The organism is Halopseudomonas salina, assembly GCF_008641105.1.
In genome coordinates this window covers 53297-110967 of record NZ_VTTI01000004.1, presented here as the reverse complement: position 1 = coordinate 110967, position 57671 = coordinate 53297, and the positions used below count along the sequence as shown (strand labels likewise).

At 57.4% G+C, this 57671-nt stretch carries 49 protein-coding genes and 2 tRNA genes (1 of these 51 cut by a window edge); 28 read left to right on the top strand and 23 right to left on the bottom strand.

What is annotated here, in order from left to right:
* Positions 1-299: 299 nt before the first annotated feature.
* The 13 genes from gspC to bamD are packed head-to-tail and all read left to right on the top strand — an operon-like array spanning position 300 to position 11952.
* Positions 300-1163 carry a type II secretion system protein GspC gene (gspC, locus tag FZF01_RS07875; RefSeq protein ID WP_150277605.1) on the top strand — a complete coding sequence of 288 codons (864 nt, stop codon included), beginning with the start codon at positions 300-302 and terminating at the stop codon, positions 1161-1163.
* Positions 1164-1169: 6 nt separating this feature from the next.
* On the top strand, positions 1170-3236 hold the full coding sequence (gspD, locus tag FZF01_RS07870) for a type II secretion system secretin GspD (protein ID WP_223825440.1): 2067 nt from the start codon (positions 1170-1172) through the stop codon (positions 3234-3236).
* Between the two features lie 10 nt (positions 3237-3246).
* The gene (gene gspE / locus FZF01_RS07865) at positions 3247-4761 is read left to right on the top strand and encodes a type II secretion system ATPase GspE (protein ID WP_150277604.1); all 1515 of its coding nucleotides are present in this window, start codon (positions 3247-3249) and stop codon (positions 4759-4761) included.
* Between the two features lie 2 nt (positions 4762-4763).
* Positions 4764-5975, top strand: coding sequence for a type II secretion system inner membrane protein GspF (gene gspF, locus FZF01_RS07860; RefSeq protein ID WP_150277603.1), 1212 nt, complete (start codon positions 4764-4766; stop codon positions 5973-5975).
* A gap of 2 nt (positions 5976-5977) precedes the next feature.
* A complete protein-coding gene (gene gspG / locus FZF01_RS07855; RefSeq protein WP_150277602.1) occupies positions 5978-6445 on the top strand; it encodes a type II secretion system major pseudopilin GspG in 468 nt (155 codons plus the stop codon).
* 2 nt (positions 6446-6447) lie between these two features.
* On the top strand, positions 6448-6990 hold the full coding sequence (locus FZF01_RS07850) for a GspH/FimT family pseudopilin (protein ID WP_150277601.1): 543 nt from the start codon (positions 6448-6450) through the stop codon (positions 6988-6990).
* Entirely contained in the window at positions 6974-7360 is a 387-nt protein-coding gene (gene gspI / locus FZF01_RS07845; protein ID WP_150277600.1) for a type II secretion system minor pseudopilin GspI, read from the top strand. Before FZF01_RS07850 ends, gspI begins: the two co-directional genes overlap by 17 nt.
* Positions 7357-7989, top strand: coding sequence for a type II secretion system minor pseudopilin GspJ (gspJ, locus tag FZF01_RS07840; protein ID WP_150277599.1), 633 nt, complete (start codon positions 7357-7359; stop codon positions 7987-7989). The genes gspI and gspJ overlap by 4 nt, the downstream gene beginning before the upstream one ends.
* Positions 7986-8807, top strand: a complete 822-nt coding sequence (gene gspK, locus FZF01_RS07835) for a type II secretion system minor pseudopilin GspK (RefSeq protein ID WP_150277598.1) — start codon at positions 7986-7988, stop codon at positions 8805-8807. Before gspJ ends, gspK begins: the two co-directional genes overlap by 4 nt.
* 17 nt (positions 8808-8824) lie before the next feature.
* Entirely contained in the window at positions 8825-10063 is a 1239-nt protein-coding gene (gspL, locus tag FZF01_RS07830; protein WP_150277597.1) for a type II secretion system protein GspL, read from the top strand.
* Positions 10060-10548 carry a type II secretion system protein GspM gene (gene gspM, locus FZF01_RS07825; RefSeq protein ID WP_150277596.1) on the top strand — a complete coding sequence of 163 codons (489 nt, stop codon included), beginning with the start codon at positions 10060-10062 and terminating at the stop codon, positions 10546-10548. The genes gspL and gspM overlap by 4 nt, the downstream gene beginning before the upstream one ends.
* Positions 10545-11303: a type II secretion system protein N gene (locus FZF01_RS07820; protein WP_150277595.1), complete on the top strand. Its 759-nt coding sequence runs from the start codon at positions 10545-10547 to the stop codon at positions 11301-11303. Before gspM ends, FZF01_RS07820 begins: the two co-directional genes overlap by 4 nt.
* 31 nt (positions 11304-11334) lie before the next feature.
* On the top strand, positions 11335-11952 hold the full coding sequence (gene bamD / locus FZF01_RS07815) for an outer membrane protein assembly factor BamD (RefSeq protein WP_150277594.1): 618 nt from the start codon (positions 11335-11337) through the stop codon (positions 11950-11952).
* Between the two features lie 300 nt (positions 11953-12252).
* Here bamD and rdgC read toward each other — a convergent pair whose 3' ends face one another.
* On the bottom strand, positions 12253-13170 hold the full coding sequence (gene rdgC / locus FZF01_RS07810; protein WP_150277593.1) for a recombination-associated protein RdgC: 918 nt from the start codon (positions 13168-13170) through the stop codon (positions 12253-12255).
* Positions 13171-13344: 174 nt separating this feature from the next.
* Here rdgC and FZF01_RS07805 point away from each other — a divergent pair.
* Positions 13345-13420: transfer RNA gene (locus FZF01_RS07805), tRNA-Val, on the top strand.
* A 13-nt stretch (positions 13421-13433) separates the two neighbouring features.
* A tRNA-Asp gene (locus FZF01_RS07800) sits at positions 13434-13510 on the top strand.
* A gap of 79 nt (positions 13511-13589) precedes the next feature.
* Here FZF01_RS07800 and FZF01_RS07795 read toward each other — a convergent pair.
* The 5 genes from FZF01_RS07795 to FZF01_RS07775 all read right to left on the bottom strand — a co-directional run bounded on the left by FZF01_RS07795 (position 13590) and on the right by FZF01_RS07775 (position 16110).
* Positions 13590-14243, bottom strand: coding sequence for a DUF4142 domain-containing protein (locus FZF01_RS07795; protein WP_188434284.1), 654 nt, complete (start codon positions 14241-14243; stop codon positions 13590-13592).
* Positions 14244-14358: 115 nt separating this feature from the next.
* Positions 14359-14658 (bottom strand): hypothetical protein, encoded by a 300-nt coding sequence (locus FZF01_RS07790; RefSeq protein WP_150277591.1) that lies wholly within the window; start codon positions 14656-14658, stop codon positions 14359-14361.
* A 205-nt stretch (positions 14659-14863) separates the two neighbouring features.
* Positions 14864-15175 carry a hypothetical protein gene (locus FZF01_RS07785; RefSeq protein ID WP_150277590.1) on the bottom strand — a complete coding sequence of 104 codons (312 nt, stop codon included), beginning with the start codon at positions 15173-15175 and terminating at the stop codon, positions 14864-14866.
* 172 nt (positions 15176-15347) lie between these two features.
* On the bottom strand, positions 15348-15719 hold the full coding sequence (locus FZF01_RS07780; protein WP_150277589.1) for a hypothetical protein: 372 nt from the start codon (positions 15717-15719) through the stop codon (positions 15348-15350).
* Positions 15720-15879: 160 nt separating this feature from the next.
* Positions 15880-16110, bottom strand: coding sequence for a hypothetical protein (locus FZF01_RS07775; RefSeq protein WP_150277588.1), 231 nt, complete (start codon positions 16108-16110; stop codon positions 15880-15882).
* Positions 16111-16318: 208 nt separating this feature from the next.
* Here FZF01_RS07775 and FZF01_RS07770 point away from each other — a divergent pair, with 208 nt between their 5' ends.
* The 3 genes from FZF01_RS07770 to glgB are packed head-to-tail and all read left to right on the top strand — an operon-like array spanning position 16319 to position 23876.
* Positions 16319-18328, top strand: a complete 2010-nt coding sequence (locus FZF01_RS07770; protein WP_150277587.1) for an alpha-1,4-glucan--maltose-1-phosphate maltosyltransferase — start codon at positions 16319-16321, stop codon at positions 18326-18328.
* A 12-nt stretch (positions 18329-18340) separates the two neighbouring features.
* Positions 18341-21670, top strand: a complete 3330-nt coding sequence (gene treS / locus FZF01_RS07765; protein ID WP_150277586.1) for a maltose alpha-D-glucosyltransferase — start codon at positions 18341-18343, stop codon at positions 21668-21670.
* The gene (gene glgB / locus FZF01_RS07760; RefSeq protein ID WP_223825439.1) at positions 21657-23876 is read left to right on the top strand and encodes a 1,4-alpha-glucan branching protein GlgB; all 2220 of its coding nucleotides are present in this window, start codon (positions 21657-21659) and stop codon (positions 23874-23876) included. The genes treS and glgB overlap by 14 nt, the downstream gene beginning before the upstream one ends.
* Before the next feature lie 53 nt (positions 23877-23929).
* Here the strand turns inward: glgB and FZF01_RS07755 are convergent, their stop codons facing one another.
* From FZF01_RS07755 to FZF01_RS07715, 9 genes are all read right to left on the bottom strand, one after another.
* Positions 23930-24898, bottom strand: coding sequence for a lysylphosphatidylglycerol synthase domain-containing protein (locus tag FZF01_RS07755; RefSeq protein WP_150277585.1), 969 nt, complete (start codon positions 24896-24898; stop codon positions 23930-23932).
* Positions 24895-26121 (bottom strand): cardiolipin synthase ClsB, encoded by a 1227-nt coding sequence (gene clsB, locus FZF01_RS07750; protein ID WP_150277584.1) that lies wholly within the window; start codon positions 26119-26121, stop codon positions 24895-24897. The genes FZF01_RS07755 and clsB overlap by 4 nt, the downstream gene beginning before the upstream one ends.
* The gene (locus FZF01_RS07745; RefSeq protein ID WP_150277878.1) at positions 26118-26894 is read right to left on the bottom strand and encodes an endonuclease/exonuclease/phosphatase family protein; all 777 of its coding nucleotides are present in this window, start codon (positions 26892-26894) and stop codon (positions 26118-26120) included. The genes clsB and FZF01_RS07745 overlap by 4 nt, the downstream gene beginning before the upstream one ends.
* A 275-nt stretch (positions 26895-27169) precedes the next feature.
* Entirely contained in the window at positions 27170-29335 is a 2166-nt protein-coding gene (glgX, locus tag FZF01_RS07740) for a glycogen debranching protein GlgX (protein ID WP_373286409.1), read from the bottom strand.
* Positions 29332-32130, bottom strand: coding sequence for a malto-oligosyltrehalose synthase (locus FZF01_RS07735; protein WP_150277876.1), 2799 nt, complete (start codon positions 32128-32130; stop codon positions 29332-29334). Before FZF01_RS07735 ends, glgX begins: the two co-directional genes overlap by 4 nt.
* A gap of 11 nt (positions 32131-32141) precedes the next feature.
* A complete protein-coding gene (malQ, locus tag FZF01_RS07730) occupies positions 32142-34217 on the bottom strand; it encodes a 4-alpha-glucanotransferase (protein ID WP_150277583.1) in 2076 nt (691 codons plus the stop codon).
* Positions 34214-35977 carry a malto-oligosyltrehalose trehalohydrolase gene (gene treZ, locus FZF01_RS07725; protein ID WP_150277582.1) on the bottom strand — a complete coding sequence of 588 codons (1764 nt, stop codon included), beginning with the start codon at positions 35975-35977 and terminating at the stop codon, positions 34214-34216. The genes malQ and treZ overlap by 4 nt, the downstream gene beginning before the upstream one ends.
* A complete protein-coding gene (glgA, locus tag FZF01_RS07720) occupies positions 35974-37509 on the bottom strand; it encodes a glycogen synthase GlgA (RefSeq protein ID WP_150277581.1) in 1536 nt (511 codons plus the stop codon). Before glgA ends, treZ begins: the two co-directional genes overlap by 4 nt.
* Before the next feature lie 402 nt (positions 37510-37911).
* Positions 37912-38337 carry a hypothetical protein gene (locus FZF01_RS07715; RefSeq protein ID WP_150277580.1) on the bottom strand — a complete coding sequence of 142 codons (426 nt, stop codon included), beginning with the start codon at positions 38335-38337 and terminating at the stop codon, positions 37912-37914.
* Positions 38338-38523: 186 nt separating this feature from the next.
* On the opposite strand from FZF01_RS07715, the gene FZF01_RS07710 reads away from it, so the two are divergent.
* Positions 38524-39228, top strand: coding sequence for an FKBP-type peptidyl-prolyl cis-trans isomerase (locus FZF01_RS07710; protein ID WP_150277579.1), 705 nt, complete (start codon positions 38524-38526; stop codon positions 39226-39228).
* Between the two features lie 395 nt (positions 39229-39623).
* Here FZF01_RS07710 and FZF01_RS07705 read toward each other — a convergent pair whose 3' ends face one another.
* Complete coding sequence (locus FZF01_RS07705) at positions 39624-41396, bottom strand: EAL domain-containing protein (RefSeq protein ID WP_150277578.1); 1773 nt, start codon at positions 41394-41396, stop codon at positions 39624-39626.
* 176 nt (positions 41397-41572) lie between these two features.
* Positions 41573-43624 (bottom strand): carboxy terminal-processing peptidase, encoded by a 2052-nt coding sequence (locus FZF01_RS07700; protein ID WP_223825457.1) that lies wholly within the window; start codon positions 43622-43624, stop codon positions 41573-41575.
* Positions 43625-43784: 160 nt separating this feature from the next.
* Here FZF01_RS07700 and FZF01_RS07695 point away from each other — a divergent pair, with 160 nt between their 5' ends.
* On the top strand, positions 43785-44735 hold the full coding sequence (locus FZF01_RS07695; RefSeq protein WP_150277576.1) for an NAD(P)H-quinone oxidoreductase: 951 nt from the start codon (positions 43785-43787) through the stop codon (positions 44733-44735).
* A 49-nt stretch (positions 44736-44784) separates the two neighbouring features.
* On the opposite strand, the gene FZF01_RS07690 is transcribed toward FZF01_RS07695, so the two are convergent.
* The 5 genes from FZF01_RS07690 to minC form a co-directional block, all read right to left on the bottom strand.
* Positions 44785-46071: a M18 family aminopeptidase gene (locus tag FZF01_RS07690; protein ID WP_150277575.1), complete on the bottom strand. Its 1287-nt coding sequence runs from the start codon at positions 46069-46071 to the stop codon at positions 44785-44787.
* Between the two features lie 25 nt (positions 46072-46096).
* A complete protein-coding gene (locus tag FZF01_RS07685) occupies positions 46097-46732 on the bottom strand; it encodes an RluA family pseudouridine synthase (protein ID WP_150277574.1) in 636 nt (211 codons plus the stop codon).
* A 50-nt stretch (positions 46733-46782) separates the two neighbouring features.
* Positions 46783-47043: a cell division topological specificity factor MinE gene (gene minE / locus FZF01_RS07680; protein WP_150277573.1), complete on the bottom strand. Its 261-nt coding sequence runs from the start codon at positions 47041-47043 to the stop codon at positions 46783-46785.
* Entirely contained in the window at positions 47043-47852 is an 810-nt protein-coding gene (gene minD / locus FZF01_RS07675) for a septum site-determining protein MinD (RefSeq protein ID WP_150277572.1), read from the bottom strand. Before minD ends, minE begins: the two co-directional genes overlap by 1 nt.
* Positions 47853-47985: 133 nt before the next feature.
* Complete coding sequence (gene minC / locus FZF01_RS07670) at positions 47986-48753, bottom strand: septum site-determining protein MinC (protein ID WP_150277571.1); 768 nt, start codon at positions 48751-48753, stop codon at positions 47986-47988.
* 111 nt (positions 48754-48864) lie between these two features.
* Here minC and FZF01_RS07665 point away from each other — a divergent pair, with 111 nt between their 5' ends.
* Positions 48865-49821, top strand: a complete 957-nt coding sequence (locus FZF01_RS07665; protein WP_150277570.1) for a lipid A biosynthesis lauroyl acyltransferase — start codon at positions 48865-48867, stop codon at positions 49819-49821.
* The gene (locus FZF01_RS07660) at positions 49818-51005 is read left to right on the top strand and encodes a patatin-like phospholipase family protein (RefSeq protein WP_150277569.1); all 1188 of its coding nucleotides are present in this window, start codon (positions 49818-49820) and stop codon (positions 51003-51005) included. The genes FZF01_RS07665 and FZF01_RS07660 overlap by 4 nt, the downstream gene beginning before the upstream one ends.
* Before the next feature lie 4 nt (positions 51006-51009).
* On the opposite strand, the gene rapA is transcribed toward FZF01_RS07660, so the two are convergent.
* Entirely contained in the window at positions 51010-53850 is a 2841-nt protein-coding gene (gene rapA / locus FZF01_RS07655) for an RNA polymerase-associated protein RapA (RefSeq protein ID WP_150277568.1), read from the bottom strand.
* A 315-nt stretch (positions 53851-54165) separates the two neighbouring features.
* Here rapA and FZF01_RS07650 point away from each other — a divergent pair, with 315 nt between their 5' ends.
* From FZF01_RS07650 to FZF01_RS07630, 6 genes are all read left to right on the top strand, one after another.
* On the top strand, positions 54166-54414 hold the full coding sequence (locus FZF01_RS07650) for a hypothetical protein (RefSeq protein ID WP_150277567.1): 249 nt from the start codon (positions 54166-54168) through the stop codon (positions 54412-54414).
* Positions 54415-54455: 41 nt separating this feature from the next.
* Positions 54456-54647: a hypothetical protein gene (locus FZF01_RS07645; protein ID WP_150277566.1), complete on the top strand. Its 192-nt coding sequence runs from the start codon at positions 54456-54458 to the stop codon at positions 54645-54647.
* A gap of 137 nt (positions 54648-54784) precedes the next feature.
* Complete coding sequence (gene ccoM, locus FZF01_RS19675) at positions 54785-54913, top strand: cytochrome c oxidase subunit CcoM (RefSeq protein WP_263363763.1); 129 nt, start codon at positions 54785-54787, stop codon at positions 54911-54913.
* 170 nt (positions 54914-55083) lie between these two features.
* On the top strand, positions 55084-55725 hold the full coding sequence (locus FZF01_RS07640; protein ID WP_373286417.1) for a tRNA-uridine aminocarboxypropyltransferase: 642 nt from the start codon (positions 55084-55086) through the stop codon (positions 55723-55725).
* Between the two features lie 185 nt (positions 55726-55910).
* Positions 55911-56741 (top strand): SDR family oxidoreductase, encoded by an 831-nt coding sequence (locus FZF01_RS07635; protein WP_373286410.1) that lies wholly within the window; start codon positions 55911-55913, stop codon positions 56739-56741.
* Positions 56742-56925: 184 nt separating this feature from the next.
* A protein-coding gene (locus FZF01_RS07630; RefSeq protein ID WP_150277564.1) for a thiolase family protein crosses the window boundary here: on the top strand, positions 56926-57671 show its 5' portion. The gene runs 439 nt beyond the window's last position; 746 of the gene's 1185 nt are visible here — the first part of the coding sequence; the start codon lies at positions 56926-56928; its stop codon lies beyond the right edge, outside the window.

The following is a 57671-nucleotide window of genomic DNA, read 5'->3' as shown; positions in this document are numbered from 1 at the left end:
TTTGCCCGCATGCATGGAGCTTCATTACTGGCACTGATTAGTGTTTCAGGCGTATAACCCATAAGGGTGATTGTGCGGTTTGGTGAAGGATGATCTTGAGACATTATTTCCATACTCTTTTGCCAAGCCCAGGTTTTAACCCGTTCAGGGGGGTTGTCGGCGGATGGCAATTTCGTGACAATCGGGATGTCTGTTCCGCTTGTTTCAGACTTATAACAATAAAATTGCAAAGAAAGGTCGGTATAGTCTGTCTCGGCCCGGGCGCCTGACCCAGCCCATTGTCTTTGCCTGGAGAACGCATGCCCCTGGACGCCCGATTCCCCCTGGATTCTTCCCTGCGATTGCTGGTGATTGTGCTGATTGCTATCACTGCCATCTTGCTGGGGCGTTTGACCTGGACTGTGATTGAGCCGCAGAGCGTTCTGCCGTCGCCCGCGCCCATACCCTTGACCATTAGCAACGGAGTCGCCGGAGGTGCGAGGGGCGGATTTGCCGATGTTGCTGCTCTTTCGGTTTTCGGTAGCGCTGCCGGCAAACAACGCAGTGCTGCGCTCAATGCACCTGATACCTCCCTTAGCTGGGTCCTCAAAGGCGTGCTTACCGATCCTGACCCAGCGCGGAGTGCCGCGATTCTGGCTCCACAGGGCCAGCCTGAAAAGGCCTATCGGGTGGGTGCGGATCTACCCGGGAATGTGCGGCTTGAGCAGGTTCTGGCCGATCGGGTGATTCTGGCCAGGGATGGAAAGCTGGAGACGTTGCGATTGCAGCGCGCTTCACTTGCCGCCTCCAGGGCGCCAGCCCGCAGGGCCGCGGCTCTGCCACAGGTCGATCCCAATCTCACCCTTGCTGCCGACGGCGGCGTGGCGCGCATTGACCGCGAAGAGTGGATGAATAATCCCCAGCGATTCATGGAGGTGGTTAGCGCCACGCCCGTGCTGATTGACGGGGCGATGTACGGACTTGAAGTCAGCCCGGCGCGCAATGCCCGCGAATTCGAAGCTGCAGGTCTGCAGCCGGGCGACGTGGTGACTGCCGTGGAGGGCACCCCTGTCGCCGAGATAAACGATTACCGTGACATTCTTCAGACACTGACCGGAAACACCGTCAGTCTGTCGCTTGATCGCAACGGTGAACCCATGACCATTACAATAACGATGGATTGAGACACGATGCTGATGCTGTCCCGTTTTGCCCGCCGTGCTGTGCCACTGGCGCTGGGTTTGAGTCTGCTGAGCGTAGCGGTACAGGCGCAGACTCCTGATTTCGCCGGAGACCCGAACGAAGAGTTGGTGCTCAATCTGCGTGATGCCGAAATCAACGGTCTGATCGAAATCGTCAGTCAGGAAACCGGTATCAACTTTATCGTTGATCCGCGGGTGCGCGGTCAGGTCAATGTGGTATCCGGTCAGCCGGTCAAGCGCGGCGAGTTGTACAACCTGTTCCTGGGCGTACTCAAGACCTACGGATTTGCTGCGGTAACCGGCGCCGACGGCGTGGTACGCATCCTGCCGGAAGTCCAAGCCAAGGAAAACGAGGTCTCCAACCTGCAGTCCGATAGTCGCGGCGATGAGATCATTACCCACGTGATCAGCGTCAAGCACATCAACGCGGGCCAGCTGGTGAGGATTTTGCGGCCGCTGGTGCCCAAGGGTGGTCATCTGGCAGCGGCCGCTGAATCAAACAGCCTGGTCATTGCCGATACCGCTGCCAATGTGCGCCGTATCCAGGCATTGATAGAAAGGATTGACCTGGAGTCTATGGAAGACTTCGAGATCGTTGCCCTTGAACATGCCTCGGCCAGTGACGTGGTGCGGGTGTTGCAGACCCTGGATGCGCCCACTCCGGGGGAGGACTTTACCAAGCGCCCCGGAATCATTGCCGACCAGCGTACCAATACCGTGATCCTGCGTGGTGACCCGCAGAGCCGTGGATCCCTGCGTGACATTATCAAGCGTCTGGATATGCCCGCCGAAGATGGTGCGACTCAGGTGCATTACCTGCGGTACGCCAAGGCCGAGCAGGTCGCAGAGGTATTGCGCGGTATTGTCGAGGGGCGCGTCGTCCCGGGTACGGGCGCGGCATCGGGTGTGCAGAGCAGCGACGGAAGCGGCATGACCGGCGGCAGTCTCAATAATCAGCAATCGAATATTCGGGTTGAAGCCCATGAAAGCACCAATTCGGTGGTGATTTACGGCCCGGCGGAGCTTTCCCGTGAAATGGCTTCAATCATTCGGCAGCTGGATATTCGCCGCGCCCAGGTACTGGTCGAGGCAGTGATTGCCGAAGTCTCCTATGACCGCGCCAAGGAGCTGGGCGTGCAGTGGGGTATTGGCAGCGAGAATGGCGGCGTGGGTATTATCAACTTCAACCGCGGCGCAAGTGGCGGTATTGTCAATCTGGCGGCCAGCGGCAGTGCCTTCCTTGACGGTGACGTTACAGCGCCCCCTTCGCTGGGTGACGGTTTGAGCCTCGGTGGCTTCGGCAATATTGGCAGTACCCAGATTGCCTTGCTGGTCAGCGCCCTGCAGGGCGACAGCTCAAGCAACATACTCTCGACCCCCAGCCTGATGACCCTGGACAATGAAGAAGCCGAGATCGTCGTCGGTCAGAACGTGCCATTCATCGTTGGGCGCTCCATCGAAGACTCAGGGCAGGCATTCGACACCATCGAACGGCAGGACGTGGGTATCAAATTGCGGATCAAACCTCAGATCAATGAAGGCAGTGCAGTACGCCTGGAGATCGAGCAGGAGGTCTCCCAGATTGCGGCAGGTGCCACAGGCGCCGCGGATATTATTACCAATAAACGCAGCCTCAAGACTCACGTGATGGTGGATGACAACCAGTTGATCGTCCTCGGTGGCCTTATCGATGATCAGTTGGTCGAAACCCGCGACAAGGTTCCGGGTCTCGGCGATATTCCCGGTCTTGGTCGGCTGTTTCGCTATGATACGGCGCGAACAGAAAAGCGTAATCTGATGGTTTTCCTGCGCCCGGTGATTATTCGTGACGCCGCGACTGCTGCGGATCTGACGCAATCCAAATACACCTACATACGCGATCGTCAGGTAGATGCCCAGAACCGTCAGGAAAGCATGCTGCCGGATGCACGGCCGATCCTGCCTGATTGGAACTACTTGTTAAGTCTGCCACCGCCATTCGAGAATGCGATGACGGGTACGAGTGCGGCTCCGGCCAGCCTGAGTATTCCCACACCTCCATCAGCCGGCCAATAGGAATGCAGCGATGAGCGATACCGACATTGCCGCTGTGCTCCCGGCCGAGCCGGGGCCCCAGGCGGAAACGGGCTACCGCTTCGCACGGCGCTTTGGTGTGCTGCCGGGCAGCGTTCAGGACGGCCAGCTGGATGTATACGTGCGGTCTGACTGTGACCCCCAGGCGTTGCTGGAGTTGCGACGTCGGGTAGGACATCCGCTCAAGCCGCAGGTACTCGACGATGATGCATTTGCTGCCCGGCTGCGCGACCGCTACGAGCGTTCTGCGAATGACGCGATGCAGTTTGTCGAGGGCCTGAGCGAAGACGCCGACCTGATGTCGGTAGCCCAGTCACTTTCCGAGCCTGAGGATCTGCTTGAATCCCAGGATGAGGCGCCGATCATTCGTTTGATCAATGCGCTGCTCTCCGAAGCGGTCAAGGAAAACGCGTCAGACATTCACATCGAACCCTTCGAAAACCGTCTCTCGATTCGTTTGCGTGTCGACGGTGTATTACGTGAAATTCTCGAGCCGCCCCGTGCTTTGGCGCCGGTGATCGTTTCGCGTATCAAGGTCATGGCCAAGCTGGATATTGCCGAAAAGCGCCTGCCTCAGGATGGTCGTATCGGCTTGCGCCTGGTCGGTAGGGCTGTTGATGTGCGGGTGTCCACGCTGCCATCCGGGCATGGAGAGCGGGTCGTACTCCGTCTGCTCGACAAGCAGGCTGGCCGCCTGGAGCTGCGCCAACTGGGTATGGGCGCTGACCATTACGAGGCAATGGAGCGCATTATCGCCCGGCCCCACGGTATTGTTCTGGTGACCGGCCCCACTGGCTCGGGTAAAACCACAACCCTGTATTCGGCGTTGATGCAGCTCAATGACCGCAGCAAGAATATTCTTACCGTTGAAGATCCAATCGAGTACTACCTGGACGGTATCGGCCAGACGCAGATCAATACCAAGGTAGACATGACCTTCGCCCGCGGCCTGCGTGCCATTCTGCGTCAGGATCCCGACGTGGTGATGGTCGGTGAGATACGTGACGTGGAAACCGTGCAGATCGCGATCCAAGCCAGCCTGACCGGTCACCTGGTGTTCTCCACCCTGCACACCAACACTGCCGCGGGCGCCATTACCCGTCTGCGCGATATGGGTGTAGAGCCGTTTCTGCTCTCCTCGACCCTCAATGGTGTGCTCGCTCAGCGTCTGGTGCGCACCCTGTGCACCAGTTGCCGAAAGGCCCATCAGGCATCGGCCAGCGAATGTCGACTGATGGGAATAGAGGAAAGTGAAGCGCCGGTGCTCTATAGCGCGGTGGGTTGCGATGAATGTAACAACAACGGTTACCGGGGACGTACCGGTATCTATGAGCTGATTGAAGTGGATGAAACCCTGCGGGGTCTGATTCATGACGGTGCCAGTGAGCAGGCCATGATCCGCCACGCCCGGCTGGCCCAGTCGGGTATTCGCCAGGATGGCTTGCGCCGCGTGCTGGCCGGGCAGACTACGCTCGAAGAAGTTCTCCGCGTCACACGGGAGGATTGACCGTGCCTGCTTTTGATTATGTAGCGGTAGATCCGGCGGGACGCACGCGCAAGGGCGTGGAGGAAGGGGACTCTTCCCGTCAGGTGCGCAGCCGGCTGCGCGAACAGGGTCTGATGCCGATGTCGGTCAACCAGGTCGCCGAGCGCAAATCGGTGATGCGCACCCCCATGTTTCAGCGCGGCATCAAGCCCCTGGAGCTGGCGCTTGCCACGCGTCAGATGGCCACTCTGGCACGCGCGGGCATGCCTATCGAAGAGGTGCTGGGCACTGTCGCGCGGCAAAGCGAAACCCAGAAGGTAAAGTCTACCCTCGCAGCGGTGCGCACCCGAGTCATGGAAGGTTTGCCGTTGGCACATGCACTGGGCGAATTTCCGTCGGTTTTTCCGGCCATATACCGCACCACACTGGCTGCCGGTGAGCAGGCGGGCAGGCTGGATCTGGTGCTGGAACGGCTGGCTGATAACGTCGAAGCGCAGAATGCTATGCGCCAGAAAATTCAACTGGCGATGTTCTATCCGGCCATTCTGACCATCATTGCGCTCCTGGTGACCATAGCGTTGCTCACCTACGTGGTGCCCGAAGTGGTCCAGGTGTTTGCCGGCATGAATCAGGAGCTGCCGTGGCTCACCCGCGCGTTGATTGCGACCAGTGACACCCTGCGCAATTGGGGTCTGTTGATGCTGGTTGTTCTGGTCGGCGCGGTGGTGGCTACCAAGCAGTTGCTCAAGAAGCCGGCTGCGCGCTACCGCTGGGACGCCTGGCTGTTGCGAGTGCCGCTGTTGGGGCGTCTGATCCGGGGTCTCAACACGGCGCGTTTTGCGCGCACGCTGAATATTCTGGCTGGCAGTGGCGTGCCGCTGCTGGATGCTCTGAATATGAGCGCCAGCGTGGTGACCAACGTGCCCATGCGGGATGCGGTAAGTGATGCCGCCAAACGGGTGCGCGAGGGGTCGGGCGTTGGGCATGCGCTGGAACGAAGCGGCTATTTTCCGCCGATGACCCTCAGCCTGATCAAAAGCGGCGAGAGCAGTGGCACGCTAGATCAGATGCTCGATCGCGCCGCAGAAACCCAGGAACGTGAGCTCGAAGCACGCATCGCCATTGTGATGGGCGTTTTCGAGCCACTGCTGATCCTGGCAATGGGAGCGGTGGTGCTGATCATCGTGCTGGCCATCCTGTTGCCGATATTTGAACTCAACCAACTGGTGAACTGACTATGACCATGAGAAAGCAACAACCGTCTGGCAAGCAGCGCGGCTTCACCCTGATCGAAGTCATGGTAGTGGTCGTGATACTCGGCATCCTGGCCGCTGTGGTAGTACCAAGGGTCATGGATCGCCCTGATCAGGCACGGATTACCAAGGTGCAGAACGACGTACGTGCGCTGGAGAGTGCACTCAATCTGTATCGACTAGACAATTTCAATTATCCCACTACAGAGCAGGGCCTGATGGCCCTTGCGGTGCAGCCGACTGGTAACGATGCGCCGCGTAACTACCGCTCGGGCGGGTATATCGATCGGTTGCAACAGGATCCATGGGGTAACGACTATCAGTATCTGCGCCCTGGGCGCGATGGCCGCGACTATGATCTGTACAGCCTGGGTGCCGATGGCCGCCCTGGTGGTGAAGGGGCCAACGCTGACCTGGGTAACTGGAACGTTGACCAGAACGAGCAGCGCTAATCATGACAATACCCGCCATGACCATTCACGCAAGGGCCGAGAGGGGATTCACCCTGATCGAGCTTTTGGTGGTGCTGGTTCTGGTGGGTATTGTGGCCAGCCTGGCTACGCTGTCGATGGGTGATGGCGCAGAGCGTCAGTTAAAGACTGAAACCCAGCGCCTTGCTGGCGTATTGACTCTGGCCCGCGACGAGTTGCTCATCACTGGTGCGGCAGAGCGAGCCCTGGGCCTGCGTCCAGACAGTTACAGCTTTCTGGAACTGGTCATTCTCGATGACTCGACCCGCGAGTGGCGGCCCCTCGTGGATCAGCAGCTGGGAGTTCGGCAACTTGAGCAGGGCGTCATAGAGCTGGCTTACGAACAGGAGGGCGAACGGCAACCCTTACCCCAGACGGGCGGATGGGAGCCCCATGTGCGTCTGGGCAACACCGGCGAAATGACGCCGGGCATTATCACCCTCAAAGTCCCGGGCAAACCGCTGGAGCGACATATCCGCATCGGTATGGAAGGCAGTGTCGAGGTGCTCGATGCTTTCCCGGAATAAAGGCTTCACATTGCTCGAGGTGCTGGTGGCGATGACCATCCTTGCTGTGGCACTCGCAGCCCTGGTCAAGGGTGGATCCGACCATTCGCGCAATACTCTGTATTTGCAAGAGCGCACGCTGGCCCACTGGGCTGGCCAGAATCTGTTGGCCGAGTATGAAACCGGTATGCGTCCAGTCGCTGAGGGCAATCGCACCGGCGATACGGTGATGGGTCCTTTTCGCTATGGCTACCGGGTAGAGATCAATAACTATACCCCGCAAGCGCCCATGCCTTTGCCTGCGGTGAAGCGTGTGGATATTCGCCTCTGGTTGTTGGAGCAGGGGGAAGATGATCAACGTGCCTTCGTCAGTGGGTTTGTATTGCCATGAGAAACCCATTCAGCAACACCGCACGGGGTTTCACGTTATTGGAAATGCTGATAGCCATGGCCGTGTTTGCGATCATGAGCGTGGTGGCCTACGGCGGATTGCGAGCGGTACTGACTGCCGATCAAGTCACCCAGGTGCACGCCCAGAGGCTGGCGGACCTGCAGGTTACCCTCAGCGTGCTGGAGCGTGATCTGGCGCAGGTGGTTGCGGTGGCTGTGCGCGACGAGTTCGGTGATCGTCTGCCGCCATTACGGCTGCGTGCTGGCGGTGATGCAAAGCTGCTGGAGCTGGTCAGGGCCGGTGCAGGGGGCGATCAGCGTCTGCGGCGCACAGCCTGGTTGATCACCGACCGCGGACTGGAGCGTCAACTCTGGCCTGGCGTGGATATTGTCGATACTGAAAGCGCCCGGGTACAACCCTTTGGTGAGCTGGTTGCAGAGGATGAATTGCTGGGTATCGAAAGCGGTTTTGCCCTGGTGGTGCGCAATGAGGCAGGGCTTGAGCGCGTGGACTCCTGGCCGGCAGCCAACGCTGATACAGCCAGTGTAGAGCTGCCGATGGCGGTGGAAATCGTACTGGATCTACCTGAATACGGGGTCATTCGCCGGATGATGGCGGTGGGCAAGTGAGTTACCTGGCCCGCAGTGCCATGGCGCACAGGCAACAGGGAGTTGCCCTGCTTACCGCGCTGCTGGTCGTTGCCCTGGCGGTAACTGCTGCAGTGGCAATGGCGATGCGCAGTCAGGTTGATATCCGGCGAACCAGTGCGGTATTCGAGCGCGATCAGTCGCGGCATATCGCTCAAGGTGGAGAAAAAATGGTGCTTCAGTTTCTCGAGCGTATCGAAGGAGCTGATGACCTGCCCTGGGATACCTGCCGCTCACCCACCATGCCGTTCATGGTCGATGAAATTCGTTTGCAGGCCACTGTGGACAACATGCAGTGCCGTTACAACCTCAACGCGCTTGCGGGTGCGGATGAAACAGAGCAGGGATACTTTGCACGCCTGGTAGATGAAGTGGGTAACGAGAAGGGCGTGGTAATGCCCTCCGGGGCTCAACTGGCCCTGGCGGTCTCCGACTGGATGGACCCGGAAACCGACGACCCGGCCTATCGCACGGCAGATCCGGCCCGAGTCTCGGGTAATCGCGCGATGCTCGTTGCCTCGGAGCTCAACTCGGTGCTGGGCATGACCAGCGAAGCATGGCAGGCCCTTAGCCCCTTCGTTACAGCCTATCCCGGGCAGGCGAGCCCCATAGATCTGGAGCGCAGTCCCGATCTGATGAAGGGTGTTTTTACTGGTCGGCCGAGCGGGGACCAGGCGCCTTGGTACATGCGTCTGGAACTGGTAGCGGAATTTGGCCAGCGGCGTTTCTATCAGTGTTCGCTGATCGATGCCGCCAACGGAAAAGTGGTCCTCAGAGAACAAACGGCCTGTGAGCCCTGACAATAGCGGATCGAATCATGTTGATAGTGTTATTACCCGAAGAACTTCAGGAAGACGACCAGGACACTTTGCTGGTGCACTGGTGGCACCTGGAGCGCGAGAGTGGCGTTCGCGAGCATGGGCGCGATAGCCTTCAGACCTTGAAGACACGATTCGCCGGGCAGCGGCTCCGAGCCTTGGCGCCGGCAACGTCGGTGAGCCTGTATCGGCTCGATATGCCGGTCCGGCGCGCTGCCTCTATTCGCGCGGCATTGCCTTTCGCTTTGGAGGATCAGGTAAGCCAGGACCTGGAGCTGCTGCATTGTGTCCCCGGGCCGCGACGTACCGACGGCCGCCTGGCTGCGGCCGTGGTAGAAACAGACAGGATGGCGCATTGGCAGGCTCTGTTTGACTCCCGGCAATGGCGTCTTGAGGCGCTGATTCCACTCCCGATACTGCACGCTGGGGATATTCCGGAACGAGGTTTGTTGGTCAGGCCATCGCCCTGGCCGGGCGCTGCGCTACAGGCACTGATTACTTCACGCTTTGAGGAGCCAGTACTCATCGAGGCGGGCTTGCTGGGGCTGTGGTTGAAGCGCCGCCTGAGCGCGTTGCCTGAGGATGAGCGCGTTGTGCAGACTAGCGGATTCAGTCGGGCCGATCTGGGTCTGGAGCATGATCGGGATGTCACTGTCACCGAAGTAGTCGATCAGGTAGATGTGGGGCATGCACTCACATACTGCCTGCAACCAAACCCGCCGTTGAATCTGCTCACCGGTCCCTATGCTACCAGCATGGCCGCACCCCCCTGGCGCAAGATGCGGCCGGTCATGATTGCCGCGGGTGTTCTGATCGCGGTACTTCTGGCCCAGTTCAGCCTTGAGTGGTTGGCGTTGGCACGTGAACGCGATCGTCTTGTAGCAGGAATTGAATCAGTATTCCAGAGCAGCCTACCCAACAGCCGGATGGTGCAACCGGTTACACAGTTTCGCCAGGCTCTTGAAGGTAATGCTCCGGGTAGCTCCGCGAGCAGTGGCGGTGAGCTGCTGCACGAGGCCCTTGCCGTGATAGCGCAGGCTGATAACGCCAATATAAGACAGTTCCGTGCAACTCCGGGAGAGCTCGAGATAGAGCTGCAACTGGCATCCTTCGCCGAACTGGAAGCCCTGCGTGCAGGTCTGGCCAGCAAGCCTCAGCTGCAGGAAACCCTGCAGGGTGCAGATTCTGGAAGTGAAGGCGTAACAGCGCGGCTTAAAGTATCCCGGAGGGAATCATGAATAACTGGTGGGCCGGTCTGGCCCCGCGCGAACGGATCATTCTTCTGGTCGGTATGACAGTTCTGGGGCTATTGATCATCTGGTTGTTGATCGTTGAACCGATAATCAACAAGCGTGCGGACCTGCGCCAGGACGTGATGCAGCTGTCTGCGGACCATACATGGATGCAGCAGGCCGCTCTTGAAGTGCGTCGTCGGGCCGGGATGCAGAGCAACTCTCAGGCATCCCCGGGCGTTGCCGGTGGCTCGGTACTCACGTTGATCGAGGTCTCTGCCAACGCGGCAGGACTGAAGGAGTCGATGGAACGGGTGCAGCCTGAAGGCGAGGGCGCACGGCTCTGGTTCGATGCGGTGGCCTTCGACGCTCTGGTGCGCTGGCTGGCCGAGCTTGAGCAACGCCAGGGTCTGGTGGTCAGTCAGCTGGCTGTGGACGCCGGGGCTGAACCCGGCATAGTGTCTGCCCGCGTGTTGGTGGAGCCACGATGAAACAGCGCACAATGAACGGCAAACGGCTGGCCATACTCGCGCTGGTGCTTTTTTTGGCAAGCCTGATATGGAACCTACCGGCAAGTTTTGTATGGAGCCACATCAAGGATCGATTGCCTGCCCAGGTCGAGCTCTCTGGCCTGACCGGCACACTCTGGACGGGCAGGGTCAATCGGATTGAAGCTGATGGTGTTGATCAGGGGTCGCTGGCCTGGACCTGGCGGCCGACAGGACTTTTGACTGCTGCCATTGAACTGGATCTTTTGTGGAAGCCACGCAAGGGCGATGTGAGGGCTACGCTGCAAGTCGGTACTGACACGCTGACTCTGGAAAATGTGCGCGGGCAGTTGGATGCGGCAGCCATGGCGTCGATCAACAAAGCGCCATTTTTGCTCGAAGGCACCTGGCAACTGGATGTGCCTGTATTGGAGCTGCAGGATATGGAACACGTCACCCGTGCAGATGGCCGTCTGATATGGGACTCCGCTGCAGGTGGTCTACCCACAGCGCTCGCGCTGGGCAACCTGGTGGCCGACCTTGCCGACAGCGAGGGCTGGTTGCAATTCACCTTGTCAGATCAGGGAGGGCCGCTGGGCCTGGAGGGTACAGCGCGTTGGCGGCCCGGCCAGGCGATGGTGCTGGACACGCGCCTGCAAGCCAGGGCGACTGCAGAAGCTGGCCTGGTGGGCGGCCTGAGCCTGCTGGGTAAGCCGGCAGCTGACGGATGGATAAGCTGGCGTGCACGCCTGCAATGATCAGTCCAGCAACCTTTCAAGGAGAATCCCAATGCGTTTGACCCTGCTTGTATTAGCGATGGCACTTATTACCGGTTGCGCGACCAATACGGCTCGAACCACCTCTACCTCACCGGAGGTAGTTGATATCAGGGCCAAGCTCAGCATGGGCGCCTGCGACCCCATGGTGGCTGACCAGGTCCTGCCCCTTGGCAATCCTGGTCTCGAGCAGGAGGTGGCCTTCCAGTGCCTCCAGGATGGGCAGCTGGGGACAGTGGAGCGCTTGCTCGAGGGCTATAGCGACCGCCACGACAATGCGCCTAATCCTGATTATTCGGATTACCTTCTGGCGCTGACGGACTTCGTCAGGTTCGAGCTGGCAGAAGGGGACGCAGTCGAGCAACTCAAGGCCGGCAGGCGTGCCCATGATGGTTTGGTTTCATTTGTACGTACCTACCCTGAATCAGCTTATCGAGCAGAGGTGGCGCCGCGCCTTGAAGCTCTTCACGAGGGTATGGCGCGGGCTGAATATCGACTGGCTATGGGGGAGATCGAGAAGGGCCGACGCGAGGCGGGTGCCTCGCGTTTACGCTATGTGGCTCGTGAATATCCACGTAGCTCCGCCGCAACTGATGCCAAGCGCTGGTTGGAACAACGCTTGGCGCCCTGAGGGTATTGTAACGCCCAAGTTCCCGTCTCCCGGCGTATTGTCTGATCTTTTGCAACCGCAGCAGGTTGACATTGTACACAATTGCAAAACGATGCTTGAAATCGGCTTGCAGGGTGCTCTGTAAGCCACTGAATTACTTAGATCAATCATAACTCATTGATTTTAAAGAATAAATAATTGATCAAATTTTAACCATTCTGAGTGGTGTCCGCATATTACACGGCTCTGACAGGGTTTTGAGTAGGCTATCCACAAAGTTGTCCACAGATATTGTGGATAGCTTTTACTCTTTCCCGGTCTTCAGATCCCCTGTGGGATTTCCTCTCCGCCAAGCGCAGAAGTCAAGGCAGGAATGAACTCCGACAGACTCTTTGCCATTATGGTGAAGCTTGCATCGAGCTGCCCGGCCATATCGTCACCGCCCTGATCATCGGCTTCATCTGTCAGCAGATCTTCAAAACGCAGGCGTTTGACGGACAACTTGTCATCCAGGGTAAAGCCGAGCTTCTCCTGCCATTGCAGGGCCAGTTGGCTAACCTGTTTGCCAACTGTCAGGTGCTGCTGGATTTCATCGCTTGCCAGATCCTGACGCTTGCAACGAATGACGCCGCCATCTTCTGTTGTGTCGCGCAGCTCGCACTCATCACCAACTACGAGGCCCTCTGGAGCCTGTCCCGTCTTGACCCACTCGGTCATGCATGCCCCGGGAGCGATCTTCACCGTCATGGGCCGCACAGGCAGGCTGCCTGCGCATTCACGCAACAGGCTGAGCAGATCTTCCGCGCGCTTGGCGCTTGAGGTGTCGACCGCTATCCAGCCTTCCTGCGGTGCAATGCATGCGAGGGTGGTCTGGGTGCGGGTGAAGGCACGGGGCAGGAGCGACATCATGATCTCGTCCTTGAGCGTGTCGCGCTCTTTCTTGTAAACCTTGCGAGCATCGCGCGCTTCGATTTCGTCGACCTTTTCGGTCAGGCTTTCCCGAACCACACTGCCCGGCAGTATGCGTTCCTCCTTGCGCAGGGCGATCAACCAATAGCCATCGGCAACTTGCACGATATTCTCAGAATGCTTGCCAAAGGGCGTTGTCCAGCCAAGAGTATGGGTTTCCTGGCTCCCGCATGGCCGGGCGGGCTTTTGTTCGAGCGCGGCAATCAACTCGGCTTCGTTGAAGGGAATGGTCTGGCTGAAACGATAAAGCAGAAGATTACGAAACCACATGATGCTGTCCTCGACTTGCGGCGCAAAAGTCAGCAATAGTGCCTGACGCAGGCGCTGGCGGCCAGTCGATCCGGGGGAAGAATTAACATATTGAAAAAGGGGAGAATTTTTTTTGAAAAAGGTATTGCCAGCAAGCGAAAAGCTGCCTAGAATGCGCCCCACTTCGAGAGTAAAGGGTGATTAGCTCAGCTGGGAGAGCATCTGCCTTACAAGCAGAGGGTCGGCGGTTCGATCCCGTCATCACCCACCACTCGAGGTAACGCGCAGTGGTAGTTCAGTTGGTTAGAATACCGGCCTGTCACGCCGGGGGTCGCGGGTTCGAGTCCCGTCCACTGCGCCATATTGCTAGCTGGAAGTTCCGGCTTCCAGACACAAAAAAAGCGACCTAAGTCGCTTTTTTTGTGTCTGGAATTCAGCCGCTACTTATTTCTATCTCGGGTTTCAGGATGCAGGGCGCGCGCCTGTTCCAGATGTGCTTCTAGTTTGGGTAGAGCGTCCTTGGCAAACTGGGTAATTTCTCCCAGATCGCTGACTGCGGCGCGGTCGAATAAGTCCAGTAGGGCTTGATGATCACCCACCTGATTATTGGCATAGGCCTCGACAAGGGACTCACCACCGCGAACGCTTAACACCATCGATTGAGCCTGGTCGATCAGGGTGGCAGCGTCGGACACTTCGATCTTTTCGTTTCCGGCAAGATCGATCAATTGACGATTGAGCTGTTTATGGGCAGTGATCATTTGCTGAGCAAATTCGCGAGCTTTGGGGTCGTTGACTGCGCTTTTCTCATCAAGTATCGATTCCGCTGCCTTGATGATCGCATGGTTTTTCCCGGTGACTTGCTCAACGAAGGCTTCTGCTCCTATGCCCGCAGCATAATTGGGCTCGGTAAGCAGCCCTTCGCGGCTTGCGCTGCCGCCTTCTCCCGTAGTTCCTGGAGTGCCAGTAGGCCCGCTGGTGCGAGTGGTGTCGCCCATGCCGGTCCCGCTCAATTCGTCAGCTGCAATCACTGGCATAGCGCTCATGCCGATCAATACAGCGAAAATGCTTGCTAGATTACCTGCCTTGTTCATATGTTCTCTCCTCATGCTTACTAATGGCGCTGACTGAAATGTGTCGGAACAGACTGGACTTGTGCCTGCAAAAAAAAAGGTAGCCATTGGCTACCCTTTGAGTGAAGCCAGCGTGTTAGTTACCGGCTTCATTTTCCGCATCCAGACCTACATCCGGCTCACCCGTTACGGTGCGGTCGGTGCCGTCAGATCCCGGGCGGGCTTCAATACCCATGCCGGTTTCGCTGCGATCGCCCAGTTCATTGGCATCTGGCGTTTTGTTCATGGACTTCTTGTCTTCGTGCTGCGCCGACATGGCGTCGTGCTTCATGTCTTTATCGCCATGGTCGGCATGCATGTCAGCCACAGCGAATGAGGTCGCCACACCCAAAGCCAGGGCGACAGCAGTAGTACCGGTAATATTTGAATACTTCATATATAACCTCTATTAAAATGCCGCATGAGCGGGATTTCCCAATAACTGATTTGAATTGATTGTGCATCAAGATGGCTGTTGAAAATCATGAAAGACAACTATGAGTCTCGCATTCATGTTAATTAACTTGAATTGCTTAATATGCTTAGAGACTAGTCGATCTATGAAGATCGCGCAGAGAGGTCTTTGTCAGGATATGTAGTTTTCAATCTACCAAATCGTGCTCACCGGCCTCTGAGTCAATGGCGGGGTTCTTGCCGGCTTTGGGTGCACCAGGGACCGCACGGTTGCCCGAGTTTGGCAACGCTTCATCATTCGCTTCTTCTCGCATAGCCTCGACATCATTTGTGTTGAGGTTATTGTTCTTGGCATTTTCATTGGTCATGGTGTCATTGGCTTCGGCATGATTCTTACCATGCTCCTGTGCGTCAGCATGGTTGCCGGCAACGGCTACGCCAGATCCAGCGCCCATGGCGATGGTAAGTGCAGTTGTATAAACGATGTTTTGAAATTTCATGAAGTTCACCTTATTTGACCGGTCAGTGACCTGGATGTATCAGGGTTGATATTTCATTCAACTCACAACTGTAGAACCGAGATATCCGCGTAAGTTCCAGATGAACCATGGGAGTTGCAACAAGATGTCTTCAGATCATCGAGTGAGGTCAAATCCCGGCCCGGTAATGGGGCTAGTCCTTTTCAATCTTGCGGTTTTCCCACAGGCTGGCATAGCGCGTCCTGTGCAGCGTACCCAAAGTGTATGTGGGGATCCGGTCCTTGCGGGCGGCGCGCAAAATCTCGCCACGTGGTAATTCCCCGTTCTGTATCAGCAGGTCGAGTTTGACTCTGTTGACGAACTCCGCTGGATCCTTCAGATCCTTCGGCACCACCCGCCGAAAAATGCCATAGCGCGGCGACTCGACAACCAACACCAGATCACCATTGGGCCTCGACTCGGTAGAAGTCTTGAAATTGGTGTTGGCCAGAAAGGTGGCGTGATCAATCGCTTCCACGCTCTCTAGCGCATTATCTTGATCCAGGTTGGATTTCAGCTCAGTCATGATGTAACTCCGTTCGTAACATGCAGTAACTGACATCACGCACGTGCGGATAATTCAGTGTGCCCGACGAACGGAGTTGTTACCGTCTAGTCCTAGGTCAACTACGTCGTTGGCTCGGCAAGGGATGCCCTTGTCAGGCACAGCGGTACCAAGCGAGCGCTCATTTCCAGTTTTTGACCATGCCTCGAAAATTCATACCTGCCAGCGCCACCTGCAAGACGATCAGGGCCCAGGCTTCAGCGTAAACACCCCAGATCATCCACAGCACGTTGCTGGACAGAAATACCCAGAAGCCTATTTCACGTCGATGTTTTAGCCGGGATCCGACCAGCCACGCTGCGGCTACGGTTACTACCATGGCGGGCCACTGCACCCAGTCCAGATATTCCATACAAACAATCCTTTTTGCCTCTGAGCGCGGCTTGGTGCGCTTTTGAAAATATCGACAACGTCGCCGGTCCACTTGAGACAGACCCGCTCGCTAAAGATTGCATGTTGTGGATTTTCGTTGAACTAGCCGCCGGTGCGCCAGTCATCTCTTGTAAGCAGCAAAAGAAGGGAAACGGATACTTTCATCCTGTGTTTTCAGGGGGTCATCAATGTCATTGTCAGCTTCAGGCAACCAGAGTGAATATCCCGCCCTAGGGCTCACAGTAGAAGATGCGGTGACGCTACCCCGTATTGCCATCGAGTCCGTGTCACCGGTACTTGATGAGGGCCGCTTTGCCGTTAAATGTATTGAAGGGCAGAGGGCAAATGTGAGTGCCGTTGTGTTCACCGACGGCCACGAGAAGCTGGCGGTCCATCTGCACTGGCGCCGTTTGAACGACTCCTTTTGGCATATGTCACCCATGACCTTTTTGGGGAATGACCACTGGGAAGCCACTATTGTGCCCGAGCAACCGGGCAAGTTCGTATATGTCATCGAAGCCTGGCGTGACCCTTTCGCCACTTTTCAGGATGAGCTGGAGAAGAAGTACCGAGCAGGTGTGCCCATAACGCTTGAACTCAGGGAAGGTGAGCAGTTGGTGCGCGCAGCTGCTCAGTCGGCAGCGCCTGAAAGTGCACAGGTTCTTGAGCGGGTGGTGGCCCAGATGAACGCTGCCCATGCCAGGGACGAGCAACTGGCCTTCTTTCTCTCAACTGAGACGCTGGAGACCCTGCGCGAGCACGGTATGCGGGCGGACCAGGTGTTCAGCCGCGCCTACCCTTTGGAGGTTGAGCGTCAACTGGCGCAGTTTGCCAGTTGGTATGAGCTTTTTCCGCGGTCGGTTACCTCTGAACAGACTCGCCACGGTACCTTCCGCGATGTTACCGCCAGGTTGCCGCAAATCAGTCGCATGGGTTTTGACGTGCTGTACTTTCCTCCGATTCATCCCATAGGACGCACCCACCGCAAAGGGCCCAACAACGCACTTGTTGCTGGCGAGAGTGATCCAGGCAGCCCATACGCCATTGGCAGTCCCGACGGTGGCCATGATGCTATTCATCCCGAGCTGGGTACGCTCGATGACTTCATTGAGCTAGTGAGGCAGGCACGGAGGCAAGGGTTGGAAATCGCCTTGGACTTTGCCATTCAGTGCTCGCCTGACCACCCATGGATCAAGCAGCATCCCGGCTGGTTCAGCTGGCGCCCGGACGGCACTATCCGACATGCCGAGAATCCGCCGAAAAAGTACGAAGACATTGTCAACGTTGATTTCTATCAGAAGGACTCAGTCCCGGATCTCTGGCTGGCATTACGCGATGTGGTGCTGGGGTGGGTCCAGCGCGGTGTAACCCTGTTTCGCGTGGATAACCCGCACACCAAACCCCTGCCATTCTGGGAGTGGCTGATTGCTGATATTCGTGCCGATCATCCGAATGTGATGTTCCTTGCAGAGGCTTTTACCAAGCCGGCGATGATGGCGCGTCTGGGCAAGGTGGGTTACAGCCAGAGTTATACCTACTTCACCTGGCGAAATACCAAGTACGAGCTCGAGAGCTATTTTACCGAGCTTAATGAGGCGCCGTGGCGCGATTGCTACCGCCCCAATTTCTTCGTCAATACGCCTGATATCAATCCACGCTTTCTGCACCACTCAGGACGCCCGGGATTTCTCATCCGTGCGGCCCTTGCGACCATGGGTTCGGGTCTATGGGGAATGTATTCGGGTTTTGAAATATGTGAGTCAGCGCCGCTGTCGGGTAAAGAAGAGTACCTGGATTCGGAAAAATACCAGATTCGCCCACGCGACTATAACGCCCCAGGCAACATTGTTGCGGAGATCAGCCGCCTCAATCTGATCCGCAGGCAGAATCCGGCGTTGCAGACCCATCTGGGTTTTCAGGCTTACACCGCCTGGAACGACAACATCCTGTTTTTTGGCAAGCGTACAGACGACCTGTCCAATTTCGTACTGGTCGCCATCAGCCTCGATCCGCATAACGCGCAGGAGGCCCACTTCGATCTGCCACTCTGGGAGTTCGGCTTGCCCGACGACGCGCATATGCATGGCGAGGATCTGATGACGGGGCATACCTGGACCTGGTACGGCAAGACTCAATGGATGCGCATCGAGCCCTGGCATATGCCCTTCGGCATCTGGCGCATCCGCCCGGCATCATGAGGAAGCTACGTAATGAATGCGAGTGAAGACAACAAGGTCACCTTTCTCAATGACCCTAGCTGGTACAAGGACGCGGTGATCTACCAGGTACACGTCAAATCCTTTTTTGACTCGAACAATGACGGAATAGGCGATTTTGCCGGTCTGATTCAGAAGCTGGATTACATCGCCGATCTGGGCGTCAATACCATCTGGTTATTGCCGTTCTACCCGTCACCACGGCGCGATGACGGCTATGACATTGCTGCCTACCGCGGTGTTCACCCGGACTACGGCACAATGAGCGACGCCCGCAAATTTATTGCCGAGGCACACAAGCGCGGCCTGCGGGTGATTACCGAACTGGTGATCAACCACACCTCCGACCAGCATCCCTGGTTCCAGAAGGCGCGGCATGCACCCAAGGGGTCCAAGGCCAGGGATTTCTATGTCTGGTCTGATACCGACCAGAAATACGACGGCACCCGGATCATCTTCCTCGATACCGAAAAATCCAACTGGACCTGGGATCCTGTGGCCGGTCAGTACTTCTGGCATCGTTTCTACTCCCATCAGCCGGATCTGAACTTCGACAATCCCCAGGTGCTCAAGGCTGTTCTCAGCGTCATGCGCTTCTGGCTGGATATGGGCGTTGACGGCCTGCGGCTGGATGCCATTCCGTACCTGATCGAGCGCGATGGCACCAATAACGAGAACCTGCCGGAAACCCACGTGGTACTGAAAAAGATCCGCGCCGAAGTGGACGCCCACTATTCGGACAAGATGCTGTTGGCCGAAGCCAATCAATGGCCGGAAGACACCCAGATGTACTTCGGCGATGGCAACGAATGCCATATGGCCTTCCATTTCCCATTGATGCCGCGCATGTACATGGCCATCGCCCAGGAAGATCGTTTCCCAATCACCGACATCCTGCGTCAGACACCAGAGATTCCCGAGGGCTGTCAGTGGGCCATCTTCCTGCGCAACCACGATGAGCTGACCCTGGAAATGGTTACCGACCGTGAGCGCGATTATCTCTGGAACTACTACGCGGCCGATCGTCGGGCGCGAATCAACCTGGGCATACGTCGGCGCCTGGCGCCGCTGGTGGAGCGTGACCGCCGCAGGATCGAGCTGCTCAACAGCCTGTTGTTGTCCATGCCGGGCACCCCGACGCTGTATTACGGTGACGAAATCGGGATGGGTGACAATATCTTTCTGGGTGACCGTGATGGCGTGCGCACGCCCATGCAATGGTCTATCGACCGTAACGGCGGATTTTCCAAGGCTGACCCGGCCAGCCTGGTACTGCCTCCGGTCATGGATCCTCTGTACGGTTTCCAGACGATCAACGTGGAATCCCAGTTGGGCGATACGCACTCGTTACTGAACTGGACGCGCCGTATGCTCGCGGTGCGCAAACAGCAAAAGGCTTTCGGCCGCGGCACCCTGAAAATGTTGGCACCGTCCAATCGACGGATAATCGCCTATGTGCGTGAGTATGAAAGCGATGAGGGCCACAAGGAAACCATTCTGTGTGTGGCCAATCTGTCACGCTCGGCTCAGGCCGCAGAGCTGGAGCTGGCTGCCTATGAGGGATCGGTACCCGTGGAGATGGTCGGTGGGACGTCTTTCCCGCCGATCGGCAAACTCAATTATCTGCTGACACTGGCGCCTTACGGTTTCTTCTGGTTCCTGCTCGCCGAGGAGGCTCAGATGCCCGCCTGGCATACCCCGACTACGGAACCGATGCCGGAGCTGCGCACCCTGGTAGTCAAGCGTGACCTCAGCGAGCTGATGAACGAATCCTGCAGGAAGATTCTTGAACACGAGTCGCTACCGGATTACCTGGGCAGTCGGCGCTGGTTTGCCGGGCAGGGGGAGAGTGCCACCCGGGTTGAACTTCTCTATGCAATTCCATTCGGACCGACTGCCGAAATGACAGTACTCGGTGAGATAAAAGTGCATGGCGCTAGTGGCACAAACCTTTATCAACTGCCGATGGGCTTCATCGACGAGCAGCGAGCAGGCAATGGTGCGGGTCAAGCTGTAGCTCTGGCCATGGCTCGTTTGCGGCGCTTTGATCGTGTTGGACTCCTGACCGATGCGGTGGCCCTTGACCGATTCGCTCAAACAGTTGTGAGCAGCCTGCGCAGCGGCGAGGTGATAAGGAGCGATGAGCAGGAAATCCAGTTTTTACCCGGCCCTTTGCTGCAGGCAATTGAAGAGAGGTCTGACGAAGAGATTCGCCTCAGCTCCGCCGAGCAATCAAACAGTTCGCTGGTTATCGGTGAGCGCATGATGCTCAAGGTAATCCGTCGCGTCATGCCTGGTATCCATCCCGAAACCGAAATGGGTGGTTATCTCACCGAAGCCGGCTTTACCAATGTCGCACCCTTGCTGGGCGAAGTGCGGCGTGTCGACCATGAGGGTGTGCCGCATACCCTCATGGTACTGCAGGGTTATCTCAACAGTCAGGGCGACGCCTGGCAGTGGACCCAGGACACACTCGGACGGGCGGTGCGCGACGAGCTTTCTGGCGGCGTGTCGACCATGGAAAGCCAGTACACGGCGCTGGCCGAGCTCTCTGCTTTTGCGTCCATGTTGGGTCAGCGCCTGGGGGAGATGCACAGTTTGCTTGCTCGGGCCACGGACAATGCTGATTTTGGCCACTTATCAAGCACAGCGGAAGACGTTAGTGGGTGGGCTAGAAATATATCCTCGCAGGTTGGCGAGGCGATTGATGCAGCATGCAGGCATCAGGACCGCTTGCCTGACAATGCCGTAGCCGATCTGGATTGGCTCAAGTCCCATCGCACGGCAGTGCTGCAATTGATCGACCGGCTGGCGCGCAGCAGCGAAGGCGGCCTGCGCATTCGGGTGCACGGTGACTTGCACCTCGGCCAGGCTCTCGTGGTGAAAGGGGATGCTTACTTTATTGACTTTGAGGGCGAGCCATCGCGCAGCCTCCAAGAACGCAGGATGCACCTCAGCCCCATGAAGGATGTCAGCGGCATGCTGCGTTCCTTTGATTATGCAGCTGCGCTGGCAACTCGGGATGCACATGGCACTGACCTCTCGGCTGAGGCTGACATGGCGCGGGCAACTATCGTTTCTTCCTATCTTGCACAAACCCGCGACGCTTTCATGGCCGCCTATCGGCTTGCTGCGGCTGAGCTTCCACATGCCTGGATTGATCAAGGAGGTGAAGATGCGGCCCTTGCCCTTTTCGGTATAGAGAAGGCAGCTTACGAAATTCTCTACGAAGCCCACCACCGCCCCGAGTGGTTGAACGTGCCACTGCGGGGATTAGTGGAACTGAGCAGGTCGCGCCTGGAGATCGGTGATGAAAATGAATGAATCGGGGGCAACGACGAATGTTAGTCGGCAAACGGCTTTCCAGTCGCTTGAACGCGCAGAACATGGTGATCCCTTTGCATTGCTGGGGCCGCATAGTGAGGGAACAGGCACGGTTATCCGCACCTACCAACCAGGGGCGCCACGAGTTGAGCTGCTTGATGCGCGCAATGGAGAAATCATCGGCGACATGATACCGGGTGAGATATCGGGTCTGTTCACCATTCAACTGTCTGAGCCTTGCGAGTACCGCTTACGGATTCATTGGCCCGACGCGGTGCAGGAAACCGAGGACCCGTACGCCTTTGCTGCACAGCTGGGAGAGCTGGATATTTATTTGTTCAGCGAGGGTAATCATCGGGAATTGGGCAAGGTCTTCGGCGCGCAAGTTAGCACCTGCGGCGGTATCAAGGGTGTGCGTTTTGCTGTTTGGGCGCCCAACGCACGACGGGTCTCTGTGGTTGGTCCGTTCAATAGCTGGGATGGCCGCCGGCACCCAATGCGGTTACACCGGTCAGCCGGCGTGTGGGAAATCTTCATTCCGCGGTTGGGGCCCGGAGAGGTCTACAAATATGAGATTCTGGGTGAACAGGGTGTGCTGCCACTGCGGGCTGACCCGGTGGCACTGGCCGCACAATTACCCCCGCAAACCGGGTCAGTGGTGGCCTCACCGCTCGTCTTTGACTGGCATGACGATGACTGGATGCGACGGCGCAATCAGGCGCATCCGCACCAGGAGCCGTTGGCAGTCTACGAATTGCACGCGGGTTCCTGGCGACACAGGGCAGGTGAGGACCATGATGAAGGTGTGCCGCTCAATTGGCAGCAACTGGCCGCTGAGCTGATTCCCTATGTGCAGGAGCTTGGGTTCAGCCATATCGAGCTGTTACCCATTATGGAACATCCCTTTGGCGGGTCCTGGGGCTATCAGCCACTGTCGCAGTTCGCCCCTACGGCCCGCTACGGTTCACCCCATGATTTTGCCGGCTTTGTCGATGCCTGCCATCGGGCTGGAATCGGCGTGATTCTGGATTGGGTGCCAGCGCATTTTCCCAACGATGAGCATGGTCTGGCGCGTTTCGACGGTACGGCGCTGTACGAGTACGAGCATCCTTTCGAGGGTTACCACCAGGACTGGAACACCTGTATCTACAACCTTGGCCGCAACGAGGTGCATGGCTTCATGATCGCGTCAGCCCTGCACTGGTTGCAGACCTATCATATCGATGGCCTGCGCGTTGACGCAGTTGCTTCAATGCTCTATCGCGACTACTCACGCAAAGCAGGTGAATGGATACCCAACCGTCATGGCGGTCGTGAGAACCTCGAGGCAATCGATTTTCTGCGTCATCTCAATGACGTGGTCGGTACCGAGGTGCCGAGTGCGTTGGTGATTGCCGAGGAGTCGACTGCCTGGCCAGGCGTCTGCCGTCCTACACGTGAGGGCGGACTAGGCTTCGACTTCAAGTGGAACATGGGCTGGATGCATGACAGCCTGGGGTACGTCAGCCAGGACCCGATGTACCGCAGCCATCACCATCACGAGCTGACATTTGGGCTGTTGTATGCGTTTTCCGAACGCTTCATGCTGCCCATCTCCCATGATGAGGTGGTCCATGGTAAAAAATCCCTGCTCGACAAGATGCCGGGGGATCGCTGGCAGAAGTTCGCCAATCTGCGACTGTATTTCAGTTTCATGTGGAGTCATCCAGGCAAGAAGCTGCTCTTCATGGGGTGTGAATTTGGTCAGTGGCGTGAATGGAATCATGACGGCCAGCTGGACTGGTATCTGCTGCAATACGGCGAGCATCGTGGCCTCAAGACCCTCGTGCAGGACCTCAATGGGCTCTACCGTAAGGAGCCCGCTCTGCATCAGTTGGACGAAAGCGAAGCGGGTTTTGAATGGCTGATTGGTGATGACTGGACCAATAGCGTCTTTGCCTGGTTGCGCAAGGGGGAGGAGGGCGCCGAGCCGTTACTGGTGGTGCACAACTTTACGCCTACGCCTCGGGCGAATTATCGTGTAGGCGTGCCCGCTGTCGGAGAGTGGGAGGTATTACTCAACAGTGATGCCGAACGTTATCAGGGCTCTGCAGCCGGTCCCTTGGGTCGTCTCGCAACGGAACAGCGGGAAGCCCATGGCAAAGCGCAATCGATACTACTCGATCTGCCGCCCCTGGCCACTCTGATACTCAAGCCAGCAGCCTGAACAAAGGTCGGCAAGCTGTGGGCAGCCAGCCACAGCCTGTTCGGCTGTGATCCTTATTGCTGGTTGCGTAGCGTCTTGGATCTATTCTCCAGAACCATGTAAATAATGCAGGCTATGACCAGGGGCAATATGAAATACAGTGCCCGATACGCGATCAGAGCCGCAAGCAATTCGCTCTTGGCAAACTGATGCTGCAATGCGGTAATAAACACCACCTCGATCACCCCCAGGCCCGCCGGAATATGCGTGATTACGCCTGCGATGCTACTGATCATCAAAATACCCAATATCGTTGGATAGAAGGCGTCTTCGGGCATCATCAAATAGATCAGCAACGCCATCAATGACCAGTTAAGCGCTCCGAGGCCAGCCTGGACCAATGCCATTCGCAGAGGGGGTAGCAGTATTTCGTGACCACGCCAGTGCCAACTGCGGCGTTTGGATAGTCCACAGGCAAGCAAATACGCCGCAGCAACGATCCACAGCCCAACGCCCAGTATGCGCAAACCGGTTCCACCGATCTCCCAGCTCTCGGGCAACGTGATCAATCCAAGGGCGAATATGCCGCCAGCCAGTATGATATAACCCAGCCAGTTGGTGATCATGCTCAAGGTAAGAACACGGGTAATGGTTGGCACGTCAAGCCCGAGCCTGCTGTAAAGGCGATAACGAAAAGCTACGCCACCCACCAGCGCGCCCATGTTCAGGTTGAATGCATAGCAAACGAAGGCCACGGGAACGACCTGTTTCACTGGCAACCCGTGCCGGGTGTAATAGCGACCCAGCAGATCAAAAGCGCAATAGACAAAATAGCTGACCAGCGCGATGCCAGCGCCAATTATCAGGATACCTGGAGGATAGGTTCGCAGTGTTGCTGCAACTTCCTGCCAATCGATATTGCGCGCCTGAAAATACAGTAGGGTTGGAATCAGGATGAAAAAGGCGATGGTCGTCAGGCGTTTGATCCAGAACCATTTGTTGCGTTTCGGTTTTTTTTGCCTGGCCTCTGCCGCTACGCTCATGAGGGTTTATCCTGGTTCAATTCCATCATTTCGGCTTCTTCTGCGCCTGGCGTAAGGGGTTCCAGCCGCGGAGTGTGGGCAGGCAACATGCCTGCCATGGCAGGAAAATGGCGCAGGAAGTGGAAGCAGAGCACGCTCACGGGGGTTTTCCACCAGGCACCCCGATTAACTTCCTCAAGCGTGATCTCGTTGCATTTGGCGTCGGCCAACCTGTTGAGATGCTCGAAAAGTTGTTGATTGAGCGCATGGTCGCGAATCATCAGGTTCGCTTCAAGGTTGAGTGACAGGCTCAAGGGGTCAAGATTGCTCGAGCCGACGGTACACCACTCACGGTCTACCAGTGCCACCTTGCCATGCAATGGCCGCTCACAGTACTCGTATACTTTCACCCCCGATCGTAGCAGGTAGCCGTAGAGGAACTGGCTGGCAAGGCGGACCCAGGGCATGTCTGGCTGACCCTGAAGAATGAGCACAACATTCACCCCCCGCTTGGCTGCGACCCGCAAAGCACGCATCAATCGGTAGCCGGGAAAAAAATAGGCATTGGCAATAACCAGGCGATGATCCGCCGAGCGGATGGCCCGCATGTATTGTGCTTCGATATCGCGCAAATGATGGTCATTGTCACGAATGGAAAGCAGCATACTGGCGCCTCCCGCGCGACGTTGGACCTTATGCTCGCTGCGGTCAGTCCAGTCAGGGGCACTGTTGCGGGTGCGGTGAAACAGATCCATGCTTGCCCTGTGAATATCAGCCACAATCGGGCCCCGTACCAGCACGGCGTAATCCTGTTTGGCCATGGGGCCGGATTCGGCCAGATGGTCGACACTGAAATTGATCCCGCCAACGAAGGCTTCCTGGCAATCTATGACCACTATCTTGCGGTGCAGGCGACGGAACAGGTTGGTTCGATAACCCAGCAACTTGGGTTGCGGGTCGAACATGTGAACACTGATACCCACTTCGGTCATTTCCTTGACAAAGGGCGTGCTCAGATCGGCGGTACCGTAGCCGTCCACCAGCACCTCGATGCGTACACCGCGCTTAGCCGCTTCGATCAGAACCTGTTGCAGCTCGCGCCCGACCTTGTCCTCAAACAGAATGAAGGTTTCCAGCAGGATTTCTTCACGCGCAGCGCGAACGCGCTCAAACACGCTGGGAAAAAAAGCCTCGCCGTTTATCAATAATTCCACCTGATTGCCGTCACACCAGTGCGCCTTCATAAAAGAACCTCGACCGCCAGGGGGGCATGGTCAGACAAATGCGACCATGGACGTTTGGACAGAACTTCCGGATGCCGGAAGGTAGCGTTACGAACATAGATTCGATCCAGACAAAGCAGAGGCCAACGGGCAGGAAAGCTTCTGGCCGGTGTGCCGAACTCGCTGACGAAGGCCTCATGCATGCCAGCGTCTGCCAGATACCGGTCCGCGCGCTGGCGCCAATCATTGAAATCACCTGCGACGATGACCGGGGCACCTGCCGGCAAGCGGTTGACTAGATCGCTCAGTAGCCCCAGTTGCTCCTGGCGGTGGTGTTCGCGAAGCCCCAGATGAACACAAATGGCATGTACTTCCTTGTGTCCTGGAACGTCGAGCACGGCGTGTAACAGCCCGCGTTCTTCGGTGCCGCTGACGCTCACGTCGAGATTCTGATAGCGCAAGATCGGAAATTTGGACAACAGGGCATTACCGTGATGACCATGGGGGTACACGGCATTTCGGCCATAGGCAAAATCTGGCCACATGCTGTCAGCGAGAAACTCGTATTGCGGCACCGGAGTCCAGTTTGAGTACTGCGAGCCATGCTTGATATTTTCCCCGAGCACTTCCTGAAGAAAGACCACATCCGAAGACTGGGTGCGAACGGCTTCACGCAGCTCGGGCAGGATGAAACGCCGATTCATCCAGGTAAAACCCTTGTGCGTGTTCACGGTAAGAATACGCAGCCTGTTCACCGGTGAAGCCATGGCCGTGGGCTTACGCTCAACACTCATTATCGTCATGGGGCGTGCTCACTTCCTGCTTGGCGTGCATCTTGCGCAGTCAGGCCCAAGAGTAGGCGAAGGTCAAAGGCTATAAGCTGCCGGGGCTCTGGAGCTGGATTGCAAGCGTGACTCATTGATCCTGGATTACCTTGGTTGTACCGGTACGTTGATTAAGGAAACGGGTGTTTCATGAAATCTACGACCGGCAACCTCAGGCATAGTTCAGGCATAGTTCAGGCATAGTTAAGGCCTGGCTCAGGCCCGAATTGGCTCTTCGGACCTGATCAGTCCTCCTCCTCTTTCTGTAATTCGAAGAGCATCAGGGAGCGCTCGAGAACCTCATATTCATTTCCCATTTCGTGTCGTTCACCCGACCGCAGGCGAGGGCGGCTGGTGTCCAGCAGGCAATGCCACCAGGCGCCCTGAACCACTTCTGGGAGGTGGAAGCCGACAGGCTCGTGATGAGCGTTAAGGATCAGCAACAGGGTCGCATCGTGTCCACCACGACGGATGCCCGTGGGTCTGGCGCGTCCGTCCATCAGCATGCCCAGACAGCGGGCCTGAGGATCCTCCCATTGCTGCGCGGCCATCTCGCTGCCGTCCGGCGCCAGCCAGGTGACGTCCTTGACGCCAAGCTCCTCTTCATACTCGCCAATCAGAAAGCGGCCGCGACGCAGAATCGGATAGGCGCTGCGCAATTGCGCCAGTCTGCGAGTAAATTTCAGCAGGCTGCGACCCTCCTGGTCCAGGTTCCAGTTTACCCAGCCCAGCTCGTTATCCTGACAATAGACATTGTTGTTGCCTTGCTGCGTACGACTGAACTCGTCACCGGCAAGCAGCATGGGCGTGCCCTGAGACAGCATCAGGGTGGCCAGCATGTTGCGCATCTGGCGCAGTCGCAGCTCTTGTATGTCAGTGTCTTCGGTTGGGCCTTCCTCGCCATGATTCCAGGAATAGTTGTGATCACTGCCGTCCTGATTGCTTTCGCCGTTGGCCTCGTTGTGCTTGTTGTCATAGCTGACGACATCGCGCAGGGTGAATCCGTCATGGGCCGTGACGAAATTGACGGAGGCAAAGGGCCGGCGGCCGCGTTGGTTGAAGAACTCTCCCGAGGCGGTCAGACGGCTGGCCAGTTCACCTATCTGCCCTTCGTCGCCACGCCAGAAAGAACGTACAGTATCTCGGTACCGATCGTTCCACTCCATCCAGCCGGGCGGGAAACCACCCACTTGGTAGCCGCCCGGGCCACAGTCCCAGGGCTCAGCGATCAATTTGATTTCACTGAGGACTGGATCCTGGCGGCAGGCAACGAGAAAACCGTGTCGCTCGTCAAAGCCATGGGCATGTCTGGCGAGAATGGTGGCGAGATCGAACCGAAAGCCGTCAACCCGCATTTCAGTCGCCCAGTAGCGCAGGGAGTCGGTGACCATCTGCAACACGCAGGGGTGCCCCAGGTCCAGGGTATTGCCGGTGCCGGAATCGTTGATGTAGTAGCGCTTTTCGTCCGGCATCAGCCTGTAGTAGGTCGCGTTATCTATGCCGCGCATCGACAGGGTCGGCCCCAGCTCGTTACCCTCGGCTGTGTGGTTGTAAACCACGTCGAGGAATACCTCGAGACCGGCGTCGTGAAGTTGTGCGACCATTTCCTTGAATTCGCTGATGCGTCCGCTGGCCGAATATTCGGGATGGGGCGCAAAAAAAGCGATGCTGTTATAGCCCCAGTAGTTGTTCAGATCCTTTTCTAGCAGGTGCTGGTCGTTGACATAGGCATGGACTGGCAATAATTCCACACTGGTGACGCCCAGGGACTTGATATGGCTTATCAGCTCGGCAGTTTTCAGCCCACCATAGGTACCGCGTAGGTTCTCGGGCACGTCCGGGTGGAGCATGCTGATGCCCCGCACATGGGTTTCATACACCACGGTCTGGCTCCAGGGCACGCGGGGGTTGTGCAGATGCCCCCAGGTAAATGCCGGATCGATCACCTTGGCCTTGGGTACAAAAGGAGCGCTGTCACGTTCATCAAAGCTGAGATCTCCATCGGCTGAACCAATGGTGTAGCCAAACAGGCTCTCCGACCATTGCAGGCTCCCTACGAGCTGCTTTGCGTAGGGGTCGATCAGCAGCTTGTGATGGTTGAAGCGATGACCTGCCTCGGGTTCATATGGCCCGTGCACCCGGTAGCCATAAATTTGGCCCGGATGCGCATCCGGCAGGTACCCATGCCAGATTTCGTTGGAGTATTCGGGTAATTCGATCCGTTCCAGCTCGTTCTCACCCGTGCTGTCGAACAGGCACAATTCCACCCGGGTCGCATGGGCTGAGAACAGCGCAAAATTGACGCCCAGGCCATCCCAGGTGGCACCCAACGGGAACGGTTGGCCTTCGGTCACTCGTGATTGCTGCTGGGCCAGGAAGTCTTCATAGCGCCTATCTTGTCCGTTACTCATGATTGGTGCTCCTCAAGGCCATCGGATTGAACGGATATGAAACCGACAGGAAACCGTGCGAGCAATTCACTGGCAGCTATTTGGCCGCTGCGTTCCATTACTGTTTCGGCTGCCAGCAGGTTTTCCAGCCTGCGCTTGTGCAGGTGCGCAGGCAGCTGTACTGCGGTATCACCCCATTGTTTCGCCGGTACCAGCGGATCGCTTGCATCGCCAAGCAAGGACGCGACCAGCACGGGCACAACAACGATGATGCTGCGGTCCTCGTATTCGCGGGCAAAAGCGCACAGTTTGTTGGCGTGCTCGCCGATGGTTTGCAGGGGCTGATAGTTGCCGTGCCGGAAAAGGCTTGCATGCTCGCGCCGCCAATCGAGAGCACGGCCGATAAGCTGTTGCTTGATCCGCCCGTTCTTCCAGTTTTCCAGCAATTGATTTGCCGAGTGCTCCTCAGCAAACGCGGCCTGGCGCGTGGAGTAGTCGACGGGTCTGCGATTGTCCGGGTCAACCAGACTGAAGTCCCAGAATTCAGCACCCTGGTAAAGGTCTGGTACGCCGGGAACAGTCAGCCGTAGCAGGCTTTGGGCCAAGCTGTTCAGCGCACCTGCAGGTGCCAGGTCGGCGGCAGCATCCGCTATTTGCGCGCGCAAGCTTTGACCCTGCGAGCCCAGCAGAACGACGGCGAGAAACTCACGGCAGGCGTCCTCATACGGGCTATTGGGTGTGCTCCAGCTGCTGAGCAGTTTTGCCTCGCGGAGGGCTTTTTGTTGCCAGCCCGCGACACGTTCGAAGTACGCCCGCATACCGCTCTGGTTAGTACTCTCGAGGTCCAGCGGCCAGCTGCCCAGCAGGGTTTGATACAGCATCAATTCGTCACCTGCCGAGGGTGCTCTCACTCCTGCGCCGGAGCTGCGCAAGGGTGCGGCGAGCTGTTTCCATTGGCGAACCCTGTCGATATACCAGGGAGCCCGTTCACTGATGACGGCAAGGCGAGCCCGGGTATCCTCACCGCGCTTGTGATCGTGGGTGGCGGTGGCGAGTAAACTGCGCGGATACGACTTATTGCGCTCGAGGTTTACGTTATGAAAGGCCTCTACTAACGCACTGAAATGCCCGGGATCGAACCCCACATCGTTGCGTGAAAGCAATACCCCTGAACGATAGAATGCAGTGTCTTCCACTGCCTTGGCGGCCGCGGGGGAGGTCAACTGATGAAAGCGGCGCAAAACACGCTGGCGCAGGCGACGTTCGGGCCCTGGCGGTAACTGGTTGAAGCTCTCTCCCCCAAGCCAGTGATCCAGCGCGGCAAGAATATCTTTATCTGACTCGCATAACCTCTGATCCGCCGCCAGCGCCGCCTGTTGATAATACTGACAGTCCTGTTCTGAGCGCCCACAGGCAGCTGCGTAGGTTCGGTAGACGCTGAAGTTGGCAATCAGCTCAAGCAGTACCCGGCGTATGCTGTTGAGCGTCAGATCCCGTGTATCCAGATTCATGCGTGCCAGGGCCATCAGACCCTGCGCCACCGTCTCGAAATCGGCGGCCAGTGAGTGTGTGAGCACCAGGCGCCGCGCTTCGTACACCTCCTGCAAAAAGTCTGCAGGGCGAGTGGTTTCAATTGCCCACAGTTGCTGCAGCGGCGGGGCACCTTGCGGATCGTGTTGCAGAAGCGATACCTGGTTCATGAATTCGTAGCCGGTGGTGCCGTCCACCTGCCAATCGACCGGCAGCGCCTCGCCATCGCCGAGAATCTTTTCCACATAGATGGGGAAACGAGTCCCCGGTGGGTGCCCCGGCAACCCCTCGATGCGGCGTCTTAGCCTGCGGCAGTAGGAATGGGGATCTGCCAGGCCGTCAATGTGATCGATTCTCAGACCATCAATCAGGCCTCGCTCTACCAGGTCAAAAATCTTTACATGTGCGGCCTCGAATACCTCGGGAGACTCGATCTTCAAACTGACTAGTTCATTGACATCGAAGAAGCGGCGCCAGTTGATTTCGTCTGCGGCGGTACGCCAGTTGGCAAGCCGGTAGTGCTGACGTTCCAGCAGAGCATGTAATCGATTGTTGCCTTGCAAATCCTCATGTCTGAAGGACTTCATAGCCTGGCGCAAATGGTCCAGCTGGGCGTCGTTCACGCAGAGCTGTGCCAGTTCCTTACAAAGGTGCTGCGCCTGCTCCGGCGCTTGGCGAGAGCCTTCCAGCGCGGCAAAACGCACTGCTAGTTCGTTCAGCCGCAGGTCGTCGCTGCAGTGCAATATGTCCGCATAACTGGGCGGAGTCAGTGGAAATCGATTGTCGAAGTAGTTCACCGAAAAGGTGCCATTGGCTACGTCGAAATCGAGTAGCAGTTCACCGGCATCCAGTACCTTGGCGTAGTCTCGGCCCAGGAACGGAGCCAGCAATCGGCCGTCCATCAGGGCGTCAGCCGAGTGCCAGTTGATGTCGAAGAAGTCCGCATAAGGGCTTGTAACCCCCCATGCCAATACGCTGTGCCACCAAGGATTGGCATCACTGACGGCCATATGATTGGGCACAATATCCACAATCAGCCCCATCTGACGCTCGCGCAGGGCGTGCACAAGACGTTGCAGTGCTGCTTCCCCGCCGAGTTCGGGGTTGATCCTGGTCGGATCGATCACGTCGTAGCCATGCAACGAACCTGGGCGAGCGCTGGTGAGAGGGGATGCGTAAAAATGGCTGACACCCAGATCCGCGAAATACCCAACCAGTGCAGTAGCGTCATCAAGGGTAAAGCCGGCATGCAACTGCATTCTGGCGGTCGCGCGGAGTTCGATCAGTGTCTCGTGATTCATGATGATTCACGCTCACGCGTTGCACGTGCTTCACTCAGCCGCTGCAGCCGGCCCTGCACACTGGCATTGTTCAGAAGGTAATCCGCATTTACCGTAAACCGTCTGCGCCAGTTGGGATGGATGTTGCCGGGTCCAGGAAGATTGGGTTGCTCCAGCTCCCCAAGCGCATCCTCAAGGGGCAGTAATACAAGAGGAGCAGGCGTCTTTCCAAGGAAGCCGATGCACGCGTCGAGCTGTTCCACAGCTTCTTCCTGATCACAGCGGAGCTCCCCGGCCTGACGCAGCGCCGTCTTTAATTCGGCCCTCTCTGTTTCGCGGGTCTCGCGATCAGACTGAGTCTCTTGCGCTCCACGATGCCCGGCTTTTTCACGCCACTCGATGTCGCGTCCGGCAATCCAGCCCAGAATGGTCGGTAAATCATGGGTGGTCGTAGTTGCCAATGCATCATCGGGCCACTTCTCGGGAGGAATGAATCCTTCAGCATTTTTCTCGAAGTGCAACACACGCATGCCCAATGCGCCGCGTTCAGCCAGCTCCCCACGCATTCCGCGGGGTACAGTCCCCAGGTCTTCGCCAATTACGATTGCCTGATGGCGCCAGGACTCCAGAGCCACCAGATGCATCAGCGTTGCAAAGGGGTAATTGAGATACGCACCCATGTCCGGTGAGGCACCCTCGGGAATCACCCATAACCGTTTCAGCCCCATTACATGATCGATGCGAATACCACCGGCGTGAGTCATATTTGCCCGGAGCATGTCTTTAAAGGCGCTAAAACCACCCTCCTGTAAGCCCCACGGAGAGAAGGCCGAGACTCCCCAGCTCTGCCCCTGAGTATTGATGATGTCGGGTGGGGCCCCCACCGTAATGGCGCTGAGAAGCTCCGACTGCCGTGACCAGGCAAGACTTCCGGAGCCATCGGCGCCTACGGCCAGATCGCTTATCAGACCAATTGCCATACCGGAGTTGCGGGCGACCGATTGCGCGCGTTCCAAGCCACAATTGATCAGCCACTGACAGAACATGTGAAAGCTGACATCTGCTGCATGCTCAATGGCGAACTGTGCAACGGCGGTACTGTTGGGATCGCGGAAGGGTTTTGGCCATTGTTGCCAGTTGGGGGTCTGCTGGTGTTGCAACATGTACGCATGCAGGGCTTCAAAACGGCAATGCTGCTCCAACGCAATGCCACCCTTGCGGCAGAAACGATCAAAGTCCTGGGTCAGTTCGTTGCTTTTGAAACTGAAATGCCTGTACAGGCAGCGCAGAACCTTCTGTTTGGCCGCAGACGCCGCGGGCCAGTCAACAAACGCAAGAGTCTCGAGCCTGGCGAGCTCGTCCTCGAGCCCACATTCGTTTACAGCATGCTTTACCGCGTCCTCACCAAGGACTCGGGAAGGGGCGGCGTACAGGGGGTTGAAGAACAAACGGCTGGAAGGGGAGTACGGACTGTATTGATCGCTCGAAGCACTGAACATGGCGTGTACCGGGCTGATGGCCAAGGCATCAGCACCCAACTTCCCTGCCTGACGCGCCAATTGCTCAAGCGCCACGGTATCTCCGAGGCCACAGTCACCGGGTCGGCGCAGTGAATAAAGCTGCGTAGACAGCCCCCAGACCCGCGCCCCGGGTCGGCCGCATAAGTCCGCTACGCTCTGGCAAGTGGGTGGGGCTACTGCCAAGGTTAGTAATTGATCTTCAATCAATAGCTGGTGGTAGCCACATTGGGAAATGCCGGTGATGCAAGCGTTGTGGTCCAGGCGTCGATGCAAGCGGCGTTCGTCGTCAAGAATAAGTTTGTACGGGGTTCCTGGAGCAAATCGGCCAGCCAAGGTGACCGCCTGGTCCGCTACCATGGCGAGTAGCGGGCCGGCAGCCGCCCGCCTCAGGCGCTCCTGTTGCTCGGCCAGGCTGGCTTGGATTTGCTGCTCACCCAAGGCGGGAAGGCCGAGGCTCTGCAGCAGAGCGTGAAGGGCTTCAGTACCGACCTGTTTTGGGATGCCATGTGCATCAGTCCATTTTGTGCTGATGCCTGCGGCCCGTGCCAGACTGGCCAGTGATGCGTCGCTCATGTAGTGAATTCCATGCTGATGACCACGCTGTACGCCGGCAGTGTCGAATGCCCTCTGCCGCACAGGTTCAGACCGTAGTGAAATATGACGTCAGCGCCATTGCGCTCTCTAACAGGCACCGGGTCGGGAGATAGGTTCAGGTCGATATGCAACAGACTTCGGTCACCAAGCTGCCATGTCGCTGCCACGGCCTTTTTTGCCAGAACCTCACAGCCCAGCGATTGCCTTGCGGGGAGTCGCGGAATGATTAGCGTATGGCGGAGATCGAGTAGATGCCGGTAATGGTTGCGCCATTGCTCGTGATTCGGAAGTGAACGCTCGGCCCAGTCCGGAATGGATCGAGTAAAGGTGTCCAGGGCGTTAGGATCAGGGATAGCTTCACGCCGGTCCGGATCCACAAAGCTGGAAAACTCGGAGAATTCATTGCGCCGGCCCTCGCGCACTGCCTTGGCCAATGCCGGATTGTGGTCGGTAAAAAACAGAAAGGGCTGCAGGCAGCCCCATTCTTCGCCCATGAACAGCAGGGGAATCATGGGTGACAACAGCAGCAAAGCCGTTGCGGCCTTGAGCGCCCTTTCATCTGCAAGCACCGTCAGTCTCTCACCCATAGCGCGGTTGCCGGTCTGGTCATGATTCTGCAGAAAGAGCACAAAAGCGCTACTCGTCAGCTGCGCGCTTGGTTGACCCCGGGGCTCGCCCCGACGGTTCAGCTCGCCCTGGTAGACGAATCCCTCTGCCAGACAACGGCCGAGCTTCTGCGTCGGTTCACTGGCGTAGTCGCTGTAGTAACTCTCGGCTTCGCCGGTCAACAGGGTATGCAGCACGTTGTGGCCGTCGTCATTCCACTGCGCGTCGAAATGCTGTTCAAGCAAGGCTGCGTCGTTGTTTTCGTTTTCCAGCACCAAATGTACGTGGCGACCAGGTGGGGTTGCCTGGCGTACGCGCTTTGCCAGCTCGATGAGAAAGTCCCTTTCGCCGATCGCATGAACTGCATCCAGACGCAGACCATCGATGCGGTAATCCAGGACCCACATCAACGCGTTTTCGCAAAAAAAGTTCCTCACCTGGGGGCGGCGGAAGTCGATTGAAGCGCCCCAGGGTGTGGAAATATCCTCGCGGAAAAACTGCGCAGCATACTCATTCAGATAGTTGCCATCCGGACCGAAGTGGTTGTAAACCACGTCGACGAATACCATCAGGTTCAATTCATGGGCACGATCGATCAGGTGCCTGAGTTCATCGGGGGTGCCATAGGAGGACTGGGGCGCGAAGGGTAGCACGCCGTCATAACCCCAGTTTCGCTCTCCGGGGAACTGACCAAGGGGCATCAGTTCAATTGCTGTTATACCCAGACGGGCCAGGTCTGGCAGGTGTTGCTCCACACCCTGGTAGCCTCCCAATAATCCGGCGTGTAGTTCATACAGCACAGTTTCGTGCCAGGGCCGGCCGCGCCAATCTGACGTCGACCACGGATAACCGAGGGGATCGATGACCTGACCAAATCCAGTTACGCCATCGGGCTGAAAGCGTGATGCGGGGTCGGGGACTTCCGTCTGTCCATTTATCAGATAACGGTATCCGCAATCTGCTGGGCATTGAGCAGCAAGTCTGAACCAACCATCGGCTTCGCTGCGCATCTCCTGAGATGCTCCACTTTCCAGCAGCAGCTTGACGCTGTCTGCGCTTGGAGCCCAGAGGGAAAAGCGCGTTTTGCCGTCAGCAAGGCGCATTGCGCCGTGCTGATAATTCAGACGGGTCATCCGTGCTCCGACCCCCGAACGGCCGGCCCTGTTTTACCCAGCGACTCGTTAATCAGTTTGCGGTAGAGCTTGTCATAAGGCTTGGCTGCATGATGCCAGTACCGCGGTGCATTCATGGCCTGGCGGCGCATGGCCTCAAGCAGATCGGGTTGGCGATATACACGGGTCGCTCGCACTATTGCGTCGGCAAAGCTTTCGGCGGTGCTGTCGTCAAACAGGAAGCCGGTTTCGCCATCCTTGATGGTGTCAGCCAAGCCGCCGGTACGTCTGGCAATTGGTAGTGATCCGAAGCATTGCGCGTAACTCTGACTGAGACCGCAGGGTTCGTACCTGGAGGGCATAAGCAGGAAATCACTGCCAGCAAACATCCGCCTTGCGTCGAGCTCGTTAAAACCGCGATGAAAACCAATTCGCTGCGGATAGCGCCCAGCGAGTTCCGTGAGCATCGTCTCGACGGACTCCTCGCCCTGGCCGAGTATCGCCAGACGACCACCTGCCTTGATGATCACCTCCGCTACTTGGGGTATCAGGTCCAGGCCTTTCTGATAGACCAGACGGGAAATGATCACGAACAGAGGGCCATCGTTGGGCTCGAGATCAAACATCGCTTCCACGTGCCGGGTGTTGGATTTCTTGTCAGGCCATTGATGCCGGCTGTCACTGTCCGGATGCCAGCACTCATCAATCCCGTTGGCAATGCCTGTGAGTCCGCCGGTGCTTGCCTTCAACTTGAGCAAGCCCTCAAGCCCACAGCCGAATTCAGCTGTGGTGATCTCCCTGGCGTAGTTCCTGCTCACGGTGGTGTTGTGATCAGCGTAATTGATACCCGCCTTGAGAAAGGACAACTTGCCGTAAAACTCCATGCCCTGTTCAGTTGCCGCCTCTGCAGGCAACCCCAGCTCCGGCATGCAATTGAGATCGCACAAGCCCTGGTAGGCAAGATTATGAATGGTGAACACCGAGGGTGTGCGCTGACCCTGCCAGGCCATGTAAGCAGGGGCCAGGCCCGCGGGCCAGTCATGGGCATGTACCAGGTCTGGTTGCCAATCAGCGCAGACCTCACCTGAGGCAAGGGCAGCTGCCGCGAGCCCGAAACGGGCAAAGCGGATATGGTTATCTGGCCAGTCGCGGCCGTGTTCGTCGCCATAGGGTGTGCCGGGGCGGTCATACAGCTCGGGACAGAGCACCACATAAACTGTCAGTCCATCAGGCAGGAGCATGGTCCCGATCTGGCACGCTGGCAGGCCTGCATAACCCTCCAGTTCGCAGAGTATTTCCATGGGGTGGCCGCGGCTGATTACTTGCGGATACCCCGGTATCAACACACGTACTGAATGAAAGCGTCCAAGTGCTCGTGGCAGTGCTGCTGACACATCACCAAGCCCACCCGCTTTGGCCAGATCAGCAAGTTCTGAGGTCACGAACAAGATCTTCTTGCGGTTCTTCTGCAGACATTCCACTTTTCCGCGGCCCACCGCGGTGACTGGTTGTGCCAGCTCGCTCAACCCTGGACTTACCATAGCCTTACCCATGCCACCCCTCCGATACAGGTTTCCCCGTAGCTCGTTCTTCGCCCGGTAGTTCGACCGGTAACCCATTTCGACGGTTGTTCGCGAAAGGCGGGTTTCGTTCTCTGCCAGACGAAACGTGCGCTTTCGTGAGATCGGAACCTGAGCTGAAAATCAGGTTGCTCTCAGTTCAGCTGACCGGGGGTATGAGGAAAAGTTTCGGCTATCTAACGCGGGGGCTGGAGAGCAAATACAGGTTGAACCTTGTGCCTGGAATTGGCGTCGAGATAGATACAAGAATGGATGTTGAGACAGGCTTGGCGGATGAAGGAGCAGGTCCCGATTACCAGTGATGACCAGATTTTCTCACCTGATTTGTAGCGGCGCCTGCTCGCGGAGGCTGCTTGCTGGCGCCGGCATGCAGTATTACCAGAAGCCGGGGGGGTGCTGTTTGTCGGTCAGGTAATCCAGGTGCAAATCGAAGGCCTTGCTGAAGAAGGTTTCAAGTTGGGTGTCGATAACCATGTCGTTTAGTGCGGCGGGTCGGGTCTCCTGGCGGTCGGTCGATTTGTTTCGGCCAAATTCCATCTCATGAAAGACTGTCTGTTTGGCGTCATCAGCAATGAGCCGATAGACGCTGGGAGCCGCGTCGTCGGGAAAGCGTGCGCTCAGGATCAGCTCAGCCACTGCGTGCTCGTTGATGCTCGAGCTTATGGATACCCATAATCCCTTGGCGTGTGCGAATTGGGCTGCTTGTTCAAATAGAGGCCGGGCTTTTTCACTGAGTTTAAGGTCCAGCCGCTTTGCTACGGGAGATTCATCTACTGTTGGACTCTCATGATCGTTGTTCATCTGCTGCTTCCACGGATCGGGTTCATCGGGTCTGAACGTAACGGTGGTTAAAAAAACCTGGCACGTCAATGTTGCTGGTCGGATAGGGCTGTTGCCCTGATTCCTGTGCGGGTAGCTTGGCACCGATAGCCCTGTTAAGCTCGGATTTTTAACTTAGCCCTTTGGGGCGCGTCTATTGAGGTGAGCATGAAGCGAAATCTGCTGGCAGCCAGTATTGCATTGAGTATCTTTGCCCTGGCCGGGTGTGAGAAGGAGCCGGAGCTGTCCGATCCAGTCCAACAGGCCTCCTATGGCATCGGTTTGAACATGGGCGAGAGCTTGATGAACGATGGCTTGGACGATATTGATCCTGAGGCTCTGGCCCTGGGAATGAAGGATGCCCTTGCTGGCGAGGAATCGCGGGTTGGAGATGATGATCTGACTGCCGCATTCGAAGCACTGCAGACACGGGCACAGGAACGTGCTGCAAGCCTTGGGGAGGAAGCTGCCAAGGCCAATGTGGATTTTCTGGCAGACAATGCTGAGGTTGAAGGTGTAGTTACCACCGATTCAGGTCTTCAGTATCAGGTTCTTGAAGAAGGTGAAGGCGAAGCTACCCCTGGTCCGGACGATGTCGTAACCGTGCATTATGAAGGCCGCTTGCTTGACGGCACGGTATTCGATAGCTCTGTCAGTCGTGGCGAGCCCGTTGATCTGCCGGTCAGTGGCGTGATCCCCGGCTGGGTCGAAGTTCTGCAGTTGATGAACGTGGGCGACAAGTTCAAGGTAACCATCCCCAGCGAGTTGGCCTATGGTGAAGCCAGCCCCAGTCCTGTGATTCCGCCCAACTCCATTCTGGTATTTGAAATGGAATTGCTGGGCATCCAGTCAGACGACTCAGGCGAAGAGTAAACCGGTCAGGAGCAATTCCTGCCAGTTCACCTGTAACACTCGCGTAACGCCCCGTGTGTCGGCATTCAGCTCTCCACGGGGCATGCAGTGTTACTCTTATGCACATTCTTCGGTAACACTCAAGCCCCGACTTTCCACCCCATGCGTTTTTTCACGAATCTTTTTAATTCATTGATTTTAATGAACTTTTTTCTTTGATCAAAAAACATTCAGTTTATGGCGAGCCGCAGTACTACGGGGATGCCGAGGGTTTCCCAGTAGTTGTTAACAGACTTATCCACAGAACTTGTGGGTAACTTCGGGCCGCGCGGATAGCTAGCTGGGAACGGATCGGATTGGAAGATCGCTCACGGTATTCAGCTGCCGTTATGCTAGCCGATCACATGTGCCTCTCCTCAGAGGGCGATGGGCTTAAGGGTAGTGCCCGGCTTCTGCCCCAACTGTCTGCAAACCATACTGAAGCCCCTGGACTTTTTTGCTTCGTGTTTGGCGTGGGACGCCTTTTCAGCAAGCTCTGCCGGATCGGTAATGCCATGGTTCCAGGCAGGTAGATGGAGTACGCCCACCGATATGCTCAACAGATCATGCTTGCGCCAAAGTCCTTCGCGGTCGGGAGCGCCGAACCCGCCGTCGGCTAGATGTTCCGGCCGATAGAAATGTCGTGACAGGCTCTGGAAGCGTTGGTTCAGAAGATAGAGTCGGTCCTGCCAGTCGGCACTACGCAGCACCAGCATGAAATCGTCTCCACCAATATGCCCGACAAAGTCGCAGCGCGGGTCACACACATCCCGGAGTATCTGTGCCAGGCCCAGCAACACCTCATCTCCCTTACCGTACCCGTAGATGTCATTGAATGGTTTGAAACCATCCAGATCGACGTAACACAGGTGTGCTTCCTGTTTGTTGGACAGAAGGCGGCCAAGGCATTCATTGATCGGCACATTGCCTGGTAGGAGAGTTAAGGGGTTGGCATGCCTAGCCTGTCGGATCTTCAGCTCGGTTATCTGTCGCAGAACATCTATTACCCGCCCCAGACCCAGGTAGTAGCCGTTGTCGACAATAATGAAGTCTTCGTCCAGGCGCTGGCGCGCACGGCTGGTCAACAGGCGGCTGATTCTTTGTAAGCTTTGCTGTATGTCGACGACCAGACATTCGGTCTCCATCAACTGGCTGATGGGCCTGCGGTTCTGAACCTCCACAGCGAAGGGACGCAGCATGGCCTGGGCAAGCTGATGACTGTGCACAGTTCCGATCGGTCTGTTCTGGTCGTCGACGATCGCCAGGCTGTTGAGGCTGGCCTGTTGCTGAAATCGGGTCAGAACGTTCTTGACCGTTTCGTTATGGCGCACGCTGTCGACCTGGATCAGTAGACTGTGCAATCCTGGCTCCTCAGTCAATCGCTGCTCATTGGGCTCCAGTTTCTCAATAATGGATTTGTGGCAGGCCGTTGGGTGAGCTTCCGGGCGCCCCAGCAGGTAGCCCTGAACCCAGTCCACTCCCATGTCCTGCAGTACCTCGAGCTCCTCAGGGAGTTCGATGCCCTCGGCAATCACATGGGCGCGGGACGCTTTGGCCATATCGAGAATAGAGCCGACGAACTCTCGCTTGATCCGGTCAATATGAATGCCGTCGATGAAGTGTCTATCGATCTTGACGTACTCAGGGTGTAACTCCGACCACATCCGCAGACTGGAGTATCCCGCGCCAAGGTCATCGAGGGCGATAGAAAAGCCCATGTCCCGATAGTGGTGAAGGGCGCTGTAGAGCAGTCCGAAATTGTCGATGGGTGCTTGTTCAGTCAGTTCAATAACCACCTGCTCTGGAGACATTCCGACCGTCTCAAGCATTGTCAGGGTCCGACCCGGATAATGCTGCTGTTCCAGCAGGCTTTCCGGTGAAACGTTGAGGAAGAGCTTGCCGGGCAGCTTTTGCTGGCTGAAACCTTCTACCGCTTTCTGCCTGCAAAGCATCTCCAGCTCGGTCAGCTTGCCGTATTGCCGCGCCGCCGCAAACAGGACCATTGGGGAATGCAGTGGACTATTGGAAGGGCCGCGGCTGAGAGCTTCATAACCAATGATCCGCTGCTGCACAGTGGAAACAATAGGTTGGAACAAAACCGTGATGTGGCCGCCATGAATGATATCCAGTAACTTTTCCAGCGTGCTCATCGCGGTCTCCGAAGCTCGGGTTGGGGCGCTGACGCAACGAAGTGCGTTGCCCATGCAGGCGACAAGTGTGTGCTGGATTTGTTACAGAAAGTTTACAGTCAGAGTCAGAGGAGAAGGGTGGTCCGGATAAACCGGTGCTGAGACGTTATTTGTCAAAGCACCGGAATAGGGGCAACCTAGCCGGCGTGCGCCAGTTGGTGCTGCAGTTCGAGGAGGTCTATCAGGATCTGGCCGGTTTCTGTCAGAAAGGCATCATCCTTCATATCTTCTTCATCGGCCCCGGCCATCGCCGGAGCAATGTCAGCGAGAGGATCATCATTTTCGAGCTCGGTCAGAGGTTTTTCACCCCGTGCCTCGCGTCGTTTGTTTTCGAGAAGTAGCAGGCTTTCATCAAAGGCATCCTGCTGCTCCCTGCGCTTGGCCTCGTTGAGAGGCAGAAATTTGCGCTCCTCCAGGGTACGGTTCAGATCCAGTCTGGCCAAAGTGTAGGAAAACTCCGGATCGATTGCAGCACGCAATTCGTGGCGTGTCGCCAACTGCTTGATAAAGGGAGTCAGGTGGCCGTCTGCTTCGTATCTGGCTGGCGGAATGGTATCCCAGGGTAGCGCACCGGGCAGATTGCTCTCGCCTATGTCAGTGGTTTCCAGCAGAGAGGGATAGTGGATGTCAGGCACAACGCCACGATGCTGGGTGCTCTGGCCCGATACCCTGTAGAACTTGGCCAGCGTCAGCTTCAGTTCACCATGATTCAGTGGCTGGATAGACTGGACAGTGCCCTTGCCAAAGGTGGGTTCGCCAATCACCAGGGCTCGCCCGTAGTCCTGCATGGCGCCTGCAAAGATCTCCGAGGCTGAGGCAGAAAGACGGTTGACCAGTACGGCCATGGGTCCTGTATAGGCTACACCTGTCTCCGGGTCGTCCAGCACCTGCACATCACCCTGGGTATCGCGCACAAGCACAGTCGGACCCTTGTCAATGAACAGACCTGTCAGCTCGGTAGCTTCCTGCAGCGAACCACCGCCGTTGTTGCGCAAATCGAGCACAACGCCGTCGACGTCCTGTTTCTGCAGCTCACTCAGCAGGCGACGTACATCCCGCGTGGTACTGGTGTAGTCATCGTCACCGCGTCTATAAGCCTTGAAGTCGATATAGAAGTTAGGTACCTGGATGACACCGATACGTTGGGTATCCTCACCGTCGCCAAATTCAAGGACTGTGGACTTCGCAGCCTGGTCCTCAAGCTTGATCTCCTCCCGCACCAGTGCGACTGTGCGGGTTGACAGGTCAGTCGGTGGGTTGCTGGCAGGAATCACTTCCAGGCGTACATCCGAGCCCTTGGGGCCCCGGATCAGCTTTACCACTTCACCGAGGCGCCAACCAACCACATCGACCATCTCGTCGTTGCCCTGCGCTACACCGATAATTCGGTCGGCAGGGGCAAGTTGCTGGCTTTTGGCAGCCGGACCTGCGGGGACCAGGCGGGTGATCTTGGTGTACTCTTCGTCGCTTTGCAGTACCGCGCCGATGCCCTGCAGCGAAAGACTCATGTTGATATCGAAGTTTTCAGCTACCTCGGGTGACATGTACTGGGTATGCGGGTCGTACACTTGGGTAAAGGCATTGATATAACCCTGGAAAATATCTTCGCTCTGAGTCTGCGAAAGGCGCAGACGCTGACCCTTGTAGCGTTTTCCGAGCATTTCCTCGATGATTTCCATGTCGCGACCGGCGAGCTTCATGCGCAGCACTTCATCCTTTATCTGCTTGCGCCAGAGTTGCACCAATTCGTCTTCGTCGGCTGACCAGGAGGCATCCTCGCGGTCAATCAGAATGGTTTGATCAGAGGCGAAGTCAAGGGTTTCCACGCCCTTGTCGAGCAGCTCCTGTGCGTATGCCAGGCGCTGATCGAGGCGATCCATCTGGCGTTTGTACATGGCAAATCCAACGCTCAAATCGCCGGCAGGCAGGAGATTATCCAGCTTGTATCGGTAGCGCTCGAAAATCGCGATGTCGGCAGCGGTGAACAGACTGCGCTGGGGATCGAGCGCTTTTACGTAGTTATCGAATATCTCGCTGGAAAGCTCATCGTTCAGCCGCAGTTTGTTGTAATGGCTGAGTCTGAGCAGCTCCACAGTCTGGAGGCTGGCGAGCATCTGTTCGCGGGTAGGCTGCAGACTTTCGAGGTCGAGGGGTTCACGCTGTTCGGCTGCCAGAGCGCCAAAGCCCATGGCAAACAGCACAACGAAACAAGTGGTGCGCAGAAAATGTGGTCGTTTCATTTAGAGTGGTCGCGTCCGGGGGAGAAAATAGTTCGATTGCAAGTTTAGGCTCGATGGGTGAATCTTGGTTCCCATCTTTGATTAGCTGATATTTCACTATGGAGGCACCGTGAGAGGATTGCAAGCCGAGGGAGGTTCGCTGCAATGGCGCGAACAGCCCGCAGTAGAGCTTATGACAGGGCAGGTTAGGGTCGCCGTAAAGGCATCCGGGCTGAACCGTGCGGATTTGTTACAAAAAGCCGGGATGTATCCGCCGCCGCCCGGTGTGACGCCCGTTTTGGGGTTGGAATGTGCCGGGGAAGTAGTCGAGATCAGTGGTCCGAGTCGTTGGCAGGTTGGCGACCGTGTCTGTGCACTTCTGGCCGGTGGCGGGATGGCGGATGAGGTGGTGGTTGATGGACGTCATTTGCTACCGGTGCCTGCGGGGCTCAATTGGGCTGAAGCAGCAGCGATCCCCGAAGTGTTCAGCACGGCCTGGCTTAACGTGTTCGAGCTGGGTGCGGCCCAGCCAGGCGAGAAGGTTCTTATCCATGCCGGTGCCAGTGGCGTGGGTACCGCGGCGGTTCAGTTGTGCAAGGCGCTCGGCAACCCCTGCTGGGTAACTTTGGGCAGTGAAGAAAAACTTCAGGCCTGCAAGGAGTTAGGCGCTACCGGGGGTGCGTTGCGTCAGAACGGTATCGCTTCTTTGCAGTCGGAAGGACCCTTTCAGGTTGCCCTCGATCCCGTGGGGGCGACCTATGCAGGAGACCACCTGGACCTGCTGGGCGTGGACGCCCGCTGGGTGCTGATTGGCCTGATGGGTGGGCGCGATGCCAAGCTTGATCTGGCGAAAATGCTGATGAAGCGGATCACTCTGGTGGGCTCGACATTGCGCACACGTGACGCTGACTACAAAGCTGGTTTGCTCGCGCGGATGGAGGAGCGTCTTTGGCCGCTCTTTGCCCAGGGCAAACTCAAGCCTATAGTAGCGAAAACCTTCAATCAGAATCAGGCGGAAGAGGCTTTCGCCGAGCTTGCGGCTGACAAGATCGTGGGTAAGGTCATTCTTGTAAGAGAGTAGGGCAGCTCTTCTTGGGCCCGCCGGCTAAAGGCGGGCCTCCTCGTTGCGTTCATACAAGCCGCTCGGTGTTGTAGAACTGCGTCAACACGCGGATCAGGTACTCTGTATCTCGACTGCCAGCCATTTCGCGGATCGAATGCATGGCAAAGGTCGGAACACCGATATCCACGGTGCGCACGCCAAGCCTGCTGGCCGTGATCGGCCCGATGGTACTGCCGCAGCCCATGTCACTGCGTACCACGAAACTTTGCACTGGCACGTCAGCCTGAACGCAAAGCTCCCGAAAAAATGATGAGGTCTCGCTGTTTGTGGCATAGCGCTGGTTGCTGTTGATCTTGATCACCGGGCCCGCATTCAGACGAGGGCCATGGTTGCCATCATGCCGGTCGGCAAAATTGGGGTGGACTGCATGGGCGTTGTCCGCCGAAATCAACACGGAGCGTTGGATCGTGCGGATACGCGCACTGTTATCAGGGATGACGCGCTTGAGCACGTCCTCGAGAAATGGACCATCTGCGCCGCAGGTTGAGCTTGAACCGACCTCTTCGTGGTCGGTACAGACCAGCATGCAGGGTTGGCCTGCCCCACTGTTTATCAGCGCAGCCAGCCCGGCATGACAACTGAGGAGGTTATCCAGACGCGCTGAACTGAAGAAATCGCCGTCCAGCCCCAGTGTGCTGGGTGGTTGGGTGTCATAGAAACTCAGTTCGTAGTCCAGCACCTGCTCCAGACCGCAATCTGGATGCTCCTTTTCCAGCTGACTGCGCAACAGCTCTCGCAGATCCTGCGTCGGTTCCTGACTGTGGGCCAGGACCGGTGGCAGGTCAGTCTGTGCATTGATCGCCAGGTTGTCATTCACACCCCGATTGAGATGGATCGCCAGGCTGGGAATGGTTGCAATGGGGCGGCGAAAATCAATCAGTCGACTCTGCAAATCACCGTCTCGGTTACGGAACGTCACCCGGCCAGCCAGGGACAGATCGCGATCGAACCAGGGAGCCAGCAGAACGCCACCGTAGACCTCTACGCCAAGTTGCCACAGACCCTGCTGATTGAGTTCTGGTTGTGGTTTGACGCGCAGACAGGGACTGTCTGTATGGGCGCCCACCAATCGGATGCCGGTTTCCGGCTTGCCCAGGGTGAACGCGATCAGGGAAGAACCATTGCGCGTCACCAGGTAGCGTCCGTCTGGTTTGAGTTGCCAGTCCGCTCGTTCGTCGAGGTGCTCGAAGCCCGCCGCAAGCAGGCTTTCTACCATGTGCTGGGTGGCGTGAAAGGGCGTGGGTGAAGCCTGGATAAAGTCAGCGAGCCGCTGGTTGGTGGGACTGTGGGTCATGCTTTAGCTCCTTGGCAGCAAACTGTCAGAACGGTGCCGGACTATCGAAAATCATGCGTTCACCCGTCTCCGGGTGGCTTATTCCCAGGCGGGCTGCATGCAGGGCCAGGCGAGGGCAGGCGTCCAGGGCTTCCCCTTGGGCGTAGAGCTGATCGCCAAGCAATGGATGGCCAATCGATAGCATATGCACCCGCAGCTGATGTGAGCGACCGGTTATTGGGGTCAATTCCACGCGAGAATACTCGGGAAGACGCTCGATAACCCGCCAGAAGGTTTGCGCGTGCTTGCCCTGCTCGTGGTCAACAACGTGTCTGGGCTTGGTGGCAGGGTCATAGCGCAGTGGCAGCTCGATCTGACCTGTTTCCGTGTCTGGCTGGCCCCAACACAACGCGATATACATCTTCTCGGTCTCGCGGTCGTGGAACTGGCGTGACAGCTCCCGGTGGCTATCGGCGTTGCGGCCCAATACCAGCAAGCCCGAGGTTTCCCAGTCGAGCCGATGCACGATACGTGCTTCGGGGTAGCCGTTGTCCTGCAGCCGGGTAATCAGACAGTCCTTGTTGTCCTCTGCGCGACCGGGCACGGACAGGAGCATCGAAGGCTTGCACACAACAAGAAAGGACGGATCCTCATGGAGGATCGAGATTTCACTAAGGGGCATGGATCTACCAGGCATTTAGCAGGACGCCTGGCCCAGGCGTCCTGCAGGGATCAGGGCCGTTCGGGCAGGGTGATGTTCAGTTCCAGGATCGAACAGTCATCCTGATTTTCAAGGGCCACGTGGACCTGTTCACGGTCAATTTTCACGTATTTGCTGATCACGTCGATGATTTCCTGCTGCAGTTGCGGCAGGTAGTCGGGCTGGGTCCGTTGTCCCCGCTCGTGGGCGACAATGATCTGCAGACGTTCCTTGGCCATCGAAGCGGTGGTGGTCGGCTTCTTGCGATCGCGGAAATAATCAAAAATACTCATTACCGACCCCCGAACAGGCGCTGCAGAAGGCCCTTCTTTTCAGCTTCCAGGAAGCGATGCGGGACGTCTTCACCAAGCAGGCGGGAGACTGCATCACTATACGCCTGACCAGCATCGCTGGTTTCATCCATGATGACCGGCACGCCCTGGTTGGAGGCTTTCAATACCGCCTGCGACTCCGGAATAACGCCCAGCAACGGGATCGAGAGAATATCTTCTACGTCGGTTACCGAAAGCATCTCACCGTTGGCAACGCGGGCGGGGTTGTAACGGGTAAGCAACAGATGCTCGCGGATCTTTTCACCTTTCTCGGCGTGCCGCGATTTGCTGGCCAAAAGACCCAGCATACGATCTGAGTCGCGAACGGAAGAAACCTCCGGGTTAGTCACTACCACGGCCTCGTCGGCGAAATACATGGCCAGATGCGCGCCTTTCTCGATACCGGCAGGGGAATCGCAAACGATATAATCGAAGGTCTCCTTCAGCTCGTTGAGCACTCGCTCAACACCGTCTTCGGTCAGGGCGTCCTTGTCACGGGTCTGCGATGCGGGAAGAATGAACAGCTTATCGCAGCGCTTGTCCTTGATCAGGGTCTGGTTGAGATTGGAGTCGCCATTGATCAGGTTGACGAAGTCATAGACCACCCGGCGTTCGCAACCCATGATCAGGTCGAGATTGCGCAGGCCGACGTCGAAGTCGACGATAACAGTCTTGAATCCGCGCAAGGCGAGCCCGGTACCTATGGCTGCGCTGGTTGTAGTCTTGCCAACTCCGCCCTTGCCTGAGGTGACGACAATAATCTTAGCCAAAGTGACCTTCCTGTCCGATAAATTGAGTGATTTGGATGCGCCGCGACGGCGTTTTGCGAGATGCCCGGAAGACACCTTGTGATGGCTCAAGGCTACGGTTTGCGGGCGCCCGCTGATGGTTGCACAGTATCAGTCATAGGGCTGCTATCTTCAAGCTGTCACCATCCAGACATACATGGACCGCGTTCTTCCACAGAGATTCCTTGCGCAGATCTTCAGCGACCTTGTAATGGCCAGCGATGGACACCAGTTCGGCCTCCAGTGACTGACAGAAAATCCGCGCTTGGGTGTCGCCGCGCACGCCAGCCAGGGCACGTCCGCGCAAAGGTCCGTAGACGTGAATGTTGCCATCGGCGAGGAGCTCGGAGCCAGCGCTGACCGGTGCCATCACAATCAGGTCTCCGCCTGGCGCATAGACCTGCTGGCCCGAGCGTATCGGTTGGGTGACGATTCTGTTCTGGCCTGGAGCGGCTGCGGGCTCTGGGGTATCTTCTTTAGCCGGATTTTCTGCTGGCGCTGGAGCTTCGTCGCTTACCGGCATATCCACCGTGCGGTCCCGCCCACGACCGGGGGGCATCAGAACCAGTCCGCTCTGTTGGGCCAGCGGCCGGAAGTTGTCACTGCCGCGTAGTGCCACCGGTAACAGCCCGTGGTTGCGACATATCTGCAGCAGGCCTGCCAAGGTGCTTACGTTCATATGAGCGTCAAGCTTTTCCAGGCTCAGCACCACGGGCGTGTCGCGAAACAGATTGGGCGCTTGTGCCGCTTTGTCGCCCAGTTGCCGGGCAAAACGGCCGGTGTCCAGACGGACTACTTCGATCACCGTAACGGTCAGCATGCCGCCCTTGAGATTGAACACGGGGTCGTTATCCAGCAGGTCGAGATTGGTATCAACAGTCATTTCAGATCCACAGAGCACGGTTAGTGGGCACACTTATATAGATTGGCCGCGCTGATCGCAAGCTGCGCGCTGCTTGGGTAGAATGCACTTTTAATAATGATGGCGTTACTTATGAGTGCTCCGGTTTTTCGTCCCGCGCTGTTGCATCCGCGTTATTGGCCGATCTGGCTCGGCTTGGGTCTGCTCTGGCTGATGGTGCGTTTGCCTTATCGAGTTCTGTTGGGGCTCGGCCACCTGGTGGGTGCAGGCATGTTTGTGTTCATGCGCGAACGTCGGCAGGTAGCCGAGACCAATTTGCGGCTATGCTTCCCCGACTGGTCTGATGAGCGCCGCAGCCGGGTGGTTCGCGACAATTTCGATTCCAATGGTATCGCCCTGTTTGAAATGGCCATGGCCTGGTGGTGGCCACGTGATCGGCTTGCGCGTCTGGCCCGGGTTGATGGGCTCGAGCACCTGCAGCAGGCCGCCGCTGCAGGTCAGGGCGTTGTGCTCACGTCCCTGCATTTCACTACCCTGGAGCTGGGTGCAGCGCTGCTCGGCCAACGGGTAACCATCGATGGAATGTATCGTGAGCACCGTAATCCGGTGTTCGATCTGGTGCAGCGGCGGGGTCGTGAGCGCCACAATGCTGATGCCCGGGCGATCGAGCGAGAAGACGTGCGAGCCATGTTCAAGTCGCTGCGCAGTGGCAGGGCGATCTGGTATGCACCTGATCAGGACTACGGGCGCAAGGCGAGTGTATTCGTGCCCTTCTTCGGCGTGCCGGCGGCGACCGTGACGGCGACAAGTTCCTTTGCCCGTCTCGGCAAGGCCCTGGTAGTTCCTTTTACCCAGACGCGTCTACCTGATGGTCAGGGCTATCAGTTGACCGTCCATGCACCTCTGGAGAATTTCCCCAGCGGTGATGAGGTAGCCGATGCCCTGCGCATAAACCAGTGGGCTGAGCAGGCGATCTTGGAACAGCCGGAGCAATATATGTGGGTTCACAGGCGTTTCAAGACGCGTCCGGAAGGTGAAGAGCGTCCCTATGCCAAGCGGCGCAAGCGCAAGCGCCGGAGCCGGGCATGAGCGATGAGGTGCACCCTGACGACTGTGTGCCGGGCACAACGGCTCTGGTGCTCGCCGGTGGCGGTGCCAGGGCGGCCTATCAGGTGGGTGTGCTCAAGGCGATAGCGGAGTTGCTGCCTGAGCCCGCGGTTAATCCCTTCCCTGTTATCTGTGGTACCTCCGCCGGTGCGATCAACGCGTTGGCGTTAGCGTCCAATGCCGGTGACTTCGCCAATGGAATTCACAGACTGAACGCCGTGTGGGCAAATTTTCGCTGCAACCAGGTTTATCGCTCTGACTGGCCCGGTGTAATCGCCCAGGCAGTGCGCTGGACTGGCGCCAACCTCCTGGGCATAGGGCGCCGCACACCCACGTCGCTGCTGGATAATCGGCCGCTGAGGCACTTGCTGGAGAAGCACCTGCATTTCGGCCGCATCGAAGGTGCATTGAACCAGGGGCATTTGCGGGCGGTTTCGGTGAGCGCCTTCGGTTACCAGTCCGCAGAGTCGGTCTGTTTTTACCAGGGCCATGAACGTATCAAGCCCTGGAGTCGCCACCGCCGGGTCGGCATCCAGACCCAGTTGGGTATCGATCACATGATGGCGTCGGCGGCGATTCCCCTGCTGTTCATGCCCGTCAAGCTCGGCCGTGAGTGGTTTGGTGACGGTGCTGTGCGTCAGAGGGCTCCGATCAGCCCAGCCCTGCATCTGGGTGCTGACAGGGTGCTGGTCATTGGTCTGTCGGACAATCTTGCCGAATCAGTCGACACCGGTCGGCGCGCCAGAAAAGTGGGGAGCGTATTGCCGCCTACCCTCGCACAAATGGGCGGCCATCTGCTTAACAGCACCTTTGTCGACAATCTGGAGAGTGATCTGGAGCTGCTTGAGCGCATGAACCGCCTGGCGAGTTTCATGCCGGAGGACGCGCGTCAGCATGGCAAGGGTCTCTTGCCAGTGGAGGTAATGATTATTGCGCCTAGCGAGCCTCTGGATCTCATTGCCGCGCGACACCGCCGCGCATTACCCGCTTCACTGCGCACCTTTCTGCGCGGTAGCGGGGCGACACGTGCCTCCGGGGGCAGTGTGCTGAGCTATCTTTTATTCGAGGCCGAATATTGCCAGGAGCTGATCGCGCTGGGCTATCGGGATGCGATAGCCAGGCGCGAAGAGCTGCAGCGTTTCCTTGGTCTGCTTTGCGCTGTCTAGACGCTCAGCCCACCACCAGCACCCGGATGGCATCCAGCCTGATTTTGGCATGACGCAGCTGCGTCAAGCCCTCTGTCTTGTGCACGTTCAGCGTGTCTATTTCGTCCGGCCGGACCAGCGGATTGACTTCGCGCAAGGCTTGCAGTCGATTGATTTCTTCATCCAGGTCCAGGGTGAAGCGGCGGCTGGCCTCTTCAACCAGTTCCTGGTGCTTCACGTCCGCTACGCTCTCGGCCTTATTCAACATGCTCTGGATAACATCACGCTGACTTTTTGCGATCTTGCTGGCAAGGTGTCGAGGTACGCTGTCCAGTTGTCCATCCAGGGTATCAAAGGCCACCTTGGCCGCCAGATCGTTACCGGTGACATCCAGCAAACACCGAACCGGCGTAGGCGGTAGATAGCGCTGCAGCTGCAAAGCCCGAGGTGCAATCGCCTCGCTGACAAACAGGCATTCCAGAAGCAGAGTGCCGGGTTTGAGCGCCTTGTTCTTCAATACGGCTACCGCGCTGTTACCCATGCTGCCGGCCAGTACCAGATCCATACCTCCCTGAAGCATGGGGTGCTCCCAGGTAATGAACTGCATGTCTTCCCGGGTAAGAGCTGTTTCGCGGTCATAGGTGATGGTCACACCTTCTTCATCACCCAGCGGGAATCCGGCGTCCAGCATGCGCTCGCCGGGCCGCAGAATGAGCGCGTTATCGGAGTGATCTTCGCTATCGATACCAAACACATCAAACAGCCGCTCCATGTATATAGCGAGCTGAAAGTCATTGTCCTGGGTTTCGATGGTTTCGATCATCTGCTGGGCATCGCCATGGCCGCGGGAATGGATCTCCAGCAGCCGATCGCGTCCGGCGTGCAACTCCTCCTCAAGCTCCAGCCGGCGGCTGCGTGCTTCGGCGAGCAGTAGTGTCCAGTCTTCCGGATCGGGGTTATCGAGCTGGTCTTGTAGCCGTACTCCGAACTCGTGTTGCAGTGCGTTGCCGGTCGGGCAGGTTTCCTCGAAGGCGTTGAGGGCCTGGTGGTACCAGACAAACAGTCGCTCCTGGGCCGTGTCCTGGAGATAGGGCACGTGTAGCTGGATGGTTTGCTGTTGGCCGATCCTGTCCAGACGGCCGATGCGCTGTTCGAGCAGGTCGGGGTGAGCGGGCAGGTCGAACATGACCATATGATGGGCAAACTGGAAGTTGCGCCCTTCACTGCCAATCTCGGAACAGATCAGTACCTGGGCGCCAAACTCTTCGTCGGCAAAAAATGCTGCCGCGCGGTCACGTTCGATAATGGACATGCCCTGGTGGAATACGGCCGCAGGAATACCGCTACGCACGCGCAGGGCGTCGTCGAGGTCCATTGCTGTGCCGGCATGGGCGCAGATCACCAGTACCTTGCTACGTTTGAGGGTTTTCAGCGTGTCGATCAGCCAGCCAACCCGCGGATCCTCCTGCCACCAGGGAGCGGGAGTGGCTTCAATGCCGGTCTGGAAGTCAGTCTCGGGATAGATCGCGCTGCGGCCCTGCAAGTCAAGATAAAGGTCCGGACAGGGCAATGCATTGGCGTGCAATTGGCGCTCTGGAAAGCCACTGATCGCGGCGCGGGTATTGCGATAGAGCACCCGGCCTGTGCCATGGCGGTCGAGTAACTGGCGGATCAGACTGTCGCGCGCTTCGCTTGCCGTATTGCCTGGCTTGTCCAGTTGATCGAGCAGGTCGTCGGAATTGCCGCCAAGCCACTGGCTGATGGCCTGTCGCTCGTTATCTGCCAGGGGCTTGGCATCGACCAGGGTTTGCACCGCTTCGGCCACGGGTTGGTAGCTTGAGGCCTCTTCACGAAAAGCTTCGAGATCGTGGAAACGGTCCGGATCCAGCAACCGCAGTCGGGCAAAGTGGCTCGCCTGGCCAAGCTGTTCGGGCGTGGCTGTGAGCAACAGGACACCGGGGATTCTGCCAGCGAGCTGTTCGACCAGTTCGTATTCGGGGCTGGGTTCATCCTCGTCCCAGACCAGGTGATGTGCTTCATCGACCACCAGCATATCCCAGTCGCTGGCTTGCAGGCACTGGCGGGCGAAGGGGTTGTCCAGAAGAAACTCGAGCGCTACCAACGCAAGCTGCTCTTCTTCGAACGGATTATCCTCGGCACCCTGGCAGCGTTCGATATTGAACAGGGCAAAGCGCAGATTGAACCGGCGCTGCATTTCTACCAGCCATTGATGCTGCAGGTTCTCAGGCACAACGATGAGTACCCGTTTGACCCGCCCGGTTTGCAACTGACGATGAATGACCAGGCCCGCTTCGATGGTCTTGCCCAGACCTACTTCGTCGGCTAGCAGAACCCGGGGGGCAATGCGATCGGCCACATCGCGGGCGATATGCAACTGATGCTCGATAGGCTGCGTGCGCACACCGGCCAGACCAAGCAGGGGAGAGCGTTGAATGCGGCAATGATGGCGCAGGCTTTCATAACGCAGACTGAACCAGGGCAGAGGGTCTATCTGACTGGCAAACAGCCGGTCGCTGGCAAGTCGAAACTGGATGAAGTTGTCCAGCATGGTTTCAGCAAACTCTGCAGGCTCATTGTTTTCCTTCAGCCCGCTATAAACCAGCAGCCCGTCCTGTTCGCTTACGGCAGTTACCGTCAGGGCCCAACCTTCGTGATGCGTGATGTTGTCGCCGGGGCTGAATCGCACACGGGTAAGTGGCGCATTTCGCAGCGCGTAGTGGCGGGTTTCGCCGCTGGCCGGGAAAAGAATGACCAGTAAACGTTCGTCCTGCGACAGCAGCGTGCCGAGTCCCAGTTCCGATTCGCTGTCACTTACCCAGCGTTGCCCCGGGGTATATATCGTCATGCCGCTCTCCTGCCCATCCGGAAAAGGCCAGTATATTAACTGAACATGTCCGGCGCAGAAACCGCTTATAGTCGACCTGTTGGCCTGTGAAATTCGTGTCCACGGCTGATTAAAGTTGCAAAATGTGGGTCGGATCACACAATCGGGGGATAAAGAAGAGGAATTCGTGGTCGATAAGATAAGAGCCTGGATGTTGAACCGAAGTCAGTTGATCGGAGCCGGGACACCTTATATCAGGCATCGGGGCGATCGGATTGTCGTCAACGCTGCTCATCAGTGCGTCGGCCTGCTGCAGTCAGGCCCAGTGAGGCAGCCATGCTTATACCCAATCTTCCCGTGCTCGGAGCACAGCAGGATCCCGTCAAGACCAAACGCAATGTCCAGCCCACCGCTGAGGCGGAGCGGGTGCACGAACATATGGAGCGTTCGGGTGAGCGCCGTCAGCGAGCCGAGGGACATTTTCCTGATCGGCGTCGCAATCGTGCTCGCCGCAAGCCGGTGAATGAACGCCGCGATATTGACGACCTGCCAAGCAAGGGCCTGCTGGTTGACATACAAGTCTGAAGGGGTGCTAACCTAAGCGCCAAAGCCTGGGACCCTGCGCCGTGACAGAGAAAACTGAACCTCTACCTGTAATCGATTTTGCCACCAGACGTAAGGAGCGCCTGCACCTGGTTCATGAAGCGCGTCTGGAAAAAATGCGTGGCGAGTTCGAAAAAGCCTTTCCGTTGCCGGGCAAGCCAGCGACTAAACTGACCAGGCCCACCAAGAAAAAAAAGAAGCCCCGCAAGCCCTGACACGGGTCACTGCTGCTTTAACCCCGGCACCTGAATTCCAGCACCTGCAAAATTCCTTCTCTTAATTGATCCGCGTCAATAACCCTGACAATGTGCAGGGGTATTCTTCAAGCATGGGCAATCAGAGGAGAGACCTCATGTTTATTGATGAAGTGGTACTTGCCGGGGTAGGGACAGTAGGTTTGATGATCGCATTTCTGGGTGGTGTGGCTCTGTTCATCTGGCGAGACAGCCACAAGAAGAAGCGTGGTCAAAAAGCCCCTTGAAATTTCAGGGGCCGGCGTCTGGCCGGCCCCAAACCAGTGCATGGCTCGCAAGGCCTTTGGCGGATCCCGTTATAGAGATCCGCTTTTTTTTGTTCGGCTGTTTCGGCGCACGCAGATACTGAGTAGGATTTAGCCACATTTGCCTTGATTGAGCTCCTGTGACCAAGCCCTTGAAAGCGCGCTGCGCTGTTTGTCTGCGGCCTGCAAATTTTTGTTTGTGCGCGCTGATCCCAACCCTGCAATGTGCCACTCGCATCCTGGTGATCCAGCATCCGCAGGAGCAGAAGCATGCGCTTAATACCGGTCGCTTGCTGGTTGCCGGGTTGGCGCATGCTGACCTTCTCGTAGCCGAGCAACTGCCTCCTGATTCGCCCGTTCTGCAACAGATATCGGATCCAGCCTGGTTCACCGAATTGCTTTTTCCGGGCGAAAGGGCTCAATTGCCAGTGCCGGCGCAATCAGGTGATGAACGTCCCCGGCGCCTTGTCCTGATTGATGGTACCTGGCGCAAGGCGCGCAAGATCCTCATGCTCAACCCCGTATTACAGAATCTGCCACGCGTTTGCCTGCCAGGTGGCCTGGTCAGCCGCTATCGCCTGCGCAAGACCAGGGTGCCGGACGCACTCTCTACTATCGAGGCGGGTGTTCATGCTCTGCAAATGATAGAGCCTGACCGCGACTATTCGGCCCTCCTGCACCCTTTCGAAGCGCTGATCGAGGGTCAGATCGAAGCCATGGGGGTCGAGTGCTATGAACGTAATCACAGCCCCTTGGTATGTGGTTATGTGAATTCCAGGCCAGCAAAGGATTAAGCCCCGGCGGCACATTCACCCGACAAAGCGTAAAGGGCGAACGGTTATTCGCAGAATTTATAATGCTCGGTTTTTGCTATCTGCGTCGCAGCTTGTGTTTAGACTGGAACCGGTAATTAGGTTTGAGACAAAACAACAAAATGCATCCCGCGCTGTTAGTCGGAGTGCGACCGGAGGTAGTGAACATGCAGTCAAATATGCACACTGGCGGGCAGCGGATAGTGGTAACAGGGGCCGGCAGCGGTCTGGGTCGTGAACTGGCACTGCGTTATGCCCGAGAGGGTGCACGCCTGGTGCTGGCAGACATCCAGGAAGCTGGTCTCAGAGAAACCCTGGAAATGGTCGAGGCCGCAGGTGGCAAGGGTTTCTGGCAGCGCTGTGATGTTCGTGACTTCAGTCAGTTGGCTGCCCTGGCCCAGAGTTGCGATGAGCGAATGGGCGGCATCGATGTGCTGATCAATAACGCCGGGGTGGCTTCTGGTGGATTCTTCTGGGATCTTACCCTCGAGGACTGGGAGTGGCAGATCAGTATCAATCTGATGGGGGTAGTCAAGGGTTGCAAGGCGTTCGTTCCGATGCTGATGAAGCAGAAACAGGGACGCATCATCAATATCGGCTCCATGGCCGCGTTGATGCAGGCCCCCGGCATGAGTAATTACAACGTGGCCAAGGCCGGAGTTGTGGCGCTTTCGGAAAGTCTGATGGCGGAACTTCACCCGATGGGCATCAAGGTCAACGTGGTGTGCCCGTCTTTCTTCCAGACCAATCTGCTGGATTCTTTTCGCGGCCCGGATCAGGCCGCCAAGCAACAGGTAGCCAAGTTGCTCGAGAGTTCGCCCATCAGTGCGGCTGATGTCGCTGATGTTGTCTACAGGGAAAGTGAGGCGGATATATTCATGATCCTTCCCCATGAAGCGGGTCGTGTTGCCTGGGCAGCCAAGCAGGCCAATCCACAGGTCATTTATGACGAGATGATCCGCCTTGCCGGGAAGAAGCTGGAGCCCTCTGCTGGCTGAGCGCCGACATGTTCTGCGCATGCTCGGGTATCACGCGGAATGATGATAGTACCCGCGCCACGGTGCGGGTTTTAGTCTCCGGGCCCTGCTAAAGTCCTCGTCCGAAGGGACTGCGTTAACTGTTGCCCAAACTCTGGTTCTGTATCAGTTGCTCCGAACCGACAAACTCAATCGAGGTATCAATATGCGTGAAGTGGTTATCGTAGACAGCGTTCGCACCGGTCTGGCCAAGTCGTTTCGTGGCAAATTCAACATCACTCGGCCCGATGACATGGCCGCCCATTGCGTCAATGCCCTGATCGAGCGCACTGGAATTGATCCTCTGCTGGTTGATGACTGCATTGTGGGTGCCGGTTCCAACGAAGGTGCGCAGGGCTACAATATCGGTCGCAACGTCGCCGTATTATCGGGCCTGGGTATCAATGCCGCAGGTATGACGCTAAACCGTTTCTGCTCGTCCGGTCTGCAGTCGATCGCCATCGCGGCCAACCAGATCGCCTCAGGCTGCTCCGACGCGATAGTCGCCGGTGGTGTCGAGTCCATCACCATGACGGCCAAGAGCCGCAACACGGATCACCTCTACAATCCGCGCCTTGAAGAAGAGCTGCCCGGTATCTATTACCCCATGGGTCAGACTGCCGAGGTAGTAGCGCGCCGCTACAATGTCAGCCGCGCAAGCCAGGATGCCTATGCTCTGCAGAGCCAGCAGCGTACTGCGCGTGCCCAGGCTGAAGGTCTGTTCAATGACGAGATCGTGCCGATGCCGGTCAAGTATCAGGTACAGGACAAGACGACCGGCGAAATCAGCATTGTTGAAGGCGTGGTTGATCGTGACGAGTGCAACCGTCCGGAAACGACGCTGGAAGGTCTGAACAGCCTGAAGCCGGTGTTCGCTGAAGACGGTTCGGTTACTGCCGGCAACGCTTCCCA

What these genes read in the sequence shown, in the direction of transcription:
- gspC (WP_150277605.1), top strand. Translation starts at nt 300, where the DNA reads ATGCCCCTGGACGCCCGATTCCCCCTGGATTCTTCCCTGCGATTGCTG.
- gspD (WP_223825440.1), top strand. Translation starts at nt 1,170, where the DNA reads ATGCTGATGCTGTCCCGTTTTGCCCGCCGTGCTGTGCCACTGGCGCTG.
- gspE (WP_150277604.1), top strand. Translation starts at nt 3,247, where the DNA reads ATGAGCGATACCGACATTGCCGCTGTGCTCCCGGCCGAGCCGGGGCCC.
- gspG (WP_150277602.1), top strand. Translation starts at nt 5,978, where the DNA reads ATGACCATGAGAAAGCAACAACCGTCTGGCAAGCAGCGCGGCTTCACC.
- FZF01_RS07850 (WP_150277601.1), top strand. Translation starts at nt 6,448, where the DNA reads ATGACAATACCCGCCATGACCATTCACGCAAGGGCCGAGAGGGGATTC.
- gspI (WP_150277600.1), top strand. Translation starts at nt 6,974, where the DNA reads ATGCTTTCCCGGAATAAAGGCTTCACATTGCTCGAGGTGCTGGTGGCG.
- gspJ (WP_150277599.1), top strand. Translation starts at nt 7,357, where the DNA reads ATGAGAAACCCATTCAGCAACACCGCACGGGGTTTCACGTTATTGGAA.
- gspL (WP_150277597.1), top strand. Translation starts at nt 8,825, where the DNA reads ATGTTGATAGTGTTATTACCCGAAGAACTTCAGGAAGACGACCAGGAC.
- gspM (WP_150277596.1), top strand. Translation starts at nt 10,060, where the DNA reads ATGAATAACTGGTGGGCCGGTCTGGCCCCGCGCGAACGGATCATTCTT.
- FZF01_RS07820 (WP_150277595.1), top strand. Translation starts at nt 10,545, where the DNA reads ATGAAACAGCGCACAATGAACGGCAAACGGCTGGCCATACTCGCGCTG.
- bamD (WP_150277594.1), top strand. Translation starts at nt 11,335, where the DNA reads ATGCGTTTGACCCTGCTTGTATTAGCGATGGCACTTATTACCGGTTGC.
- rdgC (WP_150277593.1), bottom strand. Translation starts at nt 13,170, where the DNA reads ATGTGGTTTCGTAATCTTCTGCTTTATCGTTTCAGCCAGACCATTCCC.
- FZF01_RS07795 (WP_188434284.1), bottom strand. Translation starts at nt 14,243, where the DNA reads ATGAACAAGGCAGGTAATCTAGCAAGCATTTTCGCTGTATTGATCGGC.
- FZF01_RS07790 (WP_150277591.1), bottom strand. Translation starts at nt 14,658, where the DNA reads ATGAAGTATTCAAATATTACCGGTACTACTGCTGTCGCCCTGGCTTTG.
- FZF01_RS07785 (WP_150277590.1), bottom strand. Translation starts at nt 15,175, where the DNA reads ATGAAATTTCAAAACATCGTTTATACAACTGCACTTACCATCGCCATG.
- FZF01_RS07780 (WP_150277589.1), bottom strand. Translation starts at nt 15,719, where the DNA reads ATGACTGAGCTGAAATCCAACCTGGATCAAGATAATGCGCTAGAGAGC.
- FZF01_RS07775 (WP_150277588.1), bottom strand. Translation starts at nt 16,110, where the DNA reads ATGGAATATCTGGACTGGGTGCAGTGGCCCGCCATGGTAGTAACCGTA.
- FZF01_RS07770 (WP_150277587.1), top strand. Translation starts at nt 16,319, where the DNA reads ATGTCATTGTCAGCTTCAGGCAACCAGAGTGAATATCCCGCCCTAGGG.
- treS (WP_150277586.1), top strand. Translation starts at nt 18,341, where the DNA reads ATGAATGCGAGTGAAGACAACAAGGTCACCTTTCTCAATGACCCTAGC.
- glgB (WP_223825439.1), top strand. Translation starts at nt 21,657, where the DNA reads ATGAAAATGAATGAATCGGGGGCAACGACGAATGTTAGTCGGCAAACG.
- FZF01_RS07755 (WP_150277585.1), bottom strand. Translation starts at nt 24,898, where the DNA reads ATGAGCGTAGCGGCAGAGGCCAGGCAAAAAAAACCGAAACGCAACAAA.
- clsB (WP_150277584.1), bottom strand. Translation starts at nt 26,121, where the DNA reads ATGAAGGCGCACTGGTGTGACGGCAATCAGGTGGAATTATTGATAAAC.
- FZF01_RS07745 (WP_150277878.1), bottom strand. Translation starts at nt 26,894, where the DNA reads ATGAGTGTTGAGCGTAAGCCCACGGCCATGGCTTCACCGGTGAACAGG.
- glgX (WP_373286409.1), bottom strand. Translation starts at nt 29,335, where the DNA reads ATGAGTAACGGACAAGATAGGCGCTATGAAGACTTCCTGGCCCAGCAG.
- malQ (WP_150277583.1), bottom strand. Translation starts at nt 34,217, where the DNA reads ATGAGCGACGCATCACTGGCCAGTCTGGCACGGGCCGCAGGCATCAGC.
- treZ (WP_150277582.1), bottom strand. Translation starts at nt 35,977, where the DNA reads ATGACCCGTCTGAATTATCAGCACGGCGCAATGCGCCTTGCTGACGGC.
- glgA (WP_150277581.1), bottom strand. Translation starts at nt 37,509, where the DNA reads ATGGGTAAGGCTATGGTAAGTCCAGGGTTGAGCGAGCTGGCACAACCA.
- FZF01_RS07715 (WP_150277580.1), bottom strand. Translation starts at nt 38,337, where the DNA reads ATGAACAACGATCATGAGAGTCCAACAGTAGATGAATCTCCCGTAGCA.
- FZF01_RS07710 (WP_150277579.1), top strand. Translation starts at nt 38,524, where the DNA reads ATGAAGCGAAATCTGCTGGCAGCCAGTATTGCATTGAGTATCTTTGCC.
- FZF01_RS07705 (WP_150277578.1), bottom strand. Translation starts at nt 41,396, where the DNA reads ATGAGCACGCTGGAAAAGTTACTGGATATCATTCATGGCGGCCACATC.
- FZF01_RS07700 (WP_223825457.1), bottom strand. Translation starts at nt 43,624, where the DNA reads ATGGGCTTTGGCGCTCTGGCAGCCGAACAGCGTGAACCCCTCGACCTC.
- FZF01_RS07690 (WP_150277575.1), bottom strand. Translation starts at nt 46,071, where the DNA reads ATGACCCACAGTCCCACCAACCAGCGGCTCGCTGACTTTATCCAGGCT.
- FZF01_RS07685 (WP_150277574.1), bottom strand. Translation starts at nt 46,732, where the DNA reads ATGCCCCTTAGTGAAATCTCGATCCTCCATGAGGATCCGTCCTTTCTT.
- minE (WP_150277573.1), bottom strand. Translation starts at nt 47,043, where the DNA reads ATGAGTATTTTTGATTATTTCCGCGATCGCAAGAAGCCGACCACCACC.
- minC (WP_150277571.1), bottom strand. Translation starts at nt 48,753, where the DNA reads ATGACTGTTGATACCAATCTCGACCTGCTGGATAACGACCCCGTGTTC.
- FZF01_RS07665 (WP_150277570.1), top strand. Translation starts at nt 48,865, where the DNA reads ATGAGTGCTCCGGTTTTTCGTCCCGCGCTGTTGCATCCGCGTTATTGG.
- FZF01_RS07660 (WP_150277569.1), top strand. Translation starts at nt 49,818, where the DNA reads ATGAGCGATGAGGTGCACCCTGACGACTGTGTGCCGGGCACAACGGCT.
- rapA (WP_150277568.1), bottom strand. Translation starts at nt 53,850, where the DNA reads ATGACGATATATACCCCGGGGCAACGCTGGGTAAGTGACAGCGAATCG.
- FZF01_RS07650 (WP_150277567.1), top strand. Translation starts at nt 54,166, where the DNA reads ATGCTTATACCCAATCTTCCCGTGCTCGGAGCACAGCAGGATCCCGTC.
- ccoM (WP_263363763.1), top strand. Translation starts at nt 54,785, where the DNA reads ATGTTTATTGATGAAGTGGTACTTGCCGGGGTAGGGACAGTAGGTTTG.
- FZF01_RS07635 (WP_373286410.1), top strand. Translation starts at nt 55,911, where the DNA reads ATGCAGTCAAATATGCACACTGGCGGGCAGCGGATAGTGGTAACAGGG.